Source organism: Aminobacter sp. MDW-2 (genome assembly GCF_014250155.1).
Taxonomy (GTDB): Bacteria; Pseudomonadota; Alphaproteobacteria; order Rhizobiales; family Rhizobiaceae; genus Aminobacter; species Aminobacter ciceronei.
This window is the reverse complement of record NZ_CP060197.1, coordinates 927,863-982,498: the sequence shown is the minus strand read 5'-3', so window position 1 is coordinate 982,498 and position 54,636 is coordinate 927,863. Positions and strand designations below refer to the sequence as shown.

At 63.1% G+C, this 54,636-nt stretch carries 58 protein-coding genes and 1 pseudogene (2 of these 59 only partly in view); 36 read left to right on the top strand and 23 right to left on the bottom strand.

Going from position 1 to position 54,636, the window contains the following annotated elements; genetic code table 11:
• On the bottom strand, window positions 1-786 hold the 5' portion of the coding sequence (locus tag H5P29_RS04765) for a UDP-glucose/GDP-mannose dehydrogenase family protein (protein ID WP_185910249.1). The gene continues 642 nt to the left of window position 1, outside the view; the window shows 786 of its 1,428 coding nt (coding positions 1-786); the start codon lies at window positions 784-786; its stop codon lies beyond the left edge, outside the window.
• Window positions 787-856: 70 nt separating this feature from the next.
• Window positions 857-2,206, bottom strand: coding sequence for an oxygen-independent coproporphyrinogen III oxidase (gene hemN / locus H5P29_RS04760; protein WP_154387415.1), 1,350 nt, complete (start codon window positions 2,204-2,206; stop codon window positions 857-859).
• Between the two features lie 187 nt (window positions 2,207-2,393).
• Here hemN and H5P29_RS04755 point away from each other — a divergent pair, with 187 nt between their 5' ends.
• Window positions 2,394-3,119 (top strand): Crp/Fnr family transcriptional regulator, encoded by a 726-nt coding sequence (locus tag H5P29_RS04755; protein ID WP_154387416.1) that lies wholly within the window; start codon window positions 2,394-2,396, stop codon window positions 3,117-3,119.
• 8 nt (window positions 3,120-3,127) lie between these two features.
• On the opposite strand, the gene H5P29_RS04750 is transcribed toward H5P29_RS04755, so the two are convergent.
• Window positions 3,128-3,607 carry a hemerythrin domain-containing protein gene (locus H5P29_RS04750; RefSeq protein ID WP_154387417.1) on the bottom strand — a complete coding sequence of 160 codons (480 nt, stop codon included), beginning with the start codon at window positions 3,605-3,607 and terminating at the stop codon, window positions 3,128-3,130.
• 153 nt (window positions 3,608-3,760) lie between these two features.
• On the opposite strand from H5P29_RS04750, the gene ccoN reads away from it, so the two are divergent.
• From ccoN to holA, 9 genes are all read left to right on the top strand, one after another.
• Window positions 3,761-5,377, top strand: coding sequence for a cytochrome-c oxidase, cbb3-type subunit I (ccoN, locus tag H5P29_RS04745; protein WP_067955827.1), 1,617 nt, complete (start codon window positions 3,761-3,763; stop codon window positions 5,375-5,377).
• Window positions 5,378-5,387: 10 nt separating this feature from the next.
• Entirely contained in the window at window positions 5,388-6,119 is a 732-nt protein-coding gene (gene ccoO, locus H5P29_RS04740) for a cytochrome-c oxidase, cbb3-type subunit II (RefSeq protein ID WP_067955826.1), read from the top strand.
• A gap of 10 nt (window positions 6,120-6,129) precedes the next feature.
• Window positions 6,130-6,279 (top strand): CcoQ/FixQ family Cbb3-type cytochrome c oxidase assembly chaperone, encoded by a 150-nt coding sequence (locus H5P29_RS04735; protein WP_067955824.1) that lies wholly within the window; start codon window positions 6,130-6,132, stop codon window positions 6,277-6,279.
• 3 nt (window positions 6,280-6,282) lie between these two features.
• Window positions 6,283-7,146 (top strand): cytochrome-c oxidase, cbb3-type subunit III, encoded by an 864-nt coding sequence (ccoP, locus tag H5P29_RS04730; protein WP_067955823.1) that lies wholly within the window; start codon window positions 6,283-6,285, stop codon window positions 7,144-7,146.
• A 171-nt stretch (window positions 7,147-7,317) separates the two neighbouring features.
• Window positions 7,318-8,874 carry a cytochrome c oxidase accessory protein CcoG gene (gene ccoG / locus H5P29_RS04725; RefSeq protein ID WP_067955821.1) on the top strand — a complete coding sequence of 519 codons (1,557 nt, stop codon included), beginning with the start codon at window positions 7,318-7,320 and terminating at the stop codon, window positions 8,872-8,874.
• Window positions 8,871-9,368: a FixH family protein gene (locus tag H5P29_RS04720; protein WP_067955819.1), complete on the top strand. Its 498-nt coding sequence runs from the start codon at window positions 8,871-8,873 to the stop codon at window positions 9,366-9,368. Before ccoG ends, H5P29_RS04720 begins: the two co-directional genes overlap by 4 nt.
• A complete protein-coding gene (locus tag H5P29_RS04715; protein ID WP_067955817.1) occupies window positions 9,365-11,638 on the top strand; it encodes a cation-translocating P-type ATPase in 2,274 nt (757 codons plus the stop codon). The genes H5P29_RS04720 and H5P29_RS04715 overlap by 4 nt, the downstream gene beginning before the upstream one ends.
• Entirely contained in the window at window positions 11,635-11,775 is a 141-nt protein-coding gene (gene ccoS / locus H5P29_RS04710; RefSeq protein WP_067955816.1) for a cbb3-type cytochrome oxidase assembly protein CcoS, read from the top strand. The genes H5P29_RS04715 and ccoS overlap by 4 nt, the downstream gene beginning before the upstream one ends.
• A gap of 52 nt (window positions 11,776-11,827) precedes the next feature.
• Window positions 11,828-12,877 carry a DNA polymerase III subunit delta gene (gene holA / locus H5P29_RS04705; protein WP_067955814.1) on the top strand — a complete coding sequence of 350 codons (1,050 nt, stop codon included), beginning with the start codon at window positions 11,828-11,830 and terminating at the stop codon, window positions 12,875-12,877.
• 130 nt (window positions 12,878-13,007) lie between these two features.
• On the opposite strand, the gene H5P29_RS04700 is transcribed toward holA, so the two are convergent.
• The 5 genes from H5P29_RS04700 to mnmE form a co-directional block, all read right to left on the bottom strand.
• A complete protein-coding gene (locus tag H5P29_RS04700) occupies window positions 13,008-13,889 on the bottom strand; it encodes a ParB/RepB/Spo0J family partition protein (RefSeq protein ID WP_154387418.1) in 882 nt (293 codons plus the stop codon).
• 33 nt (window positions 13,890-13,922) lie between these two features.
• Window positions 13,923-14,720, bottom strand: a complete 798-nt coding sequence (locus H5P29_RS04695; RefSeq protein WP_067955810.1) for a ParA family protein — start codon at window positions 14,718-14,720, stop codon at window positions 13,923-13,925.
• 39 nt (window positions 14,721-14,759) lie between these two features.
• Entirely contained in the window at window positions 14,760-15,392 is a 633-nt protein-coding gene (rsmG, locus tag H5P29_RS04690; RefSeq protein ID WP_067955809.1) for a 16S rRNA (guanine(527)-N(7))-methyltransferase RsmG, read from the bottom strand.
• Entirely contained in the window at window positions 15,389-17,263 is a 1,875-nt protein-coding gene (gene mnmG, locus H5P29_RS04685) for a tRNA uridine-5-carboxymethylaminomethyl(34) synthesis enzyme MnmG (protein ID WP_067955806.1), read from the bottom strand. The genes rsmG and mnmG overlap by 4 nt, the downstream gene beginning before the upstream one ends.
• A 169-nt stretch (window positions 17,264-17,432) precedes the next feature.
• Entirely contained in the window at window positions 17,433-18,752 is a 1,320-nt protein-coding gene (gene mnmE, locus H5P29_RS04680; protein WP_067955804.1) for a tRNA uridine-5-carboxymethylaminomethyl(34) synthesis GTPase MnmE, read from the bottom strand.
• Window positions 18,753-18,813: 61 nt separating this feature from the next.
• Here mnmE and H5P29_RS04675 point away from each other — a divergent pair, with 61 nt between their 5' ends.
• Complete coding sequence (locus H5P29_RS04675) at window positions 18,814-20,832, top strand: thioredoxin domain-containing protein (protein WP_154387419.1); 2,019 nt, start codon at window positions 18,814-18,816, stop codon at window positions 20,830-20,832.
• 96 nt (window positions 20,833-20,928) lie between these two features.
• Here the strand turns inward: H5P29_RS04675 and rho are convergent, their stop codons facing one another.
• The 3 genes from rho to hemE all read right to left on the bottom strand — a co-directional run bounded on the left by rho (window position 20,929) and on the right by hemE (window position 23,926).
• Window positions 20,929-22,194, bottom strand: a complete 1,266-nt coding sequence (rho, locus tag H5P29_RS04670; RefSeq protein WP_018430513.1) for a transcription termination factor Rho — start codon at window positions 22,192-22,194, stop codon at window positions 20,929-20,931.
• A gap of 161 nt (window positions 22,195-22,355) precedes the next feature.
• Entirely contained in the window at window positions 22,356-22,895 is a 540-nt protein-coding gene (gene hemJ, locus H5P29_RS04665) for a protoporphyrinogen oxidase HemJ (protein WP_067955800.1), read from the bottom strand.
• Window positions 22,892-23,926, bottom strand: a complete 1,035-nt coding sequence (gene hemE / locus H5P29_RS04660; RefSeq protein WP_067955799.1) for a uroporphyrinogen decarboxylase — start codon at window positions 23,924-23,926, stop codon at window positions 22,892-22,894. The genes hemJ and hemE overlap by 4 nt, the downstream gene beginning before the upstream one ends.
• Window positions 23,927-24,326: 400 nt before the next feature.
• Here hemE and H5P29_RS04655 point away from each other — a divergent pair, with 400 nt between their 5' ends.
• The 6 genes and pseudogenes from H5P29_RS04655 (at window position 24,327) to H5P29_RS04630 (ending at window position 29,431) form a co-directional block, all read left to right on the top strand.
• Window positions 24,327-25,148, top strand: a complete 822-nt coding sequence (locus tag H5P29_RS04655) for a pyruvate, water dikinase regulatory protein (protein WP_067955797.1) — start codon at window positions 24,327-24,329, stop codon at window positions 25,146-25,148.
• Window positions 25,149-25,200: 52 nt separating this feature from the next.
• On the top strand, window positions 25,201-25,800 hold the full coding sequence (locus H5P29_RS04650; RefSeq protein WP_185910248.1) for a Maf-like protein: 600 nt from the start codon (window positions 25,201-25,203) through the stop codon (window positions 25,798-25,800).
• Window positions 25,793-26,632 carry a shikimate dehydrogenase gene (locus tag H5P29_RS04645; protein WP_067955793.1) on the top strand — a complete coding sequence of 280 codons (840 nt, stop codon included), beginning with the start codon at window positions 25,793-25,795 and terminating at the stop codon, window positions 26,630-26,632. Before H5P29_RS04650 ends, H5P29_RS04645 begins: the two co-directional genes overlap by 8 nt.
• Window positions 26,629-27,219: a dephospho-CoA kinase gene (gene coaE / locus H5P29_RS04640; protein ID WP_067955792.1), complete on the top strand. Its 591-nt coding sequence runs from the start codon at window positions 26,629-26,631 to the stop codon at window positions 27,217-27,219. Before H5P29_RS04645 ends, coaE begins: the two co-directional genes overlap by 4 nt.
• A gap of 70 nt (window positions 27,220-27,289) precedes the next feature.
• On the top strand, window positions 27,290-28,003 hold the full coding sequence (dnaQ, locus tag H5P29_RS04635; protein WP_067965894.1) for a DNA polymerase III subunit epsilon: 714 nt from the start codon (window positions 27,290-27,292) through the stop codon (window positions 28,001-28,003).
• A gap of 74 nt (window positions 28,004-28,077) precedes the next feature.
• Window positions 28,078-29,431: pseudogene (locus H5P29_RS04630) on the top strand (IS3 family transposase).
• A 71-nt stretch (window positions 29,432-29,502) separates the two neighbouring features.
• On the opposite strand, the gene secB reads toward H5P29_RS04630, so the two are convergent.
• Together secB and H5P29_RS04620 are read right to left on the bottom strand one after the other, a co-directional pair.
• Window positions 29,503-29,997: a protein-export chaperone SecB gene (secB, locus tag H5P29_RS04625; RefSeq protein WP_067955790.1), complete on the bottom strand. Its 495-nt coding sequence runs from the start codon at window positions 29,995-29,997 to the stop codon at window positions 29,503-29,505.
• Window positions 29,998-30,108: 111 nt separating this feature from the next.
• Entirely contained in the window at window positions 30,109-30,582 is a 474-nt protein-coding gene (locus tag H5P29_RS04620; protein ID WP_067965892.1) for an FxsA family protein, read from the bottom strand.
• A gap of 216 nt (window positions 30,583-30,798) precedes the next feature.
• Here H5P29_RS04620 and H5P29_RS04615 point away from each other — a divergent pair, with 216 nt between their 5' ends.
• From H5P29_RS04615 to H5P29_RS04600, 4 genes are read left to right on the top strand one after another with little or no spacing between them, the layout of a single operon-like run.
• A complete protein-coding gene (locus H5P29_RS04615; protein WP_067955788.1) occupies window positions 30,799-31,509 on the top strand; it encodes a Tim44/TimA family putative adaptor protein in 711 nt (236 codons plus the stop codon).
• Window positions 31,510-31,531: 22 nt separating this feature from the next.
• Window positions 31,532-32,638 (top strand): murein transglycosylase A, encoded by a 1,107-nt coding sequence (locus H5P29_RS04610; protein WP_067955787.1) that lies wholly within the window; start codon window positions 31,532-31,534, stop codon window positions 32,636-32,638.
• Window positions 32,635-33,183, top strand: coding sequence for a Smr/MutS family protein (locus H5P29_RS04605; RefSeq protein WP_067955785.1), 549 nt, complete (start codon window positions 32,635-32,637; stop codon window positions 33,181-33,183). The genes H5P29_RS04610 and H5P29_RS04605 overlap by 4 nt, the downstream gene beginning before the upstream one ends.
• On the top strand, window positions 33,180-33,554 hold the full coding sequence (locus H5P29_RS04600; RefSeq protein WP_154385282.1) for a helix-turn-helix domain-containing protein: 375 nt from the start codon (window positions 33,180-33,182) through the stop codon (window positions 33,552-33,554). The genes H5P29_RS04605 and H5P29_RS04600 overlap by 4 nt, the downstream gene beginning before the upstream one ends.
• Before the next feature lie 6 nt (window positions 33,555-33,560).
• Here the strand turns inward: H5P29_RS04600 and H5P29_RS04595 are convergent, their stop codons facing one another.
• The 6 genes from H5P29_RS04595 to hslV all read right to left on the bottom strand — a co-directional run bounded on the left by H5P29_RS04595 (window position 33,561) and on the right by hslV (window position 39,259).
• Window positions 33,561-34,520, bottom strand: a complete 960-nt coding sequence (locus H5P29_RS04595; protein ID WP_067955781.1) for a DUF1402 family protein — start codon at window positions 34,518-34,520, stop codon at window positions 33,561-33,563.
• A 173-nt stretch (window positions 34,521-34,693) separates the two neighbouring features.
• Window positions 34,694-36,001: an ATP-dependent protease ATPase subunit HslU gene (gene hslU, locus H5P29_RS04590; RefSeq protein ID WP_067955779.1), complete on the bottom strand. Its 1,308-nt coding sequence runs from the start codon at window positions 35,999-36,001 to the stop codon at window positions 34,694-34,696.
• 29 nt (window positions 36,002-36,030) lie between these two features.
• Window positions 36,031-37,092, bottom strand: a complete 1,062-nt coding sequence (locus tag H5P29_RS04585) for a hypothetical protein (RefSeq protein WP_154385281.1) — start codon at window positions 37,090-37,092, stop codon at window positions 36,031-36,033.
• Entirely contained in the window at window positions 37,089-37,595 is a 507-nt protein-coding gene (locus H5P29_RS04580) for a GNAT family N-acetyltransferase (protein ID WP_154385280.1), read from the bottom strand. Before H5P29_RS04580 ends, H5P29_RS04585 begins: the two co-directional genes overlap by 4 nt.
• A 9-nt stretch (window positions 37,596-37,604) precedes the next feature.
• Window positions 37,605-38,714, bottom strand: a complete 1,110-nt coding sequence (locus H5P29_RS04575; RefSeq protein ID WP_154385279.1) for a glycosyltransferase — start codon at window positions 38,712-38,714, stop codon at window positions 37,605-37,607.
• A complete protein-coding gene (hslV, locus tag H5P29_RS04570) occupies window positions 38,711-39,259 on the bottom strand; it encodes an ATP-dependent protease subunit HslV (RefSeq protein ID WP_067955773.1) in 549 nt (182 codons plus the stop codon). The genes H5P29_RS04575 and hslV overlap by 4 nt, the downstream gene beginning before the upstream one ends.
• A 192-nt stretch (window positions 39,260-39,451) precedes the next feature.
• On the opposite strand from hslV, the gene hisB reads away from it, so the two are divergent.
• The 8 genes from hisB (at window position 39,452) to coaA (ending at window position 44,467) form a co-directional block, all read left to right on the top strand.
• Window positions 39,452-40,051 carry an imidazoleglycerol-phosphate dehydratase HisB gene (hisB, locus tag H5P29_RS04565; RefSeq protein ID WP_067955771.1) on the top strand — a complete coding sequence of 200 codons (600 nt, stop codon included), beginning with the start codon at window positions 39,452-39,454 and terminating at the stop codon, window positions 40,049-40,051.
• Window positions 40,052-40,053: 2 nt separating this feature from the next.
• Window positions 40,054-40,536 (top strand): DUF2628 domain-containing protein, encoded by a 483-nt coding sequence (locus H5P29_RS04560; protein WP_067955769.1) that lies wholly within the window; start codon window positions 40,054-40,056, stop codon window positions 40,534-40,536.
• 1 nt (window position 40,537) lies between these two features.
• Complete coding sequence (gene hisH / locus H5P29_RS04555) at window positions 40,538-41,188, top strand: imidazole glycerol phosphate synthase subunit HisH (protein ID WP_067955767.1); 651 nt, start codon at window positions 40,538-40,540, stop codon at window positions 41,186-41,188.
• Window positions 41,185-41,478: a DUF1330 domain-containing protein gene (locus tag H5P29_RS04550; RefSeq protein ID WP_067955765.1), complete on the top strand. Its 294-nt coding sequence runs from the start codon at window positions 41,185-41,187 to the stop codon at window positions 41,476-41,478. The genes hisH and H5P29_RS04550 overlap by 4 nt, the downstream gene beginning before the upstream one ends.
• 2 nt (window positions 41,479-41,480) lie before the next feature.
• The gene (gene hisA / locus H5P29_RS04545; RefSeq protein WP_154385278.1) at window positions 41,481-42,245 is read left to right on the top strand and encodes a 1-(5-phosphoribosyl)-5-[(5-phosphoribosylamino)methylideneamino]imidazole-4-carboxamide isomerase; all 765 of its coding nucleotides are present in this window, start codon (window positions 41,481-41,483) and stop codon (window positions 42,243-42,245) included.
• Window positions 42,242-43,027 (top strand): imidazole glycerol phosphate synthase subunit HisF, encoded by a 786-nt coding sequence (gene hisF / locus H5P29_RS04540; RefSeq protein ID WP_154385277.1) that lies wholly within the window; start codon window positions 42,242-42,244, stop codon window positions 43,025-43,027. Before hisA ends, hisF begins: the two co-directional genes overlap by 4 nt.
• A gap of 121 nt (window positions 43,028-43,148) precedes the next feature.
• Entirely contained in the window at window positions 43,149-43,475 is a 327-nt protein-coding gene (locus tag H5P29_RS04535; protein ID WP_067965889.1) for a phosphoribosyl-ATP diphosphatase, read from the top strand.
• Window positions 43,476-43,504: 29 nt separating this feature from the next.
• Complete coding sequence (coaA, locus tag H5P29_RS04530; protein WP_067965886.1) at window positions 43,505-44,467, top strand: type I pantothenate kinase; 963 nt, start codon at window positions 43,505-43,507, stop codon at window positions 44,465-44,467.
• A gap of 12 nt (window positions 44,468-44,479) precedes the next feature.
• Here coaA and H5P29_RS04525 read toward each other — a convergent pair whose 3' ends face one another.
• From H5P29_RS04525 to H5P29_RS04510, 4 genes are all read right to left on the bottom strand, one after another.
• Window positions 44,480-45,103 carry an alpha-ketoglutarate-dependent dioxygenase AlkB gene (locus H5P29_RS04525; protein WP_182576154.1) on the bottom strand — a complete coding sequence of 208 codons (624 nt, stop codon included), beginning with the start codon at window positions 45,101-45,103 and terminating at the stop codon, window positions 44,480-44,482.
• A gap of 99 nt (window positions 45,104-45,202) precedes the next feature.
• Window positions 45,203-45,718 (bottom strand): peptidoglycan-binding protein LysM, encoded by a 516-nt coding sequence (lysM, locus tag H5P29_RS04520; RefSeq protein WP_067955760.1) that lies wholly within the window; start codon window positions 45,716-45,718, stop codon window positions 45,203-45,205.
• A 140-nt stretch (window positions 45,719-45,858) separates the two neighbouring features.
• A complete protein-coding gene (gene arfB / locus H5P29_RS04515; RefSeq protein ID WP_154385275.1) occupies window positions 45,859-46,296 on the bottom strand; it encodes an alternative ribosome rescue aminoacyl-tRNA hydrolase ArfB in 438 nt (145 codons plus the stop codon).
• Between the two features lie 86 nt (window positions 46,297-46,382).
• On the bottom strand, window positions 46,383-47,993 hold the full coding sequence (locus tag H5P29_RS04510) for a phosphoenolpyruvate carboxykinase (RefSeq protein ID WP_154385274.1): 1,611 nt from the start codon (window positions 47,991-47,993) through the stop codon (window positions 46,383-46,385).
• Between the two features lie 357 nt (window positions 47,994-48,350).
• On the opposite strand from H5P29_RS04510, the gene H5P29_RS04505 reads away from it, so the two are divergent.
• The 7 genes from H5P29_RS04505 to H5P29_RS04475 all read left to right on the top strand — a co-directional run.
• Window positions 48,351-49,052 (top strand): response regulator transcription factor, encoded by a 702-nt coding sequence (locus tag H5P29_RS04505; protein WP_109578295.1) that lies wholly within the window; start codon window positions 48,351-48,353, stop codon window positions 49,050-49,052.
• A gap of 28 nt (window positions 49,053-49,080) precedes the next feature.
• Window positions 49,081-50,841 (top strand): sensor histidine kinase, encoded by a 1,761-nt coding sequence (locus H5P29_RS04500; protein WP_182574514.1) that lies wholly within the window; start codon window positions 49,081-49,083, stop codon window positions 50,839-50,841.
• Window positions 50,842-50,844: 3 nt separating this feature from the next.
• The gene (locus H5P29_RS04495) at window positions 50,845-51,291 is read left to right on the top strand and encodes an HPr kinase/phosphorylase (protein WP_182574463.1); all 447 of its coding nucleotides are present in this window, start codon (window positions 50,845-50,847) and stop codon (window positions 51,289-51,291) included.
• Window positions 51,292-51,450: 159 nt separating this feature from the next.
• Window positions 51,451-51,852 carry a PTS sugar transporter subunit IIA gene (locus H5P29_RS04490; protein WP_067955745.1) on the top strand — a complete coding sequence of 134 codons (402 nt, stop codon included), beginning with the start codon at window positions 51,451-51,453 and terminating at the stop codon, window positions 51,850-51,852.
• On the top strand, window positions 51,849-52,151 hold the full coding sequence (locus H5P29_RS04485) for an HPr family phosphocarrier protein (protein ID WP_067955743.1): 303 nt from the start codon (window positions 51,849-51,851) through the stop codon (window positions 52,149-52,151). Before H5P29_RS04490 ends, H5P29_RS04485 begins: the two co-directional genes overlap by 4 nt.
• Before the next feature lie 152 nt (window positions 52,152-52,303).
• Window positions 52,304-53,704, top strand: coding sequence for an adenosylhomocysteinase (gene ahcY, locus H5P29_RS04480; protein WP_067955742.1), 1,401 nt, complete (start codon window positions 52,304-52,306; stop codon window positions 53,702-53,704).
• A gap of 195 nt (window positions 53,705-53,899) precedes the next feature.
• On the top strand, window positions 53,900-54,636 hold the 5' portion of the coding sequence (locus tag H5P29_RS04475; RefSeq protein ID WP_154385273.1) for a PAS domain-containing sensor histidine kinase. Its footprint extends 1,813 nt past the window's final position; the window shows 737 of its 2,550 coding nt (coding positions 1-737); it begins with the start codon at window positions 53,900-53,902; its stop codon lies beyond the right edge, outside the window.

Here is a 54,636-nt window from a genome sequence, read left to right as displayed (position 1 = left end):
GCCCAGCCCGGGATAGATGAAGTGGTAGCCGATACGCGGGTCCGAGCCGATGCCCTTGCGCACCTCCTCGATATCGGCGCCGAGCAGTTCGGCCAGGTTCGCCATCTCGTTCATGAAGCTGATCTTGGTCGCCAGCATGCAGTTGGCGGCGTATTTGGTGAACTCGGCCGAGCGCACGTCCATCACGATCATCTTCTCGTGGTTGCGGTTGAACGGTGCATAGAGCTCGCGCATCACCTCCTCGGCCGCTTCGCTGTCGGTGCCGACGATGATGCGGTCGGGCTTCATGCAGTCGGCGACCGCCGAACCTTCCTTCAAAAACTCCGGGTTGGAGACGACGTCGAAGCTTAGCTCCTCCCGGCCTCTCTGTTTCAAGGCCACCGCAATCGTCTCGCGCACCTTGTCGGCGGTGCCGACCGGCACCGTCGACTTGGTCACCACGATCTTGGCACCCGCCATCTCGCGGCCGATGGCATCGGCCACCGACAGCACATATTTGAGGTCGGCCGAGCCGTCCTCGCCCTGCGGCGTGCCGACCGCAATCATCTGGATCGCGCCATGGCGCACGGCCATCGAAGCGTCCGTCGTGAAGACGATACGCCCCGCCGCGTGGTTCTCGCGCACCAGCGCCTCCAGCCCCGGCTCGAAGATCGGGATGAAACCCTGGTTCAGCCGCTCGACCTTGGCCGCATCGACGTCGACACAGACGACATCATGACCGACCTCGGCCAGAACAGCCGCCTGAACAAGACCGACATAGCCAATCCCAAATACTGTCAGATTCATGAATCCAGATCCCGTTCGCGCCGTGCGTTTCGCACGCGCTTGATACAGGAATTTGACAGCGCGTAGAAGTTCAGACGGCTACGGAATGGCGCGCGGTGCCCTGCCCGAGATAGGCGTCGAAGACAGCCGCGATCGATCGAACGAACGGCTTGCCGCGTTCGCTGACGACGAAGCGGTTGCCGGCGCGCACGAAGACGCCGTCCCTGTCGTTGGCGGCAAGCAGCTCGGCCTCGGCAATGACGCCGCGGGCGCCATCGCCGAAACGGCTGAGCAGCTCGCAGCGCGAGAAGGAAAAATCGCACATCAGCCGCTCGATCACCCAGGCACGCATGCGGTCGGCATTCGACAGGGCGAAGCCGCGCACCGCGGCCAGGCCACCGGCCAGCACGCGGCGTTCATATTCTCCCGTTGCCGGCATGTTCTGGACATAGCCATGTGGCAGAAGGCCGATCGACGAGGCACCGAAGCCGATCAGCGCGTCGGCCTGGTCGGTCGTATAGCCCTGGAAATTGCGCCGCAGCGTGCCCGCATGCGCCGCCACGGCCAGGCTATCCCCAGGCAAGGAGAAATGATCCATGCCGACGGCTTCGTAGCCGGCGTCCAGGATCAGCCGCGCGGCCACTTCCGACTGCGCCAACCGCGCCACAGCGTCGGGCAACAACGCATCGTCGATCATCGTCTGGTGCTTCTTCAGCCACGGCACATGGGCGTAGCCGAACAGCGCGATGCGGTCGGGTCGCAGCGACAGCAGCTTTTCCGTTGTTGCGGCGATGCTGTTGAGCGTCTGGTGCGGCAAGCCGTAGAGCATGTCGAGATTGACCGAGCGCACGCCGCGCGCGCGAACGGCGTTGACCACTGCCTTCGTCTGTTCGAAACTTTGCTCTCGGTTTATGGCCTTTTGAACCCGCTCATCGAAATCCTGCACGCCCAGGCTCGCCCGTGTCAGACCTACGGCCGCCAGCGCATCAAAACGAGCCTCGTCCATATCGTTGGGATCGATCTCGACACTGATTTCGGCATCATCGGCAAAGCTGAACTTTTCGCGCAGGCGGCTGCCGAGCGCCATCATGTCCTTCGGTGTCAGCATCGTCGGCGAGCCCCCACCGAGATGCAAGTTGCGGACATTTAGCCGGCTTCCACACAGCGCGGAGATCGTATCGATCTCGCACTCCAGCGCCCTGAGATAACGTTCGACGGGATCGTAGCGACGGGTCTGCTTGGTATGGCAGGCGCAGAACCAGCACAGCCGGTCGCAATAGGGAACATGGATGTAGAGCGACGCACTCGCCCCCTTGGGCAACGCGCGCAACCAGCCGCCATAGGTCGTCGAAGACACCGCCGCATTGAAGTGCGGCGCGGTCGGATAGCTGGTGTAGCGCGGCACCGGCGCTGCGTATTTCTCGACGAGGGTCCTGTCCATGATCGTCTCCATCAATTGCTGAAGCATGCTGCGGAGACGCCGGTATCGCCTTGACCTGGATCAAGCGAAGACCTGGATCAAGCAACGAGCTGGATCAAAAGCAACACAGGGCGATGGACACAATGACACGGTTCCTTTTGGCGGCCGCGATGCCTAGATTGGGCAAATCGGGGTGCTGGACGAAGAAATGGCCATTCGCCAGGACATTCACAATTCTGAAATACCGGCGTTGTGCCGCTCCTGCGAGGCGCGGCATCGCGGCGTTTGCGGTGCGCTGACGCCGGAACAGCTTGTCGAGCTCAGCCGACACACCACCAAACGCAAGGTCGAGCCGGGCACCGTGCTGGTGTCGGACTCGGACACGATCGACAGCTACGCCAACGTGCTGGCCGGCGTGGTCAAGCTGGTCAAGACGTTGCCCGACGGCCGCCAGCAGATCGTCGGCCTGCAGTTCGCGCCCGACTTCATTGGCCGTCCGTTCAAGCAGGAGAGCTCGATCACGGCAGAAGCCGCAACCGCCGTCCGCGTCTGCGCCTTTCCCAAGACCTCGCTCGACCGTATGATCGACCAGGCGCCGGAGCTCGGCCACCGGCTGCATCTCCAGGCGCTCGACGAGCTCGATGAGGCACGCGACTGGATGCTGACGCTGGGACGCAAGACCGCCGCCGAGCGTGTCGCCTCGTTCCTTCACCTCATCGCCAGGCATGGCGACCCAGAGGCCGAGAGCGCGGGCGAAATCAGCTTCGACCTGCCGCTTACCCGCGCCGACATCGCCGATTTCCTTGGCCTGACCATCGAAACCGTCAGCCGCCAGCTGACCAAGCTGCGCAAGGACGGTCTGATCACGGTCGAAAACAACCGCCATATCACGGTCTTCGACTTGGACAGGCTGGAGCGACGCGCCAATATCTGAGCAGGCCGTCAACCGGCGGGCGCCAGAAGTGCCATGACATGGTCGCGCTCGAAAGCGACGTGCCGGCGCACCGCGCCGAAATAGCCTCGCAACATGAATCCCAGGGTTTCCGGACTGTCGGCCTCGCCCTGCCGCGCGGCAAAGCGCAGGGCGTCCCGCAACTCGGCGGCGTAGCCCTCATCCTCGAGATGTTCGTTCCTCAGTCGCTCGATGGTCTTGCCCGACTCGACGCTGTGGCCCAGACGCTGGCAAAAGCACGGAAAGATCCGCTGCTCCTCGAAGCGGTGGATTTTTGCCATTGTCGGCCCAAGCGCCCGCGCCGCCAGGATGCATTTTCTCCGGTCAAGCCCGTTGGGCAGTGAATCGGCAATCTCCTCAAGCCGGTCGCACAGCGCAAGTTCGGCGGTATGGGCGCGCCGCATCACCTCGACGGCCTCGCGCTCAGCACCATCCTGCGATCCGGCTTGCCTGTCATTGAGCGCGATCATTACCCAGAGGTTCCCTTTTTTGAGGCCAAGGCTGGGCCGACACGGCCGGCTTGACCTTGATCCAGATCAAGGCGCGAGCCGCCAATGTCATGGATGTGTCCGGTCTGGCGTCGGCAGAAACCGTCGGCGCGCGACCATAGTCGGGGATCGCTCATGAAATATGGAAACGAAATCGTCCTGCTGGCACTGGCGGCGTTCGCCGCCTTGCTGGGCGCCGCCTTCGCGCAGGATAGCCAGTTCGGCGCTCATATGTGGGTGCTGTTCTTCGCCCTTGCCGGTGGCGCCACCGTCCTGCTGCGCACCGGCAACTACGCACCGGCCGCTGCCGCGCCCGCGGACAGCTCGCCCTACATGGACGGGCCAATACGCTACGGCGTTATCGCCACCGTGTTCTGGGGCGTCACCGGCTTCCTGGTCGGCGTCGTCGTGGCGGCCCAGTTGGCATTCCCCGATCTCAACATCGAGCCCTGGCTGAACTTCGGCCGCCTGCGCCCGCTGCACACCTCGGCAGTGGTCTTCGCCTTCGGCGGCAACGCGCTGATCGCGACCTCGTTCTACGTCGTCCAGCGCACCTCGCGGGCGCGGCTCTTCGGCGGCAACCTCGCCTGGTACGTGTTCTGGGGCTATCAGTTGTTCATCGTCATGGCGGCGACCGGCTATCTGCTCGGCATCACCCAGAGCCGCGAATATGCCGAGCCCGAATGGTATGTCGACATCTTCCTGACCATTGTTTGGGTCGCCTATCTCGCCGTCTTCCTCGGCACCATCCTGAACCGCAAGGAGCCGCATATCTATGTGGCCAACTGGTTCTACCTCGCCTTCATCATCACCATCGCCATGCTGCACGTGGTCAACAACTTGGCGGTGCCGGCATCCTTCCTCGGCTCGAAGAGCTATTCGCTGTTCTCGGGCGTGCAGGATGCGCTGACCCAGTGGTGGTACGGCCACAACGCCGTCGGCTTCTTCCTCACCGCCGGCTTCCTCGGCATGATGTATTATTTCGTGCCCAAGCAGGTCGAACGCCCTGTCTATTCCTACCGGCTGTCGATCATCCATTTCTGGTCGCTGATCTTCCTCTACATCTGGGCCGGCCCGCACCACCTGCACTACACCGCCCTGCCCGACTGGGCGCAGACGCTCGGCATGGTGTTTTCGATCATGCTCTGGATGCCGTCCTGGGGCGGCATGATCAACGGCCTGATGACGCTGTCGGGCGCCTGGGACAAGATCCGCACCGATCCGATCGTCCGCATGATGGTGTTGGCCATCGCCTTCTACGGCATGTCGACCTTCGAGGGCCCCATGATGTCGATCAAGGCGGTCAACTCGCTCAGCCACTACACCGAATGGACCATCGGCCATGTCCACTCCGGCGCGCTTGGCTGGAACGGCATGATCACTTTCGGCGCCATCTACTTCCTGGTGCCGCGCCTGTGGGGTCGTGAGCGGCTCTATTCGCTGCGTTTGGTGACCTGGCACTTCTGGCTAGCGACCCTCGGCATCGTCGTCTACGCCGCGGTCATGTGGGTTGCCGGCATCAGCCAGGGCCTGATGTGGCGCGAGTATGACGAGCAGGGCTTCCTGGTCTACTCCTTCGCCGAAAGCGTCGCGGCCATGGCGCCCTATTACGTCGTCCGCACCATTGGCGGCCTGATGTATCTCGCCGGCGCGCTGGTCATGGCCTGGAACGTCTACATGACGATCCGCGGCCACCAGCGCCAGGAAGAGCCGATGCCCACCTCAGCCCCCGCCCTCCAGCCTGCGCAGTAAGGAGCCCGAAATGGCACTGCTCGACAAACACAAGACAATCGAGAAGAACGCGACGCTGCTTCTGGTCGGCACGCTTCTGGTCGTCAGCATCGGCGGCCTGGTCCAGATCACGCCGCTGTTCTACCTCGAGAACACGATCGAGAAGGTCGAGGGCATGCGGCCCTATTCGCCGCTGGAGCTCGCTGGCCGCAACATCTACATCCGCGAGGGCTGCTACACCTGCCACAGCCAGATGATCCGGCCATTCCGCGACGAGGTCGAGCGCTATGGCCACTACAGTCTGGCAGCGGAGTCGATGTACGACCATCCGTTCCAGTGGGGATCGAAGCGCACCGGCCCCGACCTCGCCCGCGTCGGCAATCGCTACTCCAACGAATGGCATGTCCAGCATCTGGTCGAGCCGCGCTCGGTGGTGCCGGAATCGGTCATGCCGAGTTACGCCTTCCTCAAGGAAACGCCCTTGGCGGTGAAGACCATCAGCTACGACCTGATCGCCAACCGTCGTGTCGGCGTACCCTACAGCGACGAGATGATCGCCAGCGCCGATGCCGACATCAAGGCGCAGGCCGATCCGAATGCCGACACGTCGGGCGTACTGGCGCGCTATCCCAAGGCCAAGCTTGGCGACTTCGACGGCGATCCGGCAGCGCTGACCGAGATGGATGCGCTGGTCGCCTATCTGCAGATGCTCGGGACGCTGGTCGACTTCTCGACCTACGACCCGGCCACCGGCTACCGCTAGGAGATATGCGATGGACTACACGACGTTGCGGCATTTCGCCGACAGTTGGGGGCTGCTGGCGATGACTGTCTTCTTCATCGGCGCGGTTCTCTTCGCCCTTCGCCCCGGCGGCAAGCAGGCCGCCGAGCGCGCCGCCCAAATCCCGCTCAAGGAGGACTGATCTGTGGGCGACAAGCACATCGACGAACTGTCCGGCGTCGAGACGACCGGACACGAATGGGACGGTATCACCGAGCTCAACAACCCGATGCCGCGCTGGTGGCTCTGGACCTTCTATGCCACCGTCGTCTGGGCGCTGGCCTACACCATCGCCTACCCGGCCTGGCCGATGATCAGCTCGGCGACGACAGGCGTGCTCGGCTATTCCAGCCGCGCCGACGTCAAGAACGAGCTGGCCGCAGCCGAACAGGCCAAGAGCGCCTATGTCCAGGCGGTCAAGGCGAAGAGCGTCGGCGAGATTCTGGCCGACGACAAGCTGCGCCAGTTCGCCACCGCCGCCGGCTCTGCCGCCTTCAAGGTCAATTGTATCCAGTGCCACGCCTCCGGAGCGCAAGGCTCGCCCGGCTTCCCCAACCTCAATGACGATGAGTGGCTGTGGGGCGGCAGCATCGACCAGATCTACAAGACCATCGGCCATGGCGTCCGCTTCGACGGCGACGAGAACACCCATGCGTCCGAAATGCCGGCCTTCGCCGACATTCTCGAACCGAAACAGATCACCGAGGTCGCAGCCTATGTCGCGAGCCTGTCGGGCACGGCCGACACGCCGGAGCTTGTTCCGGGCGGTGCCAAGGTGTTCGCCGACAATTGTGCCGCCTGCCACGGCGACAACGCCAAGGGCAACAAGGAGCTTGGCGCTCCCGACCTGTCCGACGCCATCGCGCTCTATGCCTCCGGCCAGGCCGCCATTGCCAGCCAGGTGCGCCATCCCAAGCATGGCGTGATGCCCGCCTGGGGCGCCCGGCTCGGCGACGTCAACGTCAAGGAACTTGCAATCTTCGTCCATTCGCTCGGCGGCGGCGAATAACCCTCCATCGCCGACGATCGATGGACGAAGGGTGGGGGAGAGGCCCGGCATCGCTGCCGGGCCTCTTTTTGCATTCGCTTGACCTGAATCAAGGTTCGCCGGGCACGGTCACGGCAAAAGCGAGATGAGACGCTGCCGAAGCAATGGCTTGGCGTCCAGCAGGAGACGAGAATGCTCGACGAGAGGCAGGTGGAGAGGCTCGAGGTTACGGCGGTCAACTCCGCCAAAACCCGCCAACCACTCTACACCGCACGCCAGAAGGTGTTTCCCAAGCGGGCCTCGGGCCGGTTCCGCCAGTTCAAGTGGCTGGTGATGCTGGTCACCCTCGGCATCTATTATCTGACGCCGTGGCTGCGCTGGGATCGTGGTCCCTTCGCGCCTGACCAGGCCGTGCTGCTCGACATCGCCAACCGACGCTTCTACTTCTTCTTCATCGAAATCTGGCCGCAGGAATTCTTCTATGTCGCCGGCCTGCTGGTCATGGCCGGAATCGGGCTGTTCCTCGTCACCTCTACCGTCGGCCGCGCCTGGTGCGGCTACACCTGCCCGCAGACCGTCTGGGTCGACCTGTTCCTCGTCGTCGAGCGCGGCATCGAGGGCGACCGCAATGCCCGCATCAAGCTCGACAGCGCGCCATGGTCGTTTGCCAAGATCTGGAAGCGCATGACCAAGCATGCGATCTGGCTGGTCATCGCGGTGGCCACCGGCGGCGCCTGGATCTTCTACTTCGCCGACGCCCCGACCCTGCTCGGCCAGTTCATCACCGGCGAGGCCGAAGCCGTCGCCTACATTACTGTCGCCATCCTGACCGCCACGACCTATGCCTTCGGCGGCCTGATGCGCGAGCAGGTCTGCACCTATATGTGCCCGTGGCCACGCATCCAGGCGGCGATGCTCGACGAGAACTCGCTGACCGTCACCTACAATGACTGGCGCGGCGAGCCGCGCTCGCGCCACGCCAAGAAGGCGGCCGCCGAGGGGTTTTCGGTCGGCGACTGCGTCGATTGCAATGCCTGTGTCGCGGTCTGCCCGATGGGCATCGACATTCGCGACGGCCAGCAGCTCGAATGCATCACTTGCGCACTCTGCATCGATGCCTGCGACGGTGTCATGGACAAGATCGGCAAGGAGCGCGGCCTCATTTCCTACGCCACGCTTGCCGACTACCAGTCCAACATGACAATCGCCATTGACCCCGCCACGAGAGCCATCGATCCCGCTCGTGTGCGCGATGCCGACGGCAAGCTCGACAAGGGCATTTCGCATTTCCACATCCGCCGGCTCTTCCGGCCGCGCACCTTCGTCTATGCCGGCGCGTGGGGCCTCGTCGGCCTTGGCCTGTTGATCGCGCTGCTTAGCCGCGACCGGCTCGACATCAACGTGCTGCAGGACCGCAACCCGCAATATGTCGTCCTGTCCAACGGCTCGATCCGCAACGGCTACACGGTCAAGCTGCTCAACATGGTGCCCGAGCCGCGCAGCTTCGAGCTCAGCATCGAGGGCCTCCCCGGTGCGGTCATGAGCGTGGTCGGCATCGACCAGCAGGAGACGCGCTCGATCACCATCGAGGCCGAGCCGGACAAGCTCAAGACCGTCAGGGTCTATGTCCGCCAGCCGCGCGACCAACTCAGCCAGGGACAGGGCTTCTCGTTCGTCGTCGCCGACAGGGCGGGCGCCGAACGAGATGTCTACGCCGCAAAGTTCAACGTTCCGGAGACCTTGAGATGAGCACGCGCGCCATTCAGCCGAGAGCATTCACCGGACGGCATATGCTGGCCATCATGGTTGCCTTTTTCGGTGTCATCATAGCAGTCAATCTGCTCATGGCGAACTTTGCCAGGACGAGCTGGACCGGGCTCGTCGTCCAGAACACCTATGTCGCCAGCCAGCAGTTCAACGAGCGCGTGGCCGAGCAGCGTGCTCAGGCAGCGCTGGGCTGGAAGGGCAAGCTCACCATCGTCAATGGCGAGATCCACTACAGCTTGACCGATGCCGCCGGCGCCCCGGTCGCGATCGACAGCGTGACCGCTTCCTTCCGCCGTCCGGCCTATGAAGCCGAAGACTGGCAGGTGTCCTTGCAGCGCGAAGCGGACGGCCCGTTTTCCATCGCCACACCGCTGCGCGACGGCATCTGGATCGTCAGCACCGAAGCCTCGGTTGCGAACCGCGAGCCCTATCGCGAAGCGCGCCGGATCGTCGTTTTCGATGGAGCGGAAAGATGAATTGCTGCGGTCCAGAAGCCGAATTTGCCCTCAGCTTCAAGCCGGTTGCCGCAAGCGGACCGCCGCGCGAAGAACTGCTGCTTGCCAGTCGCGCTCTGCCAGGCAGTGCCAGGCAGGTCGAACTTTCCGTGCCAGGCGTGCATTGCGGCGCCTGCATCGCCAATATCGAGGCCACGCTCGGCAAGCTCGACGGCGTCGAGCACGCACGCGTCAACCTGTCGACGAAGCGTGTTTCCGTGCGCTGGCGCGAGGACGCAGGCGTTCCCGCCATCTCGGAAGCCCTGGCGCGACTCGGCTACGAAAGCCATCTGTTCGAGCAAGGGGCCGATGACAAGGACGAGACGCTGGCCGAACTCATCCGCGGGCTCGGCATTGCCGGCTTCGCCGCCGGCAACATCATGCTGCTGTCCGTGTCCGTCTGGTCCGGCGCGACGGATGCCACGCGCGACCTGTTCCATTGGATCTCCGCGCTGATCGCCCTGCCCGCGCTCGCCTTTTCCGGTCGCATCTTCTTCCGCTCGGCCTGGGGCGCATTGCGCAACGGCCGCACCAACATGGATGTGCCGATCTCCATCGGCATCCTGCTCGCCTTCGGCATGAGCCTCTACGATACAGCCAACAGCGGCCCGCATGCCTATTTCGACGCCTCGGCTTCGCTGCTGTTCTTTCTATTGATCGGCCGTACGCTCGACCACGTCATGCGCGAGCGCGCCCGCGTCGCCGTCAAGGGTCTCGCCCGACTTGCGGCCCGTGGCGCGACCGTGCTGCAGGCCGGCGGCGCCAACGCCTACCTTCCGGTCCAGGAGATCGAGCCGGGCATGCGGATCCTTCTCGCCGCCGGCGAGCGCGTGCCTGTCGACAGCAAGGTGATCAATGGCCGCTCGGAGCTCGACTGCGCCATCGTCTCGGGCGAAAGCGTGCCTGTTGCGGTCGAGTCAGGTGCCGCCTTGCGTGCCGGTACACTCAACCTGACTGGAGCGCTGACAATCGAGGCAACGGCCAAGGCGCGGGATTCCTTCCTCGCCGAGATGGCGCGGTTGATGGAAGCCGCCGAAAGTGGCCGCGGCGGCTATCGCCGCATTGCCGATCGCGCCGCCGCACTCTACGCGCCCGTTCTCCACCTGACCGCCTTCCTGACCTTCGTCGCCTGGATGGTCGCCGACGGAAACTGGCACCAAGCTATCACCATCGCCATCGCCGTCCTCATCATCACCTGCCCCTGTGCGCTCGGTCTCGCCGTGCCGATCGTGCAGGTTGCCGCCGCGCGACGCCTGTTCGAGAACGGCATCATGGTCAAGGACGGCGCCGCCATGGAACGTCTGGCCGAGATCGATACCGTCGTCTTCGACAAGACCGGCACGCTGACGCTTGGTAGACCGAGGCTGGTGAACGCCCACGAAATATCAGCCGAGACGCTCACTTTGGCAGCCGCGATCGCACTCCATTCGCGCCATCCGATCTCACGCGCCCTCTCCGAGACCCAGGCCGCTATGCCTGCCAAGGATTGGCACTTCGACAGCGTCGAGGAAATTCCGGGCTTCGGCCTGGAGGCGCGGCTGGGCGCGGACACCTACCGTCTGGGCCGCTCAGCCTGGGCGCTGGACGATGCCGCCTCGGCCGTTGGCACCGTCCTCTCAAAGAACGGCGCCGAACTCGCCGCCTTCGCCTTCGAGGACAGATTGCGGACCGGCGCCGTAACGGCAGTTGCAGATTTGCGCGCCAAGGGCCTCTCCGTCGAAATCCTCTCCGGCGACCGCTCGGAAGCCGTGACTGCCGTGGCCAAGGCTCTCGGTGTCGAAACCTTCTCCGCGGGCGTGCTGCCAAACGGCAAGGTGGAGCGTCTCGAGGCACTCAAGGCAGAAGGCCGCAAGGTGCTGATGGTCGGCGATGGGCTCAACGACGCGCCGGCGCTGGCCGCCGCCCATGTCTCGATCGCCCCTGCCGGTGCCGCCGACATTGGCCGCAGCGCCGCCGACTTCGTCTTCCTGCGCGAGGGCCTTTCTGCCATTCCACTGGCCTTGGCCGCCTCCTGTGAGGCCAACAAGTTGATCCGGCAGAACCTGGTGCTTGCCGTCATCTACAATGCCGTCGCTGTGCCGATCGCACTGTTGGGCTACGTCACCCCACTGGTGGCGGCCCTGGCGATGTCCGGCTCCTCGGTCATCGTGATCGCCAACGGACTGCGGCTCAGCACCGGCAAACGCAGCGCGGCAGAGGCTGCCATCAGACCGGCAAAACCCTTCCCAGCCAAGGAGATCATGGCATCATGAGCGGTCTCCTCGTCCTCCTGCCCATCGCGCTGTTTCTCGGCGCCCTTGGCCTCGCTGCCTTCCTGTGGTCGCTGCGCAGTGGCCAGTATGAAGATATGGACGGCGCTGCCGAACGCATCCTGGTCGACGACGACTAGCCTGACGACAAAATGGCTGCGACCGGACCCGGGCCTGTGCTAACAGGACGGCATGGCGCAGAAGAAAGCTCACGAAGTCGATTCCTGGCTGGCCCGGCCCGCTGCCGAAGCCGTCATCGTGCTGATCTACGGCCCCGACCGGGGCCTCGTTTCTGAGCGCGCTTCAGCCTTTGCCGCCAAGACCGGCCTGCCGCTCGATGATCCCTTCTCCGTCGTCAAGATTGACGCCGCCGATGTCGAGCGCGACAGCGGCCGTCTTGTCGATGAGGCCCGCACCGTGCCGATGTTTTCGCCGCGCCGGCTGATCTGGGTGCGCAACGCCGCTGCGCAGAAGAGCCTTGCCGACGACGTCAAGGCGCTGGCCGCCGACCCGCCGCGCGACGCCGTCATCCTGATCGAGGCGCAGGATCTCAAGAAGGGCGCGCCGTTGCGCACGATCGTCGAAGGCGCCTTTGCCGGCATGGCCCTGCCCTGCTACGCCGACGAGGCGCGCGATATCGAAAGCGTCATCGACGAGGAACTGCGCACCGCCGGCCTGAACATGGCCATGGACGCCCGCAACGCACTGCGCCGCAGCCTCGGCGGCGACCGCCTTGCGACACGCGGCGAGATCCAGAAGCTGACACTCTATGCCATGGGCAAGGGCGAGATCTCGCTCGAAGACGTCAAGGACATGACTGGCGATGTCTCGGCATTGTCGCTGGACGACGCCATCGACGCAGCCCTTGGCGGCAACATCGCCGAGTTCGACGCCGCTTTCACCAAGCAGTGCCAGACCGGCAGCCAGGCGGCACAGCTTCTCGCGACCGCAACCCGCCACCTCCAGAACATTCATCTGATGCGCGGCGAGATGGAAAATGGCGGCCGCAACGCCTCGGCGGTCGTCGCCGCGGCACGCCCCCCGGTGTTCTTCTCCCGCCGCCGGGCCGTGGAAAAGACCTTATCGAGCTGGAGCGCGGCAGCGCTGACCCGCGCATTGACACGGCTGCAATCGACAACGCTGCAGACGCGGCGCCGGCCCGACCTTGCGGTTGCGCTGGCGCGCCAGGCGATGCTCGGCATCGCCGTCGAAGGCGCCCGCCTCTCCTCCGGCCGGCGCTAAAGAACGCCGTCGCACGTCTCGTTCTAATACAGTCCGAACGAAATCGGCTGCATGCCTTTCCCGGATTTGCTGCAAACGCAAAAACGCCGGCGCGAGGCCGGCGTTTTCAGACAAGAGTCAATAGAATCAATCAGATATGTTCGCTCTTCAGGCGACGGCACAAATCGTCAAGCTGTTCCAGCGAGCGGTAGCTGATGCGCAGCTCGCCGCCTTTTTCCTTGTGCGCGATCGAGATCTTCATGCCGACGACGTCGGTGAGAAGCTTCTCCAGCGCGATCGTGTCCGGATCCTTCTCGACAGGACGCGACGGCTGCTTTTCCAGCAGTGCATCGGCCGGAAGTTGCGCCAGCGCCTCGGCCTGGCGTACCGACAGGCCCTCTTCGACGATCCGCTTGGCCAGGCCCGCCGGGTCGGCAGCCGTGATCAGTGCCCGGGCATGACCGGCCGACAGCTCGCCATTGACCAGCATGTCGCGCACAACGTCAGGCAGCTTCAGCAGCCGCAGCGTGTTGGCGACATGGCTGCGGCTCTTGCCGATGACCTGGCCGAGATCGGCCTGGGTATAGTTGTGATCGTCGATCAGCTGCTGGTAGCCCATTGCCTCTTCAATGGCATTAAGATCGGAGCGCTGGACGTTCTCGATAATGGCGAGCTCAAGCGCCGTGCGATCGTTGACGTCGCGAACGATGACCGGAATCTCGTTGACGCCGGCCCGCTGTGCTGCACGCCAGCGGCGCTCGCCGGCGATGATTTCATAGTGCCCGGCCTGCGCAGCTGGCCTGACGACGACTGGCTGGACCAGGCCGTGCTCGCGGATAGACTGCGCCAGGTCGGCAAGTTCGGCTTCGCCAAAATGGCGACGAGGGTTGCGCGGATTGGGGCTGACGAACTCGATCGGCACCCGGCCGTCGGCCGGCGCCGCCGGCTTTTCCGGGACCACCGGCTTGTCCATCTCGCCGATGAGAGCAGCAAGTCCCCGGCCAAGGCGCTTTCTGGAAAGGTCTTCGTTCATGTCTAGTCCAGCTTGTTTCGAGTCCGAATCGATTTATGCGGCCCGGAGTTTACGTTCGCGCCTGATGACTTCCGAGGCGAGCTGCAGATAGGCTTGGCTGCCCGAGCATTTCAGGTCGTAGAGGATCGCCGGCTTGCCATAGGACGGCGCTTCCGAAATGCGCACGTTGCGCGGGATCACCGTGTCGTAGACCTTTTCTCCCATATGGGCGCGCACATCCTCGACCACCTGGTTGGCCAGATTGTTGCGACCATCGAACATGGTCAGCACGATGCCCTGGATCGTCAGCTCCGGATTGATCGAGCGGCGTACCTGATCCACCGTCTCAAGCAACTGGCTCAAGCCCTCGAGCGCAAAGAACTCGCACTGCAGCGGCACCAGGACGGAATCAGCCGCGGCCATCGAATTCAGCGTCAAGAGGTTGAGCGAAGGTGGGCAATCGATCAGTACGTAACTGTAGCCGGCCGCCCGCTCAGCCGATGCCCGCAAGGCATTGCGCAGCTTCAAGACGCGATCGGGCGCCGAGGCGATTTCCATTTCGATTCCAAGCAGATCGAGCGTCGACGGAATGATCGACAGACCCGGCACTGCCGTTTCCATCGCCGCCTGTTCTATCTCCAGCTCGCCGGTCAGCACGTCATAGGACGACACGCTGCGGTCCTTGCGATCGATGCCGAGGCCCGTGCTGGCATTGCCTTGCGGATCGAGGTCGATAATGAGCACGCGCTCGCCGATGGCGGCAAGGGCGGTCGCCAGATTGATGGCGGTCGTCGTCTTGCCGACGCCGCCTTTCTGATTGGCGACTGTGATGATTCTAGGTGTGGTTTTCATGGCTCGACTGCTGTTTTCCGTCTCGTCACAGCGCGGCAGCTAGGCGCGGCGCAGGTTCCGAATCTCGAGAATGACTCCCTGGGCGTCGGTCAGGCTCTGGTGTTCTACCAGATCGAATCTCCACTGGTGAGCGCTATCTTCGATTTCCTGACGGTAATCCCGGCCTTTGTGGAAAAGCGCTGTGGTGCCCGCCTCCAACCATGGCCACGACAGCTCCAGGAGCAGCGGTAGTGGTGCCAAGGCTCGTGCACTCAATATCTCGGGCGACTTGATGAGCGCATGGACATCTTCGATGCGCTTCGAGTGCACTTTAGCCGGCAAGCTGAGCTCACCGACTACGGCCTGCAGGAAGCCGGTCTTCTTGCGATTGCTTTCCACCAGATCGATGGTCGCGCCTGGCCGTTCGGCGAGCATCGAACCGATGATCAGGCCTGGGAACCCGCCGCCCGACCCAATGTCGAGCCATTTCATTGCGGCGCCCCCAAGCTTCACGATCTGGGCGCTGTCAAGGATATGGCGCTCCCAAACGTCATTGAGCGTCGACGGCGCCACCAGATTGATGCGCTGTGCCCACTTTCGGAACACAGCCTCGAAGGCTTTCAGCTTCGCGAATGTTTCACGTGAAACGGGACCGGCCACTTCCTGCAACCGGGCATAGGCGTCATTGTTCAAGCGGCGCCCCTACGTGACTGAGCTTCTGTGTTGCGGACATGGGCCAGAATGATGGCCAGCGCCGCCGGTGTCATGCCATCGATACGCTGCGCCTCGGCCAATGAACGCGGCCGACGGACGCGCATCTTCTGCCGAAGCTCGTTGGAAAGGCCAGGAACCGACTCAAAATCAAGCGCTTCCGGGATCACCCTCTCCTCTTCCTTCAGCATCAACGCCGCGTCAGCCTTCTGGCGGTCAAGGTAGACGGCATATTTGGCTTCGGTTTCAATGGCTTCCGCCGTCTTGGCGTCAACCGACGCCAGCTCCGGCAAGATATTAACAAGTTGCATGAACTGGATATTGGGGTAAGCGAGTAGTTCGTAAAGCGACCGTTTCACACCGTCGAGATTGACCTCGATGCCATAACGGCGCGCCTCGTTGGGTGATAGCTTCAGCGATTGCGTCAGTTCGCGCGCGGCTGCTACGCGGCCCGTCATCTCGCCAAAACGCTTTTCCCGCTCGGCCGAAGCAATGCCCAGTTCCATGGCCAGGGGCGTCAAACGCTCGTCCGAATTGTCGGCCCGCAGTGAAAGCCGGAATTCCGCACGCGACGTGAACATGCGATATGGCTCGCTGATCCCGCGGCTGGTCAGATCGTCGACCATGACGCCGATATATGCCTGTGTCCTGCTCAAGATCAGCTGCTCGCTGTCGCCGGCAAACCGCGCGGCGTTAAGCCCGGCAAGCAGGCCCTGTGCACCGGCCTCTTCATAACCCGTCGTGCCATTGATCTGTCCGGCAAGGAAAAGACCGCGAATACGCCTGGTCTCGAGCGTCGGCTCCAGCTCGCGCGGATCGATGTGGTCATACTCGATCGCATATCCCGGCTGCAGCATCACTGCCCGTTCCAGTCCGGGAATCGACTTCAGAATGTCGAGCTGCACGTCCTCCGGCAACGAGGTCGAGATACCGTTCGGGTAGACTGTGTGATCGTCGAGCCCTTCCGGCTCGAGGAAGATCTGATGGCCTTCCCGGTCGCCAAACTTGACGATCTTGTCCTCGATCGACGGGCAATAGCGTGGCCCGATGCCCTCAATCGACCCGGAATACATCGCCGATCGCCCAAGATTCTCGCGAATGATGCTGTGAGTGGCGTCGGTCGTCCGCGTGATGCCGCATTCGATCTGCGGATTCCGGATCCTATCGGTGAGCAGCGAAAAAGGAACCGGTTCCTCGTCGGCCGCCTGCGTCTCGAGCGAAGTCCAGTTAATGGTGCGGCCATCGAGCCGCGGCGGGGTCCCAGTCTTCAATCGGCCAAGGCGCAAGCCCGCCCGCTTCAGCGTCTCGGACAATCCCATCGAAGCCTGTTCGTTCATCCGGCCGGCCGGGAACTTGCGTTCGCCGATGTGGATCAGCCCACGCAGGAAGGTGCCTGTCGTGAGAACCACGGCGGCACAGGAAAGCGTTTGTCCATCGCCCAGCACAACACCGGTCAGGCGGTCGCTATCTATAATAAAATCAGATACTTCTGCCTCAACGACGGTGAGGTTCGGCTGTTCAGCGATCGCCTGCTGCATGGCCAGGCGATAGAGCTTGCGATCGGCCTGGGTGCGCGGCCCGCGCACCGCTGGGCCCTTGCGGCGGTTGAGAAGGCGGAACTGAATGCCAGCGGCATCGGCGACCCGACCCATGAGGCCGTCAAGTGCGTCGATCTCGCGGACGAGATGGCCTTTGCCCAGACCGCCAATGGCGGGGTTGCACGACATCACGCCGATCGTATCGCGACGAAGGGTGACGAGCGCGGTTTTTGCACCGGCCCGTGCGGCTGCCGAGGCCGCTTCGCAGCCCGCATGGCCTCCGCCCACCACGACGACGTCGTAGCTCTCACTCATCACAGTCTCCAGGAAACATTTGGCGAGACAGATGTCCTCATCTCCGCCTCATGTCAAGAGAATCGCCGCGGTGGTGGTTTCACGTGAAACAACTTGGCCGCGCGGCAGCGAGTCAATGCCGATGTTTCACGTGAATCCTTTGATTCCACCGCTTAATGTTTCACGTGAATCACTTGCCGATGCAGAACTGCGAGAAGATCACGTCGAGCAGGTCCTCGACATCGACGGCTCCAGACAGCTTGCCGATTCGGTCGCTCGCCAGGCGCAGGTTCTCCGCCTTCAGTTCCAGCAAAGTCTCCGGCGCAGCTAACGCGGCACGCAGATACTCGCTGGCGTCGTTCAGCAGTTCCACATGGCGCAACCGCGACGGCAGCACATCGCCACGCTGGCCGATCGCCGCCGCGGCGCGCGCGCCAATCAGTTCGATCAACCCGTCAATACCTTCGCCATTCACCGTGGAAATGGCGAGGGCAAAGCTCGACCCGGCATCACCACCTTTGATGCGGTCCAGCTTGGTGCCAATCATGACTGCGGATGCATCGCCTGGCGGCGGCAGCTCGATTGGCGCCGACATATCCTGCAGGAACAACACCAGGTCGGCGGCCTTCGCTCGTTCCTTCGCGCGTTCGATACCGATGGCTTCAACCTTGCCCGCAGGTTCGCGAAGCCCGGCCGTGTCGGTGATGCGCACCTTGAGGCCGCCGATATCGAGTGTTGCCTCAACGAGGTCGCGCGTCGTGCCGGGTTCGTCGGTGACAATTGCCGCCTCACGTCGGACCAGCGCATTGAGCAGGCTCGACTTGCCCGCATTCGGCGCACCGAGGATCACGACGTCGAAACCGTCACGGATCATCTCAGCCTTGCTGTAGCCATCGACATGTCGCCCGATGTCGGCGATCAGCTGGTGGACGTCGTCCCACACCTGAGCGGAAACCGACCCTGGTACGTCCGATTCGTCGGCAAAATCCATCTCGGCCTCAATCATCGCCCGAGCGTGAATGAGCCGCTTGCGCCAAGTGAGATATAGCTCGCTTTGCGCACCGCCGGAGTTCATCATGGCAAACTGACGCTGCGCCTCAGTCTCGGAGTTGATGAGATCGGCAAGCGCTTCAGCTTCCAGAAGGTCCATCTTGCCGTTGAGGAATGCCCGCCGGGTGAATTCTCCCGCCTCGGCCTGCCTGAAACCCGGCAGCTTTCCGAGCTCCGCGAGCAGTGTTGTGACCACAGCCCGGCCGCCGTGCACATGGAATTCACCACAATCCTCCCCCGTGAAGCTATGCGGCCCGGGAAAAAACAAGGTCAGCGCCTGGTCGAGTTTCCGCCCGTCCACTGCATTCAGTGGTCCAAAATGCGCGCGACGTGGTTGCGGCAGGCTACCTGCAATCGTTTCGAGAGCGAATCGAACATGTGGACCTGAAATCCTGACGATCGCGACGCCGGACGGCAGGTGACCGCTGGACAAAGCGGCGATCGAATCGGTGAATAGCATTTGCCGGTCTCTTGGAAGCGCCCTAGGTTGACGCCTCATATCACTGTTTTGGGCTTACCACATGCTTCCGCACGAAAACCTGCTTCGAGACGAAGGTAGCCCGTACCTTCGCCAGCATGGCGACAACCCGGTGCATTGGCGCCCGTGGTCGCCCGCGGCGTTGGCAGAAGCGGTGCGGCTCGACCGGCCGATCCTGCTTTCGGTCGGTTATGCCGCCTGCCACTGGTGCCACGTCATGGCGCATGAAAGCTTCGAGAACGCCGAAGTCGCCGAAGTCATGAACAGACTCTTCGTCAACATCAAGGTCGACCGCGAGGAACGGCCGGATATCGACCAGATCTACATGGCGGCGCTCGCCAGCATGGGCGAACAAGGTGGCTGGCCACTGACGATGTTCCTGACCCCCGATGCCAAGCCCTTCTGGGGCGGGACCTATTTTCCGCGCGAGGCGAGGTATGGACGGCCGGGGTTCATCCAGGTGCTCAGTGCTGTCGACGCCGCCTGGCGCGGCAAGCGCGCCAGCATCCTGCAGAGCGCGGGTGAGCTTGCCCAACATGTCGGCAAGCGCCTCGGCGGCAGCAGCCCGCGCTCCGCGATCTCGACCGATACGGCCAGGACGTTGGCGTCCGGCATCTACGATATGCTTGACCGCGATCTGGGCGGGCTTCGCGGCGCCCCAAAGTTCCCGAATGCGCCTTTCATGCAGACCTTGTGGCTGTCCTGGCTGCGCTCCGGCAATGAGCAGCATCGTGATGCAATGACGGAAAGCATGGCGCATATGCTCGCTGGCGGCATCTACGACCATGTCGGCGGCGGGCTGGCGCGCTATTCGACCGACGCGCAATGGCTGGTGCCGCATTTCGAAAAGATGCTCTACGACAACGCCCAGCTGATACGTCAAGCGAACTGGGCCTATGCCGCCACAGGAAATGAACTGTTTCGGATACGAATCGAAGACACGGTCGACTGGCTGTTGCGCGAGATGCAACTGCCCGACGGAACCTTCGCTTCCAGCCTCGATGCCGACAGCGAGGGTGAAGAAGGGCTGTTCTACACCTGGACGGGGCAACACATAGCCGACGCGCTTGGAGATGATTCATCTATATTTTTCAAATACTTCACGATCAGTAAGCCAGACGCCTGGGAAGGCGACCCGATCATCCACCAGAACGCCGCCCAGAGTGCACAGGCCATCGAAGATCGTGCGCTGGTTTCAGGCCTGACGAAACGCCTGCTGACTAAACGAGAACAGCGCATTCGCCCCGCCCGCGATGACAAGGCGCTCACGGATTGGAACGGCTTGGCCATCGTCGCGCTGGCAGAAGCCGGGCGAAGCCTTGGAAGAAGCGACTGGGTGGCTGTCGCGGCAGGTGCTTTCGGCGCGATTCTGGCGTCAGCAACAGCTGAAGGCCGACTGCCGCATTCAAGTCTGGGCGAAAAGCGGCTCTATCCCGCGCTGTCGAGCGACTACGCGGCGATGGTCAACGCGGCCATCTCCCTGTTCGAGGCAACAAGGGATGCGCGATATCTCGAGCACGGTGCTCGTTTCGTGAACATGCTCGATAACTGGCACGCGGATGCCGACAGAACCGGGCACTATCTTACCGCATCCGACAGCGCCGACGTGCCGATGCGCATTCGCGGCGACATCGACGAAGCCATTCCTTCGGCAACCAGCCAGATCATCGAGGCTGTTGTGCGCCTGGCCAACATCACGGGCGACATTGAACTGCAGCGACGCGCCTGGACAATCGCCGAACACGCCGCCGGCCGCATCCAGAGCCAGCAATATGGCCAGGCCGGAATCGTGAACGCCTGTATCCTGGCAATTGAACCATCAAAGCTGATTGTCGTCGAGGATCCAGAGCGGCCAGCGCTCGTTTCGGTAGCGAATCGGAATCCGGATCCGCGCCGCGTCGACATCTTCCTGGCTCTCGGTGAGGACACGGCGCGGGCGAAACTGCCGGGCGACATCCTTCCCGATACGAAAAAGGCCGGCGCATATCTCTGCACCGGCCTCATCTGTCTGCCCGTGATCAGCGATCCGGCGAAGCTTGAAGACGCGCTTCGTCGTCGCTGACCGATCGGAGCGCCGTGCGTCGCCGCACAAGAGGCGCTCCAAACCTGAGTTTCCGCATCTGTCCCGAAGATCGCTTACGATTTTCGGGCTGACGCGTCAGGTATTCATCGAATCGAAGAAATCGGCATTGGTCTTGGTCTGCTTGAGCTTGTCGATGAGGAACTCGATTGCATCGGTCGTTCCCATCGGTGCCAGAATGCGGCGCAGCACGAAAATCTTCTGCAGATCCTGACGCTGGACCAACAGGTCCTCCTTGCGCGTGCCCGACTTGAGGATGTCCATCGCCGGATAGATACGCTTGTCGGCGACCTTGCGGTCGAGCACGATTTCCGAGTTGCCGGTACCCTTGAACTCTTCGAAGATGACTTCGTCCATGCGGCTGCCGGTATCGATCAGCGCGGTGGCGATGATGGTCAGCGAACCACCCTCTTCAATGTTACGGGCGGCACCGAAGAAGCGCTTCGGCCGCTGCAGCGCGTTGGCGTCGACACCACCGGTCAGAACCTTGCCGGATGACGGCACGACGGTGTTGTAGGCGCGGCCGAGACGGGTGATCGAATCGAGCAGGATGACGACGTCGCGGCCATGTTCGACAAGGCGCTTGGCCTTCTCGATGACCATTTCGGCGACCTGGACGTGACGGACAGCCGGTTCGTCGAAGGTCGAGGACACGACCTCGCCCTTCACCGAGCGCTGCATGTCGGTCACTTCTTCCGGACGCTCGTCGATCAGAAGCACGATCAGATAGCATTCGGGATGATTGGTGGTGATCGAGTGCGCAATGTTCTGCAGCAGCACGGTCTTGCCGGTACGCGGCTGCGCCACGATCAGGGCGCGCTGACCCTTGCCGAGTGGCGCCACCAGGTCGATGACGCGGGGCGAAATGTCCTTGGTGGTCGGGTTTTCGACTTCCATCTTGAGCCGCGAGGTCGGGTACAGCGGCGTCAGATTGTCGAAATGAATCTTGTGACGGATCTTTTCGGGATCGTCGAAATTGATGGTGTTGACCTTGAGCAGCGCGAAATAACGCTCGCCTTCCTTGGGGCTGCGGATCGGGCCTTCGACCGTATCGCCGGTCTTCAGCGAGAAGCGGCGGATCTGCGAGGGCGAGATGTAGATATCGTCCGGACCCGGAAGGTAATTGGCGTTGGCCGACCGCAGGAAGCCGAAGCCGTCCTGGAGCACCTCGACGACGCCGTCGCCAATGATCTCGATGTCCTGCGCCGCCAACTTCTTGAGGATCGCGAACATCAGCTCCTGCTTGCGCATGACGCTGGCATTTTCGACTTCAAGCGACTCAGCGAACGCGATCAGGTCGGTCGGCTTCTTGTTCTTGAAATCCTGTAGTTTCATTTCCTGCATGGACGGACTCTGAGCGTGGGGAGGTTGGCTATCGGCATTTTGCGATAAGCGCCGGGCGCGGCCAGGGAATGAAAATGGGGCGGCGCATGGCGGGAAGGAAGAACAGCCTTTTAGCCCTCCCGAAACGAAAGAGCAAGGCGCAGTCCAGCAAATTTAGGAACTCAAAACGGCTTTACAACCACCAGTATGACAATGACGATCATCAGCAACGTCGGGATTTCATTGACGATGCGCCAATGCCGCGACGGCTTTTCGTTGCGGTCCTCGGCAAAGCGCCGGACCGACGCCGAGAGATAGCCGTGCACGCCCGAAAGCAGCAGCACCGCAACCAGTTTGGCGTGCAGCCAGCCACCGGCGAAGTCGAAACCCTTCCAGGCCAGCCACAGGCCGAAAACCCAGGTGACGATCATCGCCGGATTGATGATGGCGCGCAGCAGGCGGCGTTCCATCACCTTGAAGGTCTCGGATTGCACCGACCCCTTCTCCGCATCGACATGATAGACGAACAGCCGCGGCAGATAGAGCATGCCGGCCATCCACGAAATCACGGCAATGACATGGATCGCCTTGGCCCAGGTATAGAAGCTGTCAGGTGCGGCAAGGAAAAGCAAAGCCGTCAACGCAACCAGCACGATGATGGCAGCGACCGCTCGCTTGGCCGCCGTCGCACCACTCGACGGTCCGACATTCTGGCCGCTCATTGGCCTGTTGCCTTTCGCACCTGCCGCACCATCGCCTCGACATGGGCCACCGGCGTCTCGGGCGTGATGCCGTGGCCGAGATTGAAGATCAGCGGACCAGTGCCCAGCGCCTCAAGGATGGCATCCACGCCCTCTTCCAGAGCCTTGCCGCCGACAACGAGCCTGAGAGGGTCGAGATTGCCCTGTACGGCTCCCCCGGCCTGCAGGCGCTGCGCCTGGCTCAGCGGTACCGTCCAGTCGAGGCCAAGACCGGTGACGCCGGTGCGCTGCCTGTAGCTGTCGAGCTGGGCACCTGCGCCCTTCGGGAAGCCGATGATCGGAACGTCCGGATAGACGGCGCGCACCTTGCGCACGATCTCGGCCACCGGCTTGACGCAGCAGGCCTCGAAAGTCGCCTCGTCGAGCACGCCCGACCAGGAATCGAATATCTGCACGACATCGGCGCCGGCTTCGATCTGGCGAATGAGATAGGCGGCCGAATGGTCGGCGAGAACCTGCAGAAGCTGCGCCATCGCTGCCGGCTCGCGATAGGCAAACAGCCGCGCCGGCGCCTGGTCCGGCGTGCCGTGTCCGGCGATCATGTAGGTGGCGACGGTCCACGGCGCGCCACAGAAGCCGATAAGTGTCGTCTTCTCCGGCAACTCACGGCGCAGACGGCGCACGGTTTCGTAGACCGGTTCGAGATTCACGTGAAACTTTTCGCCATCGAGTGCTGCGACACCGTCCGCTGTGATCGGCGTCATCAGCGGCCCACGGCCCTCCTCGAAACGCAGGTCGCGCCCAAGCGCGTGCGGAACGACGAGAATATCGGAGAACAGGATCGAGGCATCGAAGTCGAAGCGCCGGATCGGCTGCAGAGTTACCTCGACGGCGAAGTCGGGATTGTAGCAGAGGTCCAGGAAGCTCCCGGCCCTCTTCCGGCTCTCGCGATATTCCGGGAGATAACGGCCTGCCTGGCGCATCATCCAGAGCGGTGGAACCTCCAGGCTCTCGCCTTTCAGGACTTGGAGCAGGGCGCGTTTCACGGGCATCCGGTCTGCCTTTCCTAGAGCCTTCTATAAACAAAAATTTATTCTGAAGGATTCTTCTAATTCTTAGAGTCTGTTGGAATCGAGAATTCCGACCTGTCCATAGGCAGCCTCGGATATCCACTTGTCATAGTGACGCGCGGCCGTTTTCGCCAGCGGGGAAAACTTCGGGCAGCAAGCGGATTCGTCGATTTGAATCAGGAATCTAGCCGAGCGCATCGCAGGTGCTGATTCTGTGGACAGCCGGGGACTAAAAAACTATCCCCACAATACTCCCCGTCGCTGAATCGAAACAGACAGCGGGGCGAATTGTGGACAAGTCGGCATCTGATACAGTCGCGCCGACCGCTTCGGGCCGAACTGCCCGTTTATCCACATTTGACCACAGACCCAGGCGCCCGCTGTGAACAAACCCCAGAGCTTCTTCCATCTGCACCTGATTTCCGACGCCACCGGCGAGACTCTGCTGGCGGCGGGGCGCGCGGCTTCGGCGCAGTACAAGGATGCGCGCGCGATCGAGCACATCTACCCGCTGATCCGCACCGAAAAGCAGCTGATGAAGGTGTTCGACGACATCGAGGAAGAGCCGGGCATCGTGCTCTATACAGTGGTCGACCAGCACCTCGCCGGCATCATCGACAGCCGCTGCGCCTCGATGGGCCTGCCTTGTGTCTCGGTGCTCGAACCGGTGCTGTCGGTGTTCCAGTCCTATCTTGGTGCGCCGGCCGGCCGCCGGGTCGGTGCCCAGCATGTGCTCGACGCCGAATATTTCCGCCGCATCGATGCGCTCAACTTCACCATGGAGCATGATGACGGCCAGCTGCCTGCCGACATGGAGCAGGCTGATGTCGTGCTGATCGGCATATCCAGGACGTCAAAGACCCCGACGAGCATCTATCTCGCCAATCGCGGCATCAAGACCGCCAACATCCCGATCGTCCTCGGCGTGCCGGTGCCCGACAGCCTGGTCAAGGCGGAGAAGCCGTTGGTCGTCGGCCTGATCGCCACCGCCGAGCGCATCTCGCATGTGCGCCAGAACCGAATCCTCGGCACGACGATGGCTTTTGATGCCCAGGAATATATCGACCGCGCCTCGATCACCGAGGAACTGGCTTATGCGCGCAAGATCTGCACCAAGCACAACTGGCCGATGATCGATGTCAGCCGCCGCTCGATCGAGGAAACGGCGGCCGCGATCGTTGCCCTGCGCAACAAGAGCCGCTAGGACCAAAAGCACCCAACAACGCCGCCGCGCGGTTCGTTTTCAGGCAAAGCCAGTGACCGAAAAACTCATCCTTGCTTCCGGAAGCCCCTTCCGCAAAGCCATGCTCGAAAATGCCGGCGTTCCAGTCGACGCAATCCCGGCCGACCTCGACGAACGGGCGCTGGAAGCGCCGCTGGCCGAAACCGGTGCAACGCCCGAGGAGGTCGCCCTCGTCCTGGCCGAAGCCAAAGCGGTTGCCGTCAGCGAGGAGCATCCCGGCCGGCTGGTGCTTGGCTGTGACCAGACGCTGTCGCTCGGCGACGAAGTGTTCCACAAACCTGACGACATGGAAGGCGCCCGCCGCCATCTGCTCAAGCTGTCCGGCAAGACCCATCAGCTCAACAGCGCCGTGGTGCTGGTGCGCGACGGCGAAACCTTGTGGCGTCACGTGGCGATTGCCTCGCTGACTATGCGCGCGCTCGATCCGGCCTTCATTGGCCGCCACCTCGCCCGTGTCGGCAAGAAGGCGCTGTCGAGCGTCGGCGCCTACCAGATCGAAGGCGAAGGTATCCAGCTGTTCGACAAGGTCGAGGGCGACCACTTCACCATCGTCGGCCTGCCGCTGTTGCCGGTACTCAAGGAATTGCGCCAGCTCGGGGCCATCGATGGCTGAGTTGAAGGCGTTCGTCTGCGGCCATCCGATCGCGCATTCGCGCTCGCCGAAAATCCACGGTCATTGGCTGAAGCGTTACGACATTGACGGCAGCTACACCGCTATCGATGTTGCGCCCGGGGATTTCGGAGCCTTCATCGGCGGCCTTTCCGCGGCTGGGTTGCGTGGTGGCAACGTCACCATCCCGCACAAGGAAGCTGCTTTCGCTGCGGTCCAACGCCGCGATGAGGCCGCCGAGCAGATTGGTGCGGTCAACACCGTGTGGCTGGAGGACGGGGTGCTGTGGGGCGGCAATACAGATGCCTATGGATTTGCCGCCAATCTCGACCATCTTTCGCCGGGTTGGGCTTCGACTGGCGACGTCGCCGTGGTCCTGGGCGCCGGCGGCGCTTCGCGGGCGACCATCCACGCGCTCAAGCAGCGCGGTTTCACCGACATCCGCATCGTCAACCGCACTGTGGCACGTGCGGTGGAACTTGCCGACCAGTTCGGCGATGGCATCAGTGCGCATCCGCAGGCGGCAACCGCGGAGCTGCTTGGCGATGCGTCGCTGCTGGTCAACACCACAGCGCTTGGCATGCATGGCAATGAGGGCCTGCCCGCCGACCCATCCACCCTGCCCGACCACGCCATCGTCACCGACATCGTCTATGTGCCGCTCGAAACCCCGCTGCTTGCGGCTGCCAGGGCGCGCGGACTGAAGACTGTCGACGGGCTCGGCATGCTGCTGCACCAGGCGGTCCCGGGTTTCGAGCGCTGGTTCGGCCGCCGGCCGGAAGTGACAGCCGAGCTGCGCAAACTCATCGTCGCCGACCTGGACGCCAAGACATGATCGTTCTCGGCCTGACCGGGTCCATCGGCATGGGCAAGTCTACGACGGCGAAAATGTTCGCGGACGCAGGCGTTCCGGTTCACGATTCCGACGAGGCGGTGCATCGCCTCTATGCTGGTCTGGCGGCCCCTTTGATCGAAGCTGCCTTCCCGGGCACGGTGAAGGGCGGTGTCGTCGATCGCGCCGAGCTTTCCCGCCATGTACTGGGCGACGCGGTGGCGCTGAAGAAGCTCGAGAGCATCATCCATCCGCTGGTCCGCACTGATGCCAACGCGTTCCTCGAACGCAACCGCGCCGCCGGCGCGCCGATCGCCGTCCTCGACATCCCGCTTCTGTTCGAGACCAATGGCCGGGGCCGGGTCGACAAGGTGGTGGTGGTCACAGCACCTGCCGATGTGCAGCGTAAGCGCGTGCTGGCGCGCCCTGGCATGAGCGAGCAGAAGTTCGAGGCGATCCATGCCAAGCAGGTTCCCGACGCCGAAAAGCGCAAGCTTGCCGACTACATCGTCGACACCGGCAACGGCCTGGAGCCGGCGCGGGCCGCGGTTCAGGCCATCATCGCCGAATTGACGGTGGGAAAGCCCTAGACAGGCCAATCGCCGCACTTGTTCGCCGGCTGCCCGGGAGGGCATGCTGTCGGCCAAGGAGAATCAGCTGTTGCGCGAGATCATTTTCGATACCGAAACCACCGGCCTCGACAACCGCGAGGACCGTGTGATCGAAATCGGCGCGATCGAGATGATCAATCGCTTCCCGACCGGCAACACCTTCCACAAATACATCAACCCGCAGGGGCGCCAGGTCCACCCCGACGCGCAGGACGTGCACGGCATCTCCAACGCCGATCTCGAAGGCAAACCGACCTTCCCCGAGATCATCGACGAATTTCTAGAGTTCATCGATGGCGCCAAGCTCGTCGCCCATAACGGCACCTTCGATCTCGGTTTCATCAATGCCGAATTCGCCCGGCTCGAGCAGCCGGCAATCCAAGCCGACCGCCTGATCGATACGCTGGCGCTGGCCCGCCGCAAGCACCCGATGGGCCCGAATTCGCTCGACGCATTGTGCCGGCGCTACGGCATCGACAACAGCCGCCGCACCAAGCACGGCGCTTTGCTCGACTCCGAACTGCTGGCCGAAGTCTACATCGAACTGATCGGCGGCAAGCAGTCGGCGCTGGTGCTGGAGAGTTTTTCGTCAGGCAATGGCGGCGGCAACACCCGGCAGATCGAGATCGTCGTCGCCATGCGCCCCGAGCCGTTGCCGCCGCGCCTGACCGAGGCCGAACTCGCCGCCCACGCCAAGCTCGTCGGCGGCCTTGGCGAAAAGGCCCTTTGGGCCAAGCTGCTGGCGCCCGCCGAACCGAGCTGAACCCCCCACGACAAAAAAGCCCGGCGCTGATGAACTGACCCCCGAAAGTTGGACACAACCTTCGGGGGGTTTGCATGTCCAAACACAGTGCGCGTTTCAAGCGCTCGGTTGTCGATAGCTATTTGTGCGGGGATGAAAGCTACGCGAGTGCGGCGTCGAAGCGTGGAGTTGACGCGGCGACTGTCCGCAAGTGGGTGGCTTTGTACCAGGCGCATGGCTGGGCGGGACTGTCGGGCAAATACGATCATTACGACGCGACGTTCAAGCTGTCAGTGCTCGAGCGGATGTGGCGAGAAGGTCTGTCGTATCGCCAGACGGCGGCGTTGTTCAATATCCGCAATGCCAGTTGCCTGGCGGGCTGGGAGAAGCGCTATCATGCGGGTGGGATAGAGGCACTCGGCCCACGTCCCGGAGGACGCCCCATGTCGAAGCCGCCGGCCCCCGCAGTGCCTGTTGCACCCAGTGACGAAGCCAAAAGCCGGGAAGAACTGCTGGCCGAGCTGAAGCAACTGCGGATGGAGAACGCCTACCTAAAAAAACTGGAGGCCTTAACGCAGGGACACGCGCCCAAAAAGCACAAGCCGTCCAGGCGTTAAGGCCGTTGCATCCGCTTGAGGGCCTGCTCGATCTGGCGAAGCTGCCGCGCAGCACGTTCTATTACAGGCAAAAGGCAGCCTCGCGCCCGGACCGCCATGTGGCGCTGAAGGAGGCGATCAAGGCCATCTTCGACAGCCACAAGGGCCGCTACGGCTATCGCCGGGTGACTGCGCAACTGCGCCAGTCGGGTCAAGGCGTCAACCACAAGACCGTCCAGAGCCTGATGGCCGGGATGGGTTTGAAGTCGCTGGTCAGGCCGAAGAAGTATCGTTCCTACAGGGGCGAGGTTGGGCGGACCGCTCCCGATCTGTTGCAGCGCAAGTTCAGCGCCGACCGCGCCAACTGCAAATGGGTACCGACGTGACGGAGTTCAGCGTGGCCGGCGACAAGCTCTACCTGTCTCCCATCATGGACCTCTACAATGGCGAGATCGTCGCCTTCGAGACGGCGCGCCGCTCGCGCTTCAAACTGGTGGACAATATGCTGACAAAAGCCTTCGCCCGGCTCAATGAGGACGAACGGCCGACCCTGCATTCCGATCAGGGATGGCAGTACCAGATGTCGGCATTCCAGCGCAGGCTGGAAACCAGAGGCCTTGCACAAAGCATGTCACGCAAAGGCAATTGCCTCGACAACGCACCGATGGAGAGCTTCTTCGCCACGCTCAAGTCCGAGCTCTTCCACCCGGAAAGGTTCGAAACTGTCCAAAGCCTCGATAAGGCCATCGAGCGCTACATCGACTATTACAACCACCGCCGCATCAAACTGAAACTGAAAGGGCTGGCCCCTGTGCAATACAGGACCCAGCCCTTAAATCTACCAGCTCAATGAACCGTCCAACTTTACGGGGTCAGTTCATCACCGCCGGGCTTTTGATTGATGACGCTTGAAGGCGTGGGGTCTTAGCTGACCTTGACCTTGGAAGCGGCCTGTTCCTCGGCGATCTTCTGCTGGAACATCTGGGCGAAATCGATCGGGTCGAGCATCAGCGGCGGGAAGCCGCCGTTGCGGGTCGCTTCGGCGATGATCTGACGAGCGAACGGGAACAGCAGGCGCGGGCACTCGATGAAGAGCAGCGGCAGCATGTGCTCCTGCGGAAAGCCGTCGATGCGGAACACGCCGCCATAGACCAACTCGACGTTGAACAGCACGTCCTTGTCGAAGGCAGCCTTCGCACTCAACGTCAGGTTGACGTCGAACTGCTTGTCCGTCATCGGGTTGGCGTTGACGTTGACGTTGATGTTGATGCCAGGAGCCTTGTCGCGGCCGCGCAGCGAATTCGGAGCGCCGGGGCTTTCAAAGGAAAGATCCTTCACATACTGCGCCAGCACATTGAGTGTGGGCTGCTGTGCATTACCGTTGCCGTTGGCGCCTTCCGGCGCTTCATTCGTGGCCATTAGCCCATGTCCTCTTGGCTTGGCCGCGATGCGGCCCGGATTGGAATCCGCGGTTCGCTAGCATGCTCGGCATGCCAAGACAAGGTTTTGCCGGCGTCGGAAGCTCGCCGACTACTCGTCGCGGATGGAGCGCCACGGCGAATTCGGGTCCGGCTGGCGTGTGAAGTCGTCCTCGTCGAGGTCGATGGTCTTGCCTCCTGCCGGGCCGCCGCGGCGCGCAAAGCCGCCGAAATCGGTGCTGAAACGCACCCGCTTGCTCAGAAAGCGCCAAGCCAGCGCCCGCACCGGCGGCAGGAACAGCAGGATGCCGATGATGTCGCTGATGAAGCCTGGGATCAAAAGCAGGATGCCGGCCAGAACGATCATCGCGCCATTGGCCAGTTCCTTGGACGGATCGCGGCCGGCGTCCATCTCCTTGCGGATCCGGGTCATGACGCCGAAACCCTGGACGCGCAGCAGGATCGAGCCGACGATGCCGCTGAGCAGGATCAGGCCGATGGTCGCAAGCACGCCGATTTCGCTGCCGACCACCACAAAGCCGGCAATCTCGAGCAAAGGCAGGGCAAGGAGCAGGAGGGGCAGCATGAAGAGCGTCGATCCGTCCGGTTTGAGTTGACGTGACAGCCAGATGCGGTCACAGGCATAGTGCATACATCTTTAGATAGGGTGCTGCGCCTTTAATTTGAATGATCGGCGCATGCGTTCTATATGCAAGGGCTACGGGCGCGGCACAGATGCGGCGCCGGCGAATGGCACATAAGCTGGCTTCGGCCGCGAACAAGGGACGGATCGGCGGAAGATATGGAATTCTTCGATTTCGGCACGATTTTCTTTCTGATCGCAGCGGTGGTGATCTTTTTCCAGCTGCGCAACGTGCTTGGACGCCGTACGGGCAATGAACGTCCGCCCTTCGATCCCTACACCGCGGCCCGCAGCAAGCCGCAGGACGCCAATGGCAAGCCGGAGAACGTCGTGTCGCTGCCACAGCGCAAGCGCGCTCCGGGCGAGGCAGCCGACGAGGCCTATGTCGCCATCGACGCGTTTGCCAAGCCGGGCACCGAGCTGAACAAGGGCCTGCGTGCCATCAAGGACGCCGACGCCTCCTTCGAACCCAAGGGCTTCGTCGACGGCGCCAAGATGGCTTACGAGATGATCGTCATGGCCTATGCCGATGGCGACCGCAAAACGCTCAAGAATCTTCTGTCGCGTGAAGTCTTCGACGGCTTCGTCGCCGCCATCGCCGACCGCGAGGGCCGTTCGGAGAAGATCCAGTCCTCCTTCGTCGGCATCGACAAGGCCGACATCGTGTCGGCTGAAATGAAGGGTGGTGAGGCTCATGTCACGCTGCGCATCGTCTCGGAGTTGATTTCGGCGACCCGCGACAAGGCCGGCGAGGTCATCGACGGCGATCCGGAGACAGTGGCCGAGGTCAAGGACGTCTGGACCTTTGCCCGCGACACCCGCTCGCGTGACCCGAACTGGAAGCTCGTCGCGACCGAGGAAGAAGACTGATCGCGCGCGGCGGGCGAAGCCCGTGCTGCTCTCGCCCGCATTCACCCAGGTCGGCTTTGGCGACCTGCCCGCCTGGTATGATGATGACCAGCTGGCCGCCTTCGAGGCTTTTCGCCGTTCTGCCTTCCACGTCCTGACCAAAGCCTACCGCAGCGGCGCCCTCGGCGTCGCCTCCGACGCTTTTGGCCCCGCTTACGCGGAGGCCCGCGAAAGACCGGCCGTCAATCGCGCTGACGCCCGCGCTTTCTTCGAGCGCCACTTCCAGCCTGCCCTCGTCGCACCCGAAGGTCGCGACCATGGCCTCGTCACCGGCTTTTACGAACCAGACGTCGAGGCGTCTCCTGTTCGCACCGACACGTTTGCCGTGCCGCTTTTGTCGCGCCCGGCTGATCTTGTCGATGTCGAGGACACCAATCGCCCCGTCGGCATGGACCCTTATCTTGCTTTCGCCAGGCAGACCCCGGACGGGCTGATCGAGTATTTCGACCGCCCAACGATCGAACAGGGTGCGCTCGCCGGCCAGGGCCTGGAGATCGCCTGGGTCGCCGATCCGGTCGATGCGTTCTTTATCCACGTCCAGGGTGCCGCCCGGCTGAACATGCCCGATGGGTCGCTGCGTCGTGTGACCTATGCCGCGAAATCCGGCCAGCGGTTCACCGGTCCGGGCGGAATTCTCGCCAGGATCGGCGAAATACCGCTTGAGAAGGTGACGATGCAGTCGATCCGGGCCTGGTTCAAGGCCAATCCTGACCGCGTCGACGAGATCCTTTGGCAGAACCGGTCCTACATCTTCTTCCGGCACGCCGAAGTCGAGAACGCCGCACTTGGCCCGGTCGCCGCGGCGAAAGTCCCCTTGACGCCTGGCCGGTCAGTCGCCGTCGACCGTCTGCTGCACACCTTCGGCACGCCGTTTTACATCGCCGCTCCCGGCCTGACTGCCTTCGGTGGCAAGCCATTTGCCCGACTGATGATTGCCCAGGATACCGGCTCGGCCATCACCGGCCCGGCGCGCGGTGACCTGTTTGCCGGTTCCGGCTTCGACGCGGGCGAGATCGCCGGCGTGGTCCGCAACGACGCCGATTTCTTTGCGCTTCTGCCGAAATCCCTGCTCGCCGTGGGCCAGCGATGAGCACGCGTCGGGATCGTAAGCTCAGCGACGAGGAGCGTGTGCTGTGGAACGTCATCGCCCGCACCGCCTCGCCGCTCAAGGGCAAAAGAGCGGTTGAAATCCCCGAGGTTGCCAAGGTCGAGGCGCCGAAGGCCGAGCCCATGCCGGTAAAAATCGCCGCCGAGCAGTCTGCGCCGGCGCCAGCGAAGGCGCCGAAACGGCAGTATGTCGCCCATTCGCTCGACGTTCCGACACGCGACAAGCTTTCCAAGGGCCGCCTGCCGATCGAGGGCCGGGTCGACCTCCACGGCATGACCCAGGACGAGGCCTATTCGCTGCTCTATGCCTTCCTGAGCCGGGCGCATGCCGGCGGCCTGCGCTATGTTCTGGTCATCACCGGCAAGGGCAATTCGAAGGGCGGCGACGGCGTGCTGAAGCGCATGGTACCGGCCTGGCTCGACACCGCGCCGTTCCGAATGCTGATTTCGAGCCAGGACCATGCCGAGCGCCACCATGGCGGCTCCGGCGCGCTCTACATCAGGATCAGGCGGAGGCTCGGTGCATGACGCCGCTCGGCGAACGCATCCGCGAACTCCGGCGCGAACGCGGCGTCAGCCAGAAGGACATGGCCGCCAGCATCGGCGTCAGCGCCGCCTATCTCTCGGCGCTCGAGCACGGCCATCGTGGTGTGCCGACCTGGCCGATGATCCAGAAGATCATCGGCTACTTCAACGTCATCTGGGATGATGCCGAGGAATTGCAGAAGCTGGCAGAGGGCTCGCATCCACGGGTGGTAGTCGACACGGCGGGATTGTCACCGGCAGCAACCGAGCTTGCCAACCTGATGGCCGAAGCGATCGACGAACTGAATGATGTCGAACTGGCGGCACTGAATGCGCAGGTCCGCGAGGCGATCGCGCGCAAGAAACGCAGATAGTTTTTCCTAGAACAGCGCCTGCAGCTCGCTGAGGCGGTCGTTGACCAGCCAGCCGTAATAGTTTTCTTCGGGCAGCTTCGCCGGTTCGCCTGCGGCCTGGCGTCGCTCATTTTCGGCTTTCAGCGCGTAGGCGCGGGCCTCAGGACTGCCGACATTGTAGAGCGTCGCCGTCAGCCCCGGATTCTGCGAAATGTCGAAGCCGGCGATGTTCCTGTAGGCGTCGATCGACGTCTTCAGCGTCGCGGCGACGTAAGGCAGCGTCAAGTCGGGATCCATGATCGTCTTGTAGACGGCATTCGGATCTTTCTCGTCGAGCCTGGGCAGGCCGGATACAGTGTGGACCTCGTCGCTCATCTGCAGTGCGGTCAGCGGGTTGAGCTGGCCGATGCCGAAAGTCTGGCCGGCATAGAAGGGCTGGAAGAATGTGGCGCTGAAGCGGTCATTGGGGAAGCTGGTGCCGCCGACCGTCTTGCCGCGGAAATGCTGGTTCCAGACGCGCTCGCGGCATTCCCACAATTCGTAGCTGCCGGACTTGCCGGCGCAGTCGGCGAATTCCGGCCGTTTGATGAAGTCGGAGATGTCCTCGCCTTCATAGGCGAAGCGCAGCTTGCTGGAGAGATAGGAGACCGCCTTGACGTAATAGGTCTGCAGCCGGTCATAGGCGTCGACATTGTAGGTATGCTCGCCGACGATGGCGCCGACGATATGCATCGGGTCGATGCCGTAAGCCCGCGCCACGGTCTTGATCTTGCCGCGCAAATCGGCGTCGTTCTGCAGCAGCGCATAGACCTTGCGGTATTTGGCGTCGAAGGTGGTCTTGCCGGCCTTGGTGCGCTTGGACGAGGCACCCGGCACATCGGGCTGTTCGGCATGCACGTTGCCGGCCGCGACGACGGTCGCCGCTGATGCTTGCGGAACGGCGAAGGCCGCCGCCAGGAGAAATGCCGAGAAGAATACGCGCTTCATGTGCTGCTGTTTGCCCAAGCTTTGTCAGGGCAAACTAGGAAATGCCCTCGGCTTAGTCGAGAATATTGTCTCCGGTGTCAGGCGAAAGCTGGCCGGCTGGAACCATTCGGCCACATCTACCGCAGCTGCCGCAAGGAATGGCCGGCCCGTTTGGCGCGCCGGCCGAACCAGGCCTAGAGGATGAAGCGCGACAGGTCGGTGTTCCTCGAGAGGTCGCCGACATGCTTCTGCACATAGGCGCCGTCGATCTTCACTGTCGTGCCGTTACGATCCGGCGCGTCGTAGGAGATCTCGTCGAGCACGCGCTCCATCACCGTCTGCAGGCGCCGGGCGCCGATGTTCTCGACGCTGGCGTTGAGATCGACGGCGATGCCGGCGAGCGCATCGATGGCGTCGTCGGTGAACTCGAGGTTGACGCCTTCGGTCTGCATCAAGGCGATATACTGCTTGATCAGGCTGGCTTCCGTCTCCGTCAGGATGCGGCGGAAGTCGTCCTTCTCCAGCGCACGGAGCTCGACGCGGATCGGCAGGCGGCCTTGCAGTTCCGGCAGAAGGTCCGACGGCTTGGAGACGTGGAAGGCACCCGAAGCGATGAACAGGATGTGGTCGGTCTTCACCTGGCCGTACTTGGTCGCAACCGTCGTGCCTTCGACGAGCGGCAGCAGATCCCGCTGCACGCCTTCACGTGACGGACCGCCATGGACGTCACCGCGTGCGATCTTGTCGATTTCGTCGAGGAACACGATACCTTCGTTCTCGGTCACTTCGAGCGCCCGGCGAACCACCTCGTCCTGGTCGAGCAGCTTGTCGGACTCGTCGCCGATCAGAAGCGCGTAGGATTCCTTGACGGTGATCTTGCGCGACTTGGTGCGCTGGCCGCCCATCGCCTTCTGCAGCATGTCATTGATGTTGAGCACGCCGACATTGCCGCCGGGCATGCCGGGGATGTCGAAGCTCGGCATGCCGCCGGTGCCGGTGTCGGCGACCTGGACCTCGATTTCCTTGTCGTCGAGTTCGCCATCGCGCAGTTTCTTGCGGAACGAGTCGCGGGTGGCGGGGCTCGCCGTCTTGCCGACGAGGGCCTCGAGCACGCGTTCCTCGGCGTTGACGTGGGCGCGCGCCTTGACGTCCTCACGCATCTTTTCGCGCACCAGGCCGATGGCAATTTCGACCAGGTCGCGGATGATCTGCTCGACGTCGCGGCCGACATAGCCGACCTCGGTGAACTTGGTCGCCTCGACCTTGACGAAGGGCGCACCTGCCAGCTTGGCCAGACGGCGCGAGATCTCGGTCTTACCGACGCCGGTAGGTCCGATCATCAGGATGTTCTTGGGCATGACCTCTTCGCGCATCTGGCCTTCCAGCTGCTGGCGGCGCCAGCGGTTGCGCAGGGCAATCGCCACGGCGCGCTTGGCGTCCTTCTGGCCGATGATGAAGCGGTCGAGTTCGGAAACGATCTCACGGGGGGAGAATGTGGACATGTCGATACTCTCGAATACTCAGTTGGGGCTTATGTATGGGCTGGAAGGCGGTGCGCAAGGGCGCCGGGCAGCAGTGACAGAATGGCCCGCCGCAACGCATGCCAGCCGGCGCTGAGCAGCAGCACCAGCGCGCCGAGCACCAGCATCGTCAACGGCACGACGCTGTCCGACAGCCCTGCCTTCACGACCAGCGCGCCGAAGGCAAAGCCGGCATAAGACAGGCCGGAAACAAGAATGGCGCGCCTGTCGACGACGAGCGCGACCAACGCCAGTCCGACGAAGATCGCAAGGATGCTCCAGGCCGAGACGACGTCGGAACCGCCGTCGCCAACCAGCCCGCTGATCAGCGGGTGTACGATCAGCGGTGCGGCCAGCATGTGCAGCCAGAACGCGATATCGGTACGACGTGTCTGGCGCTGCGGGTCGCTCAGGTCGAAGCGCATGGCAAGCGTGAACACAGCGAGCCCGCAAGCCAGCAGCAACGGCTTGGCCGCTTGTTCGGCGAAATCGGGAACGATCATGAAAAGAACCCCGACGGCCGAGGCGACAAGGGAGGCTACGCCGGCTGCGATCGTCACCGGCACCCGGAAACGCCGGTAGTGCAATGCGGTTGCCACAGCGGTCACAAGCCCGGCGATGACGATCGGCAGGCCGCCATGGTTGCCGAGCCCTAGTCCGAAGCCGAGGCTCGGGTTGAAGGCTTCGGCGACTGTGAAAAACACCGCCCCGGCATAGACAAGAAGCAACACGATGCTGGGCAGCGCCATGCGCTGCCGGCGGGTGAAGTATTCGGCCAGAAGCCAGCTCGCCACGGCGATGACGGCGAACATGCCGGCATTGCCAACTGCGTCGCCGGAGAAGTAGCCGAGTGCGCCGAGGAAAAGTCCGAGGCCAATGGTCACGAAGATGTCGGAGAAGCCGCTGATGAAGCGGAACTTCTCGTCGTCATGCGGTTCCGCCTCCCTCACCTGTGCCTTAGCCTGTTCCAGCTCGCGCAGGCCTTGCGCCTGTTCGGCCGTCACCAATCCGCTGTCGACCGCTGTTCGCAGTACACCTGGCGATATGGCGAGCATTTCCTGCGCACTGCTCATGCGTCGAAATCCTCCTCGTCGGCATCGCGCGCCATCATCAGCGCCGGACCATATTCAGAGGTCCGCGTGTCGAACGCCACAAAGCCGGCCTTCTCATAGGCCCGGATCGCCCGCTTGTTGTCGGGGTGCGGGTCGATGATAACGCGTGGCACGCCTTCCTCGAACAGTTCCTCGACGAACTGGGCGAGGATCGCCGAGCCATGGCCCTTGCCGACCAGTCCCGGCACGCCGATCGTCAGGTCGACGCCGAGCGTGCCAAAGGGCTGGTCCTGGTAAGGATGGTCGTCCTCCATGTGCGGATCGTAGCTCTGGAGGTAGCCGATCGGCTTGCCGTCCAGCTCAATGATCAGCGGTTCGACCGAGATGCTGTCGATGTGCTCCTTGATCAGAGCGATCTCGGTCTCGGGATCGTCCCACCACTCGGCGACATGCGGCTCGGCGAGCCACTCGGCGAGGATATCAAGGTCATCCAGCTCGACGGATCGGAATGTGTAGGACGTCATACAAACCCCTTACTTCAATGCATTCGTCTGATGGAGAAGCATCCAGGCAATAAAACTTGCTTGCACTGCCTGCAGGACTACAAGCGCGACAAGCCCGTATTTCAAACGCCGCTCGCGCCTGCGACGCTTCCTGCCGTCGGCAAAATCCATGTCGTCCTGAAGGAATTTTGCGGTGTCCGGCCCCATCCACGAGGCGATGTTAGCTTCGGCCGTGGCCAGGCGTGCCCGCCAATCACGCACCAGCGCGACATGCTCGACGGGCGTCAGCCGCTCTGTCCAGAGCTCGTCGAGTGGGGCGAGCACCGGGTCGCGCGGCGAAACGGGAGCGGGTACCCAGGGCTTCGAGGGCGTGTAGTGCACGATCCTGATCGCCTGGTCCTGGGCCTGCGCGCGCACGAGCGCATGGGCTCGCAGGAAGTTGAGCCCCTGCGGCAGCTGCCGCCAGTTGGGAAAGAAGGCGTTGAGGATGCCTTGGTCGCCGTCCCCCACCGAAAGCTCCGGCAGCCGTTGAAAGAGCCCGCGACTGATTTCGGCGGATGGCGTGAAGGCGAAGACACCCGCGTTGAAGGCGGGTGTCTTGTAGTTGATGAAGAGATCGGGCACCGCTGCGAAGCCCTCACCGTCGAAGAGATCGTCGATGGGCTGAAGCACGAGGCAATCTGCGTCGATGAAGGCGACGCGCGCAGGCCGGGTCAGCGAAAAGACCCATAGCTTGCTGAGCGTCACCGCGAGATGCTGCGCATCGGCAGGGAAGGCGTGGCCGAGGCGCACCAATGGGGGCACCTCAAGGAATGCCACGTCGTCGGCCTCGACATCGGGTACGAGATCACCCTGCGTAAGGACAAGAATGGGGACGTCGCTGACCGTCCGCAGCGAGCGAACAAGCGCGGACAGGCCCATTGCGAAGTCCGGCGTAGCCAGCGTCACGAACAGCCTGTCGTAGCCGCAGCTGGCGAGCCACCCGGCGACGACCGCATCGATCGCTTGCCCAACCCGCTCGCATGCCGAGAAGTTACGGTCGTCGACCGGCGCAAGATCGAACCGGTCAGGTAGTCGCAGTGCCCTGCGCTGCGGAGGCAGGGTCGCGCCCGCGGAGCAGGTTGCGGCGCCCGTGCTCATGCCGCGTCGAGCGTCTCAACCACGAAACTGTGGTTGGTGTAGACGCAGATGTCGGCGGCGATCTGCATCGCCTTGCGGGCGATCTCCTCGGCGTCCTTGTCGGTGTCCATCAGCGCACGCGCCGCGGCGAGCGCGTAATTGCCGCCCGAGCCGATGGCCATCACGCCGAATTCCGGTTCCAGCACGTCGCCGGTACCGGTCAGCGCCAGCGACACGTTCTTGTCGGCCACCAGCATCATCGCTTCGAGGCGGCGCAGATAGCGGTCGGTGCGCCAGTCCTTGGCCAGTTCCACGCAGGCGCGGGTCAGCTGGTCAGGATATTGCTCGAGCTTGGCTTCAAGCCTTTCGAGAAGCGTAAAGGCATCGGCGGTGGCGCCGGCAAATCCAGCGATCACATTGCCCTTGCCGAGACGGCGGACCTTGCGGGCGTTGCCCTTCATGATGGTCTGGCCGAGGCTGACCTGACCGTCGCCGGCGATGACAACCTTGTTGCCCTTGCGCACGGTCACGATCGTCGTGGCGTGCATGCTCTGTTCATTGGACATATGTTGCTCCGATGGCGCGCGGCCCCTGTTTGGCGGCTTGCGCGTTACGAGTGGAAGTTGGCGTCTTATGTATGACGCGGCGCAAGGATTGCAAATCGTCACGCCGCATCACGAAATGCCCTTTCGCGGCGATTGGCAACCGGCCGAACATGCTGTTATTAGCATCTCGTTTTTGAGGACAAGGATCCGCCAATGGCCCCCCGTTCCGCCGAAGTCAGCCGCAAGACCAAGGAAACCGAGATTTCGGTTTCGGTCCATGTCGACGGCACCGGCCGTTCGGAGATGGCAACCGGCGTCGGCTTCTTCGACCATATGCTCGACCAGCTCTCCAGGCATTCGCTTATCGACATGAAGGTCTCAGCCAAGGGCGACCTGCATATCGACGATCACCACACCGTCGAGGATTGTGGCATCGCCATCGGTCAGGCGCTGTCCAAGGCGCTCGGTGACCGCCGCGGCATCATGCGCTATGCCTCGATCGACCTTGCCATGGACGAGACGCTGACGCGCGCCGCCATCGACGTGTCGGGCCGCCCGTTCCTGGTCTGGAACGTCAATTTCTCGGCGCCCAAGATCGGAACCTTCGACACCGAGCTGGTGCGCGAATTCTTCCAGGCGCTGGCTCAGAACGCCGGCATCACACTGCACGTCACCAACCATTACGGCGCCAACAACCATCACATCGCCGAAACCTGCTTCAAGGCCGTGGCGCGCGCGCTGCGCATGGCCCTTGAAAGCGATCCGCGCCAGCCTGACGCAGTACCCTCGACCAAGGGCAGCCTGAAGGGATAGCCATGGCCATCCATGTCGTCATGGAGCCGCCTGCCTCGGCAGGAAAAACCGCTTCGGAAGGCGCCGTCTTCGTCCGTGACGGCTTCTATTTCTTCGGATTCATCGCCCCGCTGTTGTGGATGCTGTGGCATCGGCTCTGGGTGCTGGCGGCGCTGACCTTCGCGGTCACGCTTGCACTGGGTGCCGTCGGCGAATGGACCGAGCTGATCGCAGCCGTGCCGCTGCTGTCGCTGCTCATCTCGCTCTATGTCGGCCTCGAAGGCGGTGCGCTCAGGGTCGCCGCCCTTCGCCGCGCCGGTTGGCATCAGTGGGGCGTGATCGAGGCCGACACCATCGAGGACGCCGAGATACGCTACCTCTATGCGGCCGACGACGACGCTGATGAAACCCAGCCGACGCCCGTTACCATCGCCCCCGCCGCGTCGCCGCGCCCACAGCCATCGGGTGCGGCGCTCGGCCTCCTGCACTATCCCGGAAGACACTGACATGCGCGTCGCCATCATCGACTACGGTTCGGGCAATCTCCGCTCGGCAACCAAGGCCTTCGAACGCGCCGCCCGCGAGGCCGGCATTACGGCTGAGATCGAACTGACCGCCGATGCCGATCGCGTGCGTTCGGCCGACCGCATCGTGCTTCCCGGTGTCGGCGCCTATGCCGATTGTGCCCGGGGCCTGCGCGCCGTCGACGGCATGTGGGAAGCGGTCGAGGAGGTCGCCATCCGCAAGGCGCATCCCTTCCTCGGCATCTGCGTCGGCATGCAGCTGATGTCGGAGCGCGGGCTCGAAAAGACCGTCACCGAGGGCTTCGGCTGGATATCAGGCGACGTGAAGGAGATCACGCCGACTGATCCGACGCTGAAGATTCCGCAGATCGGCTGGAACACGATTCACGTGAAACACGACCACCCGGTGTTCAAGGACATCGCCACCGGGCCGCAAGGGCTGCACGCCTATTTCGTGCACTCCTACCATCTCGACGCCAGCAAGGAGAAAGAAGTGCTGGCCACCGCCGATTATGGCGGCCGGGTTACCGCGGCGGTTGCGCGCGACAATCTTGTCGGCACCCAGTTTCATCCCGAAAAGAGCCAGGCGCTTGGCCTCGGCCTGATTGCCAATTTCTTGAGGTGGAAGCCATGACGACCAAGAAGGCCTACTGGATGGCGATGATCGAGATCACCGACCCCGAGGCCTATCCGGCCTACATCGCCGCAAACCTTGCGGCGATCGCCCCCTATGGCGCCAAGCTTCTGGTGCGCGGCGGCCAGTACGACCAGCCCGAAGGCCCGACCGGCAACCGCCATGTCCTGGTCGAGTTCGAATCCTACGAGCGGGCGATCGCCTGCTACCACTCACCCGCATACCAGGAGGTGGTGAAGCTTCGCCACGCCGCCTCCGTCGGCAAGTTCGTCATCGTCGAAGGCGTCTGAGCATGATCCTTTTCCCCGCCATCGACCTCAAGGATGGCCAGTGCGTGCGCCTCAAGCTCGGCGACATGGACCAGGCCACCGTCTACAACGACGATCCCGGCGCCCAGGCAAAAGCCTTCGAGGACCAGGGTTTCGAGTGGCTGCACGTCGTCGACCTCAACGGCGCCTTCGCCGGTGAGAGCGTCAACGGTTCGGCCGTCGAGGCGATCCTCAAGGCCACGAAGAACCCGGTGCAGCTCGGTGGCGGCATCCGTTCGCTCGCCCATATCGAGAGCTGGTTGGACAAGGGCCTCGCCCGTGTCATCCTCGGCACCGTTGCCGTGCGCGACCCCGAGCTGGTCAAGGAAGCCTGCAAAAAGTTCCCCGGCAAGGTTGCCGTCGGCATCGACGCCAAGGGCGGCAAGGTTGCCGTCGAGGGCTGGGCCGAAGCTTCAAGCCTCGGTGTCGTCGAGCTGGCGAAGAAGTTCGAGGGCGCCGGCGTCGCCGCCCTCATCTACACCGACATCGACCGTGACGGCGTTTTGGCCGGCATCAACTGGGATTCGACCATCGACCTCGCCGAGGCGGTCTCGATCCCGGTCATCGCCTCGGGCGGTCTCGCCTCGCTGGCCGATATCGTCCGCATGACCATGCCCGACGCGAAAAAGCTCGAAGGTGCCATCTCCGGCCGCGCGCTGTATGACGGCCGCATCGACCCGGCCCAGGCGCTGGCCACTCTGCGCGGCACGCTCAAGCCCGAGCCGGGCCTTTTCGAGGAACGGAAATGACCCTTAAAGCTCGCGTTATTCCGTGTCTGGACGTGAAAGACGGCCGCGTCGTCAAGGGCGTCAACTTCGTCGACCTGATCGATGCCGGTGATCCGGTCGAGGCTGCCAAGGCCTATGACGCCGCCGGCGCCGACGAACTCTGTTTCCTCGATATTACCGCCTCATCCGACAACCGCGAGACCATCTTCGATGTCATCGCCCGCACTGCCGAGCAGTGCTTCATGCCGCTGACCGTCGGCGGCGGCGTGCGCCAGGTTGCCGACATCCGCAAGCTGCTGCTCGCCGGCGCCGACAAGGTGTCGATCAACACGGCGGCTGTGAAGAACCCGTCCTTTGTCGCCGAGGCCGCCGACAAGTTCGGCAACCAGTGCATTGTCGTCGCCATCGACGCCAAGAAGGTGTCCGAGGCTGACGAAGCCGACCGTTGGGAGATCTTCACCCATGGCGGCCGCGAGCGTACCGGCATCGACGCCGTCGAGTTTGCCCGTAAGGTCGTGGATCTTGGCGCCGGTGAGATCCTGCTCACCTCGATGGACCGCGACGGCACCAAGATCGGTTATGACATTGCGCTGACCCGCGCGGTGGCGGATGCGGTGCGTGCGCCGGTCATCGCCTCGGGCGGCGTCGGCAACCTTGACCACATGGTCGCGGGCATCCGCGATGGCCACGCCACGGCGGTGCTGGCCGCTTCGATCTTCCATTTCGGCACCTACACCATTGCCGAGGCCAAGGCGCACATGGCAAAAGCGGGCTTGCCGATGCGGCTGGACCCCATTGGCTGACTGGCATGATCCCGAAAAGTGGGGACTGGTTTTCGGAAAAGATCATGCGACAACAAAATGATAGAACATGTTCCGGCTCGGCTCTTCGGAATGGAACATGTTCTGGACTGCCGAGGCCACAATGACCGGATTTTCCCTTTCCGACCTGGAAGAGATCGTCGCCGAGCGTGCCCGCTCGGGCGATGCCAGTTCCTGGACCGCCAAGCTCTACCAGTCGGGCATGGAGCGAGCGGCCAAGAAGCTGGGCGAGGAGGCGGTTGAAACAGTCATCGCCGCGGTCAAGGGCGACGCCGCCGGGCTCGTTTCGGAAAGTGCCGATCTCCTTTATCATTGGCTCGTCGTGCTGGCCGTCGCCGGCATTCCGATGGCTGAGGTGATGGCCGAACTGGAGCGGCGCACCTCGCAGTCCGGAATTGCCGAAAAGGCCTCGCGCAAGAACGAAGGCTGACCTTGGTCGGCCGCCGCAGGGAACAGTCGATGGATCAACTCGCACCGACGGACAAATACTCCCCCTACTGGTTCTTCTCCGCCGAGCATTGGGCGGGTTTCGGCGTCGACATGTCGATGACACTGACCGCCGACGAGGTCAGGCGGCTGAGCTCCATGTACGAGCCGATCGACCTCGACGAGGTCAGGCGCATCTATCTGTCACTGTCGCGCCTGCTCTCGGCCCATGTCGAGACCAGCCAGCAGCTCTTCCGCCAACGCCAGCGCTTCTTCAACTCGGAGAAGAAGGGCACCAAGACGCCCTTCATCATCGGCATGGCCGGCTCGGTCGCCGTCGGCAAGTCGACGACGGCACGTATCCTGAAAGAGCTGCTCACCCGTTGGCCGTCGAGTCCGAAGGTCGACCTGGTGACGACGGACGGCTTCCTTCATCCCAACGAGGTGCTGCGCCGCGACAATCTGATGGAGCGCAAGGGTTTTCCCGACAGTTACGATGTCGGCGCTCTGTTGCGTTTCCTCTCGGCCATCAAGTCGGGGCAGCCCAATGTCCGCGCGCCGGTCTATTCGCACCTGACCTATGACGTCATGCCCGGTGAGTTCGTCACCGTCGATCGGCCCGACATCCTGATCTTCGAGGGCATCAACGTGCTGCAGCCGCGCGAACTGCCCAAGGATGGCAAGTTCGTGCCCTTCGTCTCCGATTTCTTCGATTTCTCTATCTATATCGACGCCGACGAACAGATCATCCACGAGTGGTACATCGAACGCTTCATGCGCCTGCGCGAGACGGCTTTCCGCAATCCGCAGTCCTTCTTCCATCGTTATTCGCAGCTGTCGGAAGATGCCGCACGTGCCATCGCCGAAGGGCTCTGGGCCAACATCAACCTGAAGAACCTGCGCGAAAACATCCTGCCGACGCGTCCGCGCGCCGACCTGATCCTCAAGAAGGGTGCCGGCCATCTGGTTGAGGAAGTGGCGATCCGCAAGCTCTGAGAGTTCGGCCGCTTACGCCGCAGCCGGCTTGGTCACGCGTCTTAGCGTCAGGTTGATACGGCCACCCTGCTTCAGCAGGGCCGAGGTCATCGGATAGATGCGGTCGACGCCGTGGAAGGCCAACCGCCCCTCCCCGCCCAGCACCACCACGTCACCGCTCTCGAGCCGGAACGACACCGTTCGGTCGTCGCGCCTGACACCGCCGACGCGGAACAGGCAAGCGTCACCCAAAGATACAGAGACGACAGGCGCTTCGAATTCGCGCTCGTCACGATCCTGGTGCAGCCCCATCTTGGCCGCGTCGGTGTAGAAATTGACGAGGCAGGCTTCCGGCGGATGCGGGTAGCCCGAAACCTCGCGCCACAGCGCAAGCAAGGCCTCGGGGATCGGCGGCCATGCTTCGCCCGTCACCGGGTGTTCCGGCTGGTAGCGATAGCCGCGCTCCTTGTCGGTGACCCAGCCGAGCGAACCACAATTGGTCATGCGCACGCTCATTTCCTTGCCGGTCCTGGGCATGGCGGGCGTGTAGAGCGGTGCGGCCTTCACCACCTCACGGATGCTTTCGACCAGTCCTTCCTGCACCTCGCGGGTGAGAAAGCCTGGCATGTGGCGGACGCCTTTGGGCAATACGAGCACGTCAAAGCTGCCTTGTTCGATCTGGCCGTCCAGGATGCCAGCTGAAACGCAAAACGGCGACCCGAAAGCCGCCGTTCGCATGAACCGAGTGTCTTCGGCTCAGGCCGTCGCGATATCGGGGATACGCAGTACCTGGCCGGGATAGATCTTGTCGGGGTGCGTCAGCATCGGCTTGTTGGCCTCGAAGATGACGGTGTATTTCGACGCCTTGCCCTTGCCGTACTGGGCTTCGGCGATCTTCGACAGGTTGTCGCCCTTCTTGACGGTGTAGAACACCGGCGCCTTGGCAGGCGTGGATGCCTTGACCAGCTCCGTCATGTCGACAGTGCCGTCGAGCTTGAGGCCGGAGTCGGGCGCAACGACCTTGAGCTCGTCTGCCTGCACCTTGGAAACGCCAAGCGTGTTGCCGACGGCGATGACCGCTTTTTCGAAGATCGACTGGTCCTTGACCACGCCGGTCAGCACGGCGGTGTCGCCCTTGACCACGACCTGCACGTTGTCGGTGCCGAGCTTGTGCGAATCGAGCTCTTTCTTCAGCGTATCGGCGCTCGGCGCCTCGTCATCCCCGAAACCAAGCTTCTTGCCGACATTCTTGACGAAATCGAACATGCCCATTCGTGGTCTCCCTTGCTGTGGCAGTCGCCGAAACTTGGCATCTGCGGGAGCAAATTGGAAGCGGCAACCGAAGGCTGTGTCCCAGGGCAATCCCGAGGACGTGCGAAACGCCCTGCCGTCGGCCGTCGGGCTAAAGAGGCCTAGTCGCCGTCGACCCGCCCGCGCAACTTCTTGACTGTCGAGCGGCCGGACTTGGTCTTCAGCCTGCGCTCGACCGAACCCTTTGTCGGCTTGGTCTTCTTGCGCGGCGGCGGTGGCGGCTCGGCCGCCTTGGCGACAAGCGCCGTCAGCCTGGCGCGCGCATCGGCGCGGTTCTGTTCCTGCGTCCGATAGCGCCCGGCTTCGATGACGATGACGCCGTCCTTGGTCGCCTTCTGCCCGGCGAGCTTGATGATCCGTTCGCGCACGCGCTCGGGCAGCCCCGGTGCGTTGGCGGCGTCGAAGCGCAGCTGCACGGCTGTCGCCACCTTATTGACGTTCTGGCCACCCGGCCCCGAGGAGCGGATGAAGTTCTCCTCGAGGTCGTCGGGATGGATGACCACGTCATTGGCGATGAAAATCTTGGCGTCGGCGCTCATGCGTGAAGTCATGCCGTGCCTTTGCGCAAAAGAAAAGGCCCGGCACTTGGCCGGGCCTTTCGATGTTTGTTCAGCCGATGCGAGTGTTACTCGGCGGCTTCGCGCACCTGCGGTGCTGCGCCCAGAACGGAGGCGTCGACATGGCTTTCGAACTTGCCGAAATTGTCGGCGAACATCGACACCAGCTTCTTGGCCTGGCGGTCATAGGCAGCGCCGTCGGCCCAGGTCGAACGCGGGTCGAGGATCTTGCTGTCGACGCCCGGCACCGAGACGGGCACGGCGAAGCCGAAATTCGCATCCGTGCGGAACTCGACCGCGTTCAGCGAGCCGTCGAGCGCTGCCGACAGCAGGGCGCGCGTTGCCTTGATCGGCATGCGCGAGCCGGTGCCATAAGCGCCGCCGGTCCAGCCGGTGTTGACCAGCCAGCAGTCGACATTGTGCTCGGCGATCAGCTGGCGTAGCAGATTGCCGTATTCCGAGGGGTGGCGCGGCATGAAGGGAGCACCGAAGCAGGTCGAGAAGGTCGCCTCCGGCTCGGTCACGCCACGCTCGGTTCCGGCAACCTTGGCCGTGTAGCCCGACAGGAAGTGGTACATCGCCTGCGCCGGCGTCAGCTTGGCGATGGGCGGCATCACGCCGAAGGCATCGGCCGTCAGCATGATGATGTTCTTCGGGTGGCTGGCCTGGCCGGTGGCGCTGGCGTTCGGGATGAAGTCGAGCGGATAGGCGCAGCGGGTGTTTTCGGTGCGCGAGCCGTCGTCGAAATCGGGAACGCGGCTGTCGTCCAGCACCACGTTCTCGAGCACGGTGCCGAAACGCTGGGTGGTGGCGAAGATTTCCGGTTCTGCTTCGGCCGACAGCCGGATCGTCTTGGCGTAGCAGCCGCCCTCGAAGTTGAAGATGCCGTCAGGGCCCCAGCCGTGCTCGTCGTCGCCGATCAGCGTGCGTTTGGGATCGGCCGACAGCGTCGTCTTGCCGGTGCCCGACAGGCCGAAGAACACGGCGGCGTCGCCGTCGGGACCTTCGTTGGCCGAGCAATGCATCGGCATCACGCCCTTGGTCGGCAGAAGGTAGTTGAGCGCGGTGAACACCGACTTCTTCATCTCGCCGGCATAGGCGGTGCCGCCGATCAGCACGATCATGCGGGTCAGGTCGACGGCGATCACGGTCTCGGTGCGGGTGCCGTGGCGGGCCGGGTCGGCGCGGAACGACGGCAGGTCGATGATCGTCATCTCGGGCACGAAGCTGGCAAGCTCGGCCGCCGTCGGACGGATCAAAAGGTTGCGGATGAACATCGAGTGCCAGGCGAATTCGGTGACGACGCGCGTCGGCAGGCACAGCGAGCGGTCGGCGCCGCCGATCAGGTCCTGGACATAGAGATCCTTGTCGGCCGCCTGGGCCAGGAATTCGGCGTGCAGCGCGTCGAACTGGGCGCGACTGATCGGCTTGTTGTTGTCCCACCAGACATGGTCTTCGGTGTTTTCGTCGCGCACGACGAACTTGTCCTTGGGCGAACGGCCGGTATGCTGGCCGGTCTCTGCGACGAGTGCGCCATGCGCGGTCAGCTTAGCCTCGCCGCGCCGGATCGCTTCTTCGGTGAGAAATGCAGCGCCAAAGTTGTAACGGACGGTGCCCGACGTTTTGAGCCCTGCCGTTTCGATCCCGCAGGCGGGATTTCGCTTACCGGTTTCGGTCATTTAGTGAAGCCTCGTAGCCATGACGCTGTGTCCGGTCTGCGGGCCGGACGCCGCTGTCCCAACGGGACTGAGGCAGGCTGAAACAGAAAAGATAAGCGATATCAAATCATTAATCGATTTAAAAATTTTGAAATTTGTCTAAATCGTTTAAAAGGTGTGCAAGCAGTCGCCGGCCCACACAAGATCGGCAGTTTTTTGTTCGAGCTTTGGCGCCGCCGCCCCATATAAGGCAAGCACAAGGCATGGCGGTTGCGCTCCCCTCGAACGGAGGCTATGCCACATTTTGTACCTAATTTGTCCTGCACAAGCCCTGCTGTAAGCAGGAAGGGACACCCGCTCATGAGGGAGCCGCTGGAAATGGCAACGATCGCGCTTGTCGACGACGACCGCAACATTTTGACATCGGTTTCGATCGCACTTGAGTCCGAGGGCTATCGCGTCGAGACCTATACGGATGGTGCGTCGGCGCTCGAAGGGCTGGCCGCGCGTCCGCCGAACCTTGCCATCCTCGACATCAAGATGCCGCGCATGGATGGTATGGAGCTGTTGCGCCGGCTGCGCCAGAAGACCGATCTGCCGGTGATCTTCCTGACCTCCAAGGATGACGAGATCGATGAGCTCTTCGGTCTGAAGATGGGCGCCGACGATTTCATCCGCAAGCCGTTCTCGCAGCGCCTGCTGGTCGAGCGTGTCCGCGCCGTATTGCGCCGGGCAAGCGCCCGCGAGGCCGCGACCAAGGCGCCGACGCAGCAGGCTCGCTCGCTCGAGCGTGGCCAGCTGGTGATGGACCAGGAGCGCCACACCTGCACCTGGAAGGGCGAGCCGGTCGTACTCACCGTCACCGAATTCCTGATCCTGCACTCGCTGGCGCAGCGCCCGGGCGTGGTCAAGAGCCGCGACGCCCTGATGGATTCGGCCTATGATGAGCAGGTCTATGTCGACGACCGCACCATCGACAGCCACATCAAGCGCTTGCGCAAGAAGTTCAAGGCTGTCGACGACGACTTCGAGATGATCGAAACCCTCTACGGTGTCGGCTACAGATTCCGCGAAGCGTGATATCGGCGAGGGCTGAGATCACATGGCGATGGACGCAGAGATCAGGAAGCCGGCGGCCGCCTCCAAGCGGCCGCGCGGGCGTTTGCTGTTTCTCGACCGGACCCGGATTCGCCTGAGCCGCCTGCTTGGCCATTATTTCTTCTCGAGCCTGACCCGCCGCATCCTGTTCCTCAACCTCGCCGGTCTGGCGGTGCTGGTGGCGGGCATCTTCTATCTCAACGCGTTCCGCGGCGCGCTGATCGAGGCACGCGTCGAAAGCCTGATGACGCAGGGCGGTATCATTGCCGGCGCCATCGCTTCGTCGGCAACGGTCGAAACCGATGCCATCAGGATCGATCCGGAAAAGCTGCTCGAGCTGCAGGCCGGCGAAAGCCTTGGTCCCGGCACCGACCAGCTCGACAGCCTCGATTTCCCGATCAATCCGGAGCGTGTCGCGCCGCTGCTGCGGCGGGTCATCTCGCCGACCCGCACCCGCGCCCGCATCTACGACCGCGACGCCAACCTTTTGCTCGACTCGCGCCACCAGATCCTGCGCTACGACCTGCCGCCGGTGGAGGAAGAAGAGCCGACGCTGATCGAGCGGGCGCAGAAATTCATCTTCGACTTCTTCGTCGACAGCTCCCTGCCGGTCTACAAGGAGCAGCCGGGCGGCAATGGCGCTGCCTTCCCGGAAGTCGTCCAGGCTCTGACCGGCGGCCCCGCGACCATCGTGCGCGTCAGCGAGCAGGGCGAGCAGATCGTCTCCGTCGCCGTTCCGATCCAGCGTTTCCGCGCCGTGCTCGGCGTGTTGATGCTGTCGACCGAAGGCGGCGACATCGACAAGATCGTGGCGGCCGAGCAAAAGGCGATTCTGCGCGTCTTCGGTGTCGCGGCACTGGTCACCGCCATCCTTTCGATGGTTCTGGCCTCGACGATCGCCACGCCTCTGCGCCGCCTCTCGGCTGCAGCCAATCGCGTCAGGCGCGGTAGCAAGAACCGCGACGAGATTCCCGATTTCTCGGATCGCCAGGACGAGATCGGCAACCTGTCGGTCGCCGTGCGCGACATGACCAACGCGCTCTACAACCGTATCGAAGCGATCGAGAGCTTTGCTGCCGACGTCAGCCACGAGCTCAAGAACCCGCTGACCTCGCTGCGCAGCGCCGTCGAGACCTTGCCGCTGGCCAAGAATGAAAGTTCGCGGGCGCGCCTGATGGAGGTCATCCAGCACGACGTGCGCCGGCTCGACCGGCTGATCACCGACATTTCCGACGCTTCACGCCTCGATGCCGAACTGGCCCGCGAGGACGCCAGCAGGGTCGATCTCAAGAAGTTCATCGGCGACCTGGTCTCGGTGTCGCGTGAGAGCGGCCGCCACAAGAAGCCGGTCGAGATCGAATTCACCCCTGCCAAGTTGCCGGCCGGCGTGAAGAACTACAATGTCGCCGGCCACGATCTGCGCATCGGCCAGGTCATCACCAACCTGATCGAGAATGCCCGCTCCTTCGTGCCCGACGAGCATGGCCACATCGCCATTTCGCTTGCACGCGTCGGCAAGTTCAACGTCATCACCGTCGAGGACAACGGTCCCGGCATCCGCGCCGAAAACATCGACCGCATCTTCGAGCGCTTCTACACCGACCGGCCCGCCAGCGAAGCCTTCGGCCAGAACTCCGGCCTCGGCCTCTCGATCAGCCGCCAGATCGTCGAAGCCCATGGCGGCACGCTGACGGCCGAGAACATCACCGGCACCAAGCCGGGCGAACTCAAGGGTGCGCGTTTCATTGTCGCCTTCCCGGCCGAAAGCTGATCCGTGGCGCCGACCAACATGCATGCGACGGCGATAGTACTCGGAGATCGCGGCGTGCTGATCGCCGGACCGCCGGGCTCAGGCAAATCGTCACTCGCTCTTGCGCTTGTCGAAAAATTTCGCGCCGGCAACCGTTTTGCCCGGCTGGTATCCGACGATCAGGTTTTCCTGTCGGCCCATCAGGGTCGGCTCGTCTGCCATGCGCCGTCAACGATCGCCGGTCTCGTTGAAGTCAGAGGCGGCGGCCCAATCCCCGTCGAACATGAGGCCGCGACAACGGTCGACCTGCTTGTCAGGCTGGTTCCGGCCGGCGCGGTGGAGCGGCTGCCCGAGGACGCAAGTGAGCTTCTCCTGGGTTGCAAAGTGCCAAGATTGATGCTCGCGGAGCGCGAAATCGCAGTGGCCACACCCGCGCTGCTGGCGCTGCTCGGCGCCCGGTTTCCAGCCTGAGGCTGCCCAACATTTTTGCTGCATTGCGTCAAAATGGCAGGTCTTGCCGTAAATTGGGGCTTGTAAACGCCCTCGCCGTCGACAAGATAGCGCTCCCGCCCCCAAGGCGGCAAAAATACTGCGCGGCTGTGAAAGGGCCATGACGGGAGCCATGACAGAATGATCGGACTCGTGCTTGTGACGCACGGTCAACTGGCTGAGGAGTTCCGCCATGCCGTGGAACACGTCGTCGGACCGCAGGAGAATTTCGAGACCGTCTCAATCGGCGCCGACGATGATATGGCGCAGCGCCGCAGCGACATCATCAACGCCGTTGCCCGCGCCGACACCGGTGCCGGCGTCGTCGTCCTGACCGACATGTTCGGGGGCACGCCGTCGAATCTCGCCATCTCGGTGATGGAGGCCGGCCGTGTCGAGGTCATCGCCGGCATGAACCTGCCAATGCTGATCAAGCTGACCAGCGTGCGCAAGGCCGACAACATGTCCGGCGCGCTCGACGAAGCGCAGGCGGCAGGACGCAAATACATCAACGTTGCAAGCCAGGTGCTGAGCGGCAAATGAGCGGCATGCCCTACTCGCCCGAGAAGGGCCACGTCGTCCGCGACCTCGCCATCGTCAACCAGAGAGGCCTGCATGCGCGCGCTTCGGCGAAGTTCGTGCAGATCGCCGGCGAGTTCGAAGCCTCGATCAGCGTCGAGAAGGACGGCATTTCCGTTGGCGGCACCTCGATCATGGGCCTGATGATGCTGGCCGCCAGTCCCGGCTGCACGATCCGGGTGACCGCAAGCGGCCCCGAGGCCGACCAGGCGATGGAAGCGCTTGCGACACTCGTTGCCGCGCGTTTTGGCGAGGAGTGCTGATCGCCGGGTTATCTGCCCAGTGACATGCACGAATAAAGATTTCTTTATGTCCCATTGTCGATGACGGCCTGATCTGGTAGTCAGGCCGATCTTTCGCGCGCCCTCTCAAGCCTCCCGCTTCGGCGCGCAGCAAACAGGAATCGGAGCAAGCCATGACGGGTAGCAAGGATTATCTGGTCGCCGACATTTCGCTCGCCGGCTGGGGTCGCAAGGAAATCGAGATCGCCGAAACCGAAATGCCGGGCCTGATGGCCTGCCGCGAGGAGTTCGGTGAAGCACAGCCGCTCAAGGGCGCACGCATTTCCGGCTCGCTGCACATGACCATCCAGACCGCGGTGCTGATCGAGACGCTGAAGGCTCTCGGCGCCGACATCCGCTGGGCCTCGTGCAACATCTTTTCGACGCAGGACCACGCCGCTGCGGCGATCGCCGAATCTGGTATCCCGGTCTTCGCAGTCAAGGGCGAGACGCTCGAGGAATACTGGCAGTACACCGACCAGATCTTCCAGTGGACCGATGGCGGCGCCACCAACATGATCCTCGATGATGGCGGCGACGCCACCATGTACATCCTGATCGGCGCTCGCGCTGAAGCAGGCGAAAACGTGCTGTCCAATCCGGGCAGCGAAGAGGAAGAAATCCTTTTCGCCCAAATCAAGAAGCGCATGGCCGAGACGCCGGGCTTCTTCGCCAAGCACAAGGCTGCGATCCGCGGCGTCACCGAAGAGACCACGACCGGCGTCAATCGTCTCTACCAGCTGCAGAAGAAGGGCCTACTGCCCTTCCCGGCGATCAACGTCAACGACTCGGTCACCAAGTCGAAGTTCGACAACAAGTATGGCTGCAAGGAATCGCTGGTCGACGGCATCCGCCGCGGTACCGACGTCATGATGGCCGGCAAGGTCGCCGTCGTCTGCGGCTACGGCGACGTCGGCAAGGGTTCGGCCGCCTCGCTCCAGGGCGCCGGCGCCCGCGTCAAGGTCACGGAAGTCGATCCGATCTGCGCGCTGCAGGCGGCGATGGACGGCTTTGAAGTCGTAACCCTCGAGGATGCCGCTCCGACCGCCGACATCGTCATCACCACGACCGGCAACAAGGACGTCATCACCCTCGATCACATGCGCCTGATGAAGGACATGGTCATCGTCGGCAACATCGGCCACTTCGACAACGAGATCCAGGTTGCCGCGCTGCGCAATCTGAAGTGGACCAACGTCAAGCCGCAGGTCGACATGATCACCTTCCCGGGGGGCAAGCGCATGATCCTTTTGTCGGAAGGCCGTCTGCTCAACCTCGGCAACGCCACCGGCCATCCGAGCTTCGTCATGTCGGCGTCGTTCACCAACCAGACGCTGGCCCAGATCGAGCTCTGGACCAAGCCCGGCCAGTACAAGAACGAAGTCTATGTCCTGCCCAAGCATCTCGACGAGAAGGTCGCGCGCCTGCATCTCGACAAGCTCGGCGCCAAGCTGACCACGCTGAGCGATGAGCAGGCTACCTATATCGGCGTCACGCCAAAGGGTCCGTTCAAGCCGGAACACTACCGCTATTAACCATAGCGAAAATACCTACTAGATATTGAAGCCGGGCGATTGACTTTCGCCCGGTTTCTTTTTTGGGGGCTCGCCTGCTTCACGTCGATTCGCCTAAGCGGTATGGTGACATGATTCGTCACGCGCCCATTCTTGGCGGGAATTTCGGGCACTACGGGGCGGTCTTGCAGTCGGGCGGCACAGAGGAAACAAGACATGCCGGGGGAATACCCGCTTCCAGCGGGACAGGCCGTCTCCGGCGGCCACGAGGATTCGCAGAACGCGACCGCAGGCCGCTCCTGGCATGCCTTGCGGCGTGTGGGCGGTTGGGCGGCGAGCGCGGCCCTTGCCACGACTGCGATTTGCACGCCTCTCGGCTTCGCCCACGCCCAGCAGGCATCGATTGCCGGCCTGCCCGTGAGCACCGTAGAAGTCATCCAGCTTGCGATGTTCGTCGGCGTGATGGGCGCTGCCTTGATCTCGGCAATCGCGCTGATCCGCGAGAAGGGCCGCATCAGCGCCGAGAATGTCGAGCTGCGCGGCCGCGTTGCCGATCTCAATGCCTCGCTGCAGCGCTCCGAGGCCCTGCTCAATTTGCGCGACCAGCGCGTCATCGTCTGGGCCAACGAGAACAAGAAGCCCGAACTCGTCGGTTCGCTGCCGATCGAGACAGGGGCCCCGGATGATCGTGCCGCCTTCCTTGGCTTTGGCCGCTGGCTGATGCCGCGTTCGGCCGCAGCGCTCGAAAACGCCATCGCTGCCTTGCGCGACAAGGGCACGGCCTTCGAACTGATTGCCGAAACCCACGCCAATGCTGCGCTCGAGGTCCATGGCCGCAAGAGCGGTGCCCATGTCATCGTCCGCTTTGTCTCGATTTCCGAAGCGCAGCGCGGGCAGGCCCGGTTGAAGCTCGAAAACCAGCGCCTGAGCGCCGAATACGAGACGCTGATCGG

Coding starts and splice junctions, on each gene's coding strand:
- hemN (WP_154387415.1), bottom strand. CDS start 2,206: ATGGACAGGACCCTCGTCGAGAAATACGCAGCGCCGGTGCCGCGCTAC.
- H5P29_RS04755 (WP_154387416.1), top strand. CDS start 2,394: ATGGCCATTCGCCAGGACATTCACAATTCTGAAATACCGGCGTTGTGC.
- H5P29_RS04750 (WP_154387417.1), bottom strand. CDS start 3,607: ATGATCGCGCTCAATGACAGGCAAGCCGGATCGCAGGATGGTGCTGAG.
- ccoN (WP_067955827.1), top strand. CDS start 3,761: ATGAAATATGGAAACGAAATCGTCCTGCTGGCACTGGCGGCGTTCGCC.
- ccoO (WP_067955826.1), top strand. CDS start 5,388: ATGGCACTGCTCGACAAACACAAGACAATCGAGAAGAACGCGACGCTG.
- H5P29_RS04735 (WP_067955824.1), top strand. CDS start 6,130: ATGGACTACACGACGTTGCGGCATTTCGCCGACAGTTGGGGGCTGCTG.
- ccoG (WP_067955821.1), top strand. CDS start 7,318: ATGCTCGACGAGAGGCAGGTGGAGAGGCTCGAGGTTACGGCGGTCAAC.
- H5P29_RS04720 (WP_067955819.1), top strand. CDS start 8,871: ATGAGCACGCGCGCCATTCAGCCGAGAGCATTCACCGGACGGCATATG.
- H5P29_RS04715 (WP_067955817.1), top strand. CDS start 9,365: ATGAATTGCTGCGGTCCAGAAGCCGAATTTGCCCTCAGCTTCAAGCCG.
- ccoS (WP_067955816.1), top strand. CDS start 11,635: ATGAGCGGTCTCCTCGTCCTCCTGCCCATCGCGCTGTTTCTCGGCGCC.
- holA (WP_067955814.1), top strand. CDS start 11,828: ATGGCGCAGAAGAAAGCTCACGAAGTCGATTCCTGGCTGGCCCGGCCC.
- H5P29_RS04700 (WP_154387418.1), bottom strand. CDS start 13,889: ATGAACGAAGACCTTTCCAGAAAGCGCCTTGGCCGGGGACTTGCTGCT.
- H5P29_RS04695 (WP_067955810.1), bottom strand. CDS start 14,720: ATGAAAACCACACCTAGAATCATCACAGTCGCCAATCAGAAAGGCGGC.
- mnmG (WP_067955806.1), bottom strand. CDS start 17,263: ATGAGTGAGAGCTACGACGTCGTCGTGGTGGGCGGAGGCCATGCGGGC.
- mnmE (WP_067955804.1), bottom strand. CDS start 18,752: ATGCTATTCACCGATTCGATCGCCGCTTTGTCCAGCGGTCACCTGCCG.
- H5P29_RS04675 (WP_154387419.1), top strand. CDS start 18,814: ATGCTTCCGCACGAAAACCTGCTTCGAGACGAAGGTAGCCCGTACCTT.
- rho (WP_018430513.1), bottom strand. CDS start 22,194: ATGCAGGAAATGAAACTACAGGATTTCAAGAACAAGAAGCCGACCGAC.
- hemJ (WP_067955800.1), bottom strand. CDS start 22,895: ATGAGCGGCCAGAATGTCGGACCGTCGAGTGGTGCGACGGCGGCCAAG.
- hemE (WP_067955799.1), bottom strand. CDS start 23,926: ATGCCCGTGAAACGCGCCCTGCTCCAAGTCCTGAAAGGCGAGAGCCTG.
- H5P29_RS04645 (WP_067955793.1), top strand. CDS start 25,793: ATGGCTGAGTTGAAGGCGTTCGTCTGCGGCCATCCGATCGCGCATTCG.
- coaE (WP_067955792.1), top strand. CDS start 26,629: ATGATCGTTCTCGGCCTGACCGGGTCCATCGGCATGGGCAAGTCTACG.
- secB (WP_067955790.1), bottom strand. CDS start 29,997: ATGGCCACGAATGAAGCGCCGGAAGGCGCCAACGGCAACGGTAATGCA.
- H5P29_RS04620 (WP_067965892.1), bottom strand. CDS start 30,582: ATGCTGCCCCTCCTGCTCCTTGCCCTGCCTTTGCTCGAGATTGCCGGC.
- H5P29_RS04615 (WP_067955788.1), top strand. CDS start 30,799: ATGGAATTCTTCGATTTCGGCACGATTTTCTTTCTGATCGCAGCGGTG.
- H5P29_RS04605 (WP_067955785.1), top strand. CDS start 32,635: ATGAGCACGCGTCGGGATCGTAAGCTCAGCGACGAGGAGCGTGTGCTG.
- H5P29_RS04600 (WP_154385282.1), top strand. CDS start 33,180: ATGACGCCGCTCGGCGAACGCATCCGCGAACTCCGGCGCGAACGCGGC.
- H5P29_RS04595 (WP_067955781.1), bottom strand. CDS start 34,520: ATGAAGCGCGTATTCTTCTCGGCATTTCTCCTGGCGGCGGCCTTCGCC.
- hslU (WP_067955779.1), bottom strand. CDS start 36,001: ATGTCCACATTCTCCCCCCGTGAGATCGTTTCCGAACTCGACCGCTTC.
- H5P29_RS04585 (WP_154385281.1), bottom strand. CDS start 37,092: ATGAGCAGTGCGCAGGAAATGCTCGCCATATCGCCAGGTGTACTGCGA.
- H5P29_RS04580 (WP_154385280.1), bottom strand. CDS start 37,595: ATGACGTCCTACACATTCCGATCCGTCGAGCTGGATGACCTTGATATC.
- H5P29_RS04575 (WP_154385279.1), bottom strand. CDS start 38,714: ATGAGCACGGGCGCCGCAACCTGCTCCGCGGGCGCGACCCTGCCTCCG.
- hslV (WP_067955773.1), bottom strand. CDS start 39,259: ATGTCCAATGAACAGAGCATGCACGCCACGACGATCGTGACCGTGCGC.
- hisB (WP_067955771.1), top strand. CDS start 39,452: ATGGCCCCCCGTTCCGCCGAAGTCAGCCGCAAGACCAAGGAAACCGAG.
- H5P29_RS04560 (WP_067955769.1), top strand. CDS start 40,054: ATGGCCATCCATGTCGTCATGGAGCCGCCTGCCTCGGCAGGAAAAACC.
- hisH (WP_067955767.1), top strand. CDS start 40,538: ATGCGCGTCGCCATCATCGACTACGGTTCGGGCAATCTCCGCTCGGCA.
- H5P29_RS04550 (WP_067955765.1), top strand. CDS start 41,185: ATGACGACCAAGAAGGCCTACTGGATGGCGATGATCGAGATCACCGAC.
- hisA (WP_154385278.1), top strand. CDS start 41,481: ATGATCCTTTTCCCCGCCATCGACCTCAAGGATGGCCAGTGCGTGCGC.
- hisF (WP_154385277.1), top strand. CDS start 42,242: ATGACCCTTAAAGCTCGCGTTATTCCGTGTCTGGACGTGAAAGACGGC.
- H5P29_RS04535 (WP_067965889.1), top strand. CDS start 43,149: ATGACCGGATTTTCCCTTTCCGACCTGGAAGAGATCGTCGCCGAGCGT.
- coaA (WP_067965886.1), top strand. CDS start 43,505: ATGGATCAACTCGCACCGACGGACAAATACTCCCCCTACTGGTTCTTC.
- lysM (WP_067955760.1), bottom strand. CDS start 45,718: ATGGGCATGTTCGATTTCGTCAAGAATGTCGGCAAGAAGCTTGGTTTC.
- arfB (WP_154385275.1), bottom strand. CDS start 46,296: ATGAGCGCCGACGCCAAGATTTTCATCGCCAATGACGTGGTCATCCAT.
- H5P29_RS04510 (WP_154385274.1), bottom strand. CDS start 47,993: ATGACCGAAACCGGTAAGCGAAATCCCGCCTGCGGGATCGAAACGGCA.
- H5P29_RS04505 (WP_109578295.1), top strand. CDS start 48,351: ATGGCAACGATCGCGCTTGTCGACGACGACCGCAACATTTTGACATCG.
- H5P29_RS04500 (WP_182574514.1), top strand. CDS start 49,081: ATGGACGCAGAGATCAGGAAGCCGGCGGCCGCCTCCAAGCGGCCGCGC.
- H5P29_RS04490 (WP_067955745.1), top strand. CDS start 51,451: ATGATCGGACTCGTGCTTGTGACGCACGGTCAACTGGCTGAGGAGTTC.
- H5P29_RS04485 (WP_067955743.1), top strand. CDS start 51,849: ATGAGCGGCATGCCCTACTCGCCCGAGAAGGGCCACGTCGTCCGCGAC.
- ahcY (WP_067955742.1), top strand. CDS start 52,304: ATGACGGGTAGCAAGGATTATCTGGTCGCCGACATTTCGCTCGCCGGC.